We start from the raw sequence: 45,609 nt of genomic DNA, 5'->3' as shown, positions 1-45,609 counted from the left end.
CCGAACGACTGTTGCCGTGTCAGTGAGGTCGCATTATAGAGATTTAGATCACATTGGCAAGCGCTAAAATTAGAAATTATTAAAAAAAACAAATTAGTACGGAAAGCATACTTTAAGTGACTTTATCGGCCAAAACTGCTTAAAAATAACGAATTGCATTATTTTCAGCTAGAAATACGCATAAATAGGTATAAATAGGTATACATAATATTGAAAGTCTAATCGGAGAGGTAATAAGTATTGCAGCTAAGAACTTCGAAATCTAAAAAAGAAAGGTACGAGTCGAATAGGATGATTTGTAATTGAAGAAGAAAGAAAAGCGGGGTTTTAGAAATAGAAAAGCCAGAGCGTGAGCTCTGGCTTTTAATACTATTTAAAACTATTCTTCGTCAGCAGCTTCAACAGCTGGACGATCTACTAGTTCGATGTAAGCCATAGGAGCTTTATCGCCAGTACGTAGACCACATTTTAAGATTCGAGTATAACCGCCTAAACGGTTTTCGAAACGTGGGCCTAATTCTTTAAATAGTTTACCTACAACTTCATCGCTGCGGGTACGTGCAAATGCTAGACGACGGTTAGCTACGCTATCCGTTTTAGCAAGTGTAATTAGAGGCTCAACTACACGACGTAGTTCTTTAGCTTTAGGCAGAGTCGTTTTAATGATCTCGTGGCTAACTAAAGAACATGCCATATTACGGAACATAGCCTGACGATGGCTACTGTTACGATTTAGTTGACGACCACTCTTACGATGGCGCATGAACTTATCCTTCTTACAAAAATCTTTTGACTAGTGTTTACTATTCGTCCGAGATACTTGCTGGCGGCCAATTTTCTAGGCGCATGCCTAGAGAAAGACCACGTGAAGCTAGAACATCTTTAATTTCAGTTAAAGATTTCTTACCAAGGTTAGGCGTTTTAAGTAACTCAACCTCAGTGCGCTGTACAAGATCACCAATATAATGAATAGCTTCTGCTTTAAGGCAGTTAGCTGAACGAACAGTAAGTTCTAAATCATCAACAGGACGTAGCAGTATCGGATCGAATTCTGGCTTCTCTTCTTTCTGCTCTGGTTCCGTTACATCACGAAGATCAACGAAAGCATCAAGCTGTTCAGCCAAAATTGTAGCAGAACGACGAATAGCTTCTTCAGGATCTAATGTTCCATCAGTTTCCATATCGATTACTAACTTATCAAGGTTAGTACGTTGCTCAACTCGAGCAGCTTCAACATTGTAAGCTATACGGCTTACAGGGCTGAATGCAGCATCAACAAGCAAACGACCGATAGGACGCTCTTCATCATCAGCATGAACACGTGTAGAAGCTGGTACGTAACCACGGCCTCGTGCAACACGAATACGCATACTGATATCTGCTTGACCGGTTAAATTACAAATCACATGTTCTGGATTTACAATTTCAACATCACCATCGTGGGTGATGTCACCTGCCAATACAGGACCTGTACCTGACTTAGTTAAAGTTAGTAACGCTTCGTCTTTGCCTTCAAGTTTGATTGCAAGACCTTTCAAGTTAAGAAGAATTTCAAGAACATCTTCTTGAACGCCTTCTTTACTGCTGTACTCATGGAGTACGCCGTCGATCTCAACTTCTGTTACAGCACAACCTGGCATAGAAGAAAGTAGAATACGACGTAAAGCATTACCTAGAGTGTGGCCAAAGCCACGCTCTAACGGTTCAAGTGTTACCTTGGCACGTGTTGAGCTAATTTGCTCAATATCAACAAGTCTTGGTCTTAGAAATTCTGTTACAGAACCCTGCATGTATGTCCTCTCTTATGAAGTTAACTTTACTTAGAGTAAAGTTCAACAATAAGCTGTTCGTTGATGTCTGCAGACAGATCAGAACGCTCAGGAGCACGTTTGAAAACGCCTTCAAGTGTCTTACTGTCAACTTCAACCCAAGATGCTTTCTCACGCTGCTCTGAAATTTCTAGAGCTGAAGCGATACGAGCTTGCTTCTTAGCCTTCTCGCGAATGCTAACTGTATCGTTAACTTTCACTTTGTAAGAAGGGATATTTACAACTTTACCGTTTACAACGATTGCTTTGTGGCTTACTAACTGGCGCGATTCCGCACGAGTAGAACCAAAGCCCATACGATAAACAACGTTATCTAGACGGCCTTCTAATAAAGCAAGTAGGTTTTCACCAGTGTTACCTTTTAGACGAGCAGCTTCTTTATATAGGTTACGGAATTGCTTTTCAAGTACACCGTACATACGACGAACTTTTTGCTTTTCACGTAGTTGTAAACCGTAGTCAGATAGACGAGGTTTACGAGCACCATGTACACCAGGTGCGTTATCAATTTTACACTTAGATTCGATCGCGCGTACGCCACTTTTCAAGAAAAGATCTGTACCTTCACGACGACTAAGCTTGAGCTTTGGGCCCAAATATCTAGCCATGTTCTTTCTCCAATATTCCTAAAAACGTTATACGCGACGCTTTTTAGGTGGACGACAACCATTGTGAGGGATTGGTGTAACATCAGTGATGTTAGTAATTTTATAACCAATCGCATTCAATGCACGAATAGAAGATTCACGACCAGGACCAGGGCCCTTAACCATAACTTCTAAGTTTTTCAGACCATACTCTTTAGCCATTTCACCAGCACGCTCAGCAGCAACCTGCGCAGCGAATGGAGTTGACTTACGAGAACCACGGAAGCCTGAGCCGCCTGCAGTTGCCCAAGATAAAGCATTACCTTGGCGATCTGTGATTGTCACAATAGTGTTGTTGAAAGAAGCATGAACGTGTGCAATACCGTCAGCAACTTGCTTTTTAACGCGCTTACGAGCGCGAGTTGGGGTTTTAGCCATTACTCGTCAGCTCCTATTTCTTGATAGCTTTACGCGGACCTTTACGGGTGCGCGCATTTGTTTTAGTGCGTTGACCACGTAGAGGTAAGCTGCGACGGTGACGAATACCACGGTAACAACCGAGGTCCATCAGACGCTTGATATTCATACTTACTTCACGACGTAGGTCACCTTCTACAGTGTATTTACCTACTTCTTCGCGAAGAAGTTCTAGTTGAGCTTCTTCTAGCTCTCTGATCTTAGCTGTTTCAGCGATACCAGTTGCAACACAGATTGCTTTCGCACGTGTTGCGCCGATACCGAAAACACCAGTCAGGGCAATGACTGTATGCTTTTGATCAGGAATGTTAATGCCGGCTATACGGGCCACTATACCACTCCACTTAAGGTGTTAAAAAAAAAAGATTGCTCTCTTCGAAAAGCCCGTAAGGATACTCAGAAGAGAGATATATTGCAATAGAAACTTGAAAAAGATTCAAAATCTAATCCAAGTTTCTAAATTGCTTAACCTTGGCGTTGTTTATGCTTTGGTTCAACACAGATTACGCGTACTACACCGTGACGTTTGATCACTTTGCAATTACGACAAATCTTTTTAACAGATGCACGAACTTTCATTTCTTACTCCGTAACTGTTATAGGACATGCTCAAACTAATTTACCGGCCTTAGCCTTTTAAATTAGCTTTCTTAAGTACATCACCATATTGATGAGACATCAAATGGGTTTGAACTTGAGCCATAAAGTCCATGATTACCACAACCATAATAAGTAATGACGTTCCACCGAAATAGAACTGCACACCCATAGCTTGTGTCATGAACAATGGTACTAGACAAATAAACGTAATATACAAAGAACCCGCTAGAGTTAATCGTGACATTACTTTATCTATATACCTTGAAGTTTGTTCGCCTGGTCTAATACCTGGGATGAACGCCCCGCTCTTTTTCAAGTTGTCTGCTGTTTCGCGTGGGTTAAATACCAACGCAGTATAGAAGAAACAGAAAAAGATAATTGCTGCTGCATAAAGCATTACATACAAAGGTTGTCCTGGCTGTAGAGCCAAGGAAATGTCAGTAAGGAAAGATAAACCTTCATTCTGACCGAACCATTGTGCAAGCGTTCCAGGAAACAAAATTATACTCGAAGCAAAAATAGCTGGAATAACACCAGCCATATTAAGCTTTAACGGTAAATGCGTGCTTTGAGCTGCAAAAACACGTCGTCCTTGTTGGCGTTTAGCGTAGTTTACCACAATTCTACGCTGACCGCGCTCTACAAATACAACAAAATATGTAACAGCAAAAACAACACCAGCTAACACTAACAATAACAGACCGTGAAGGTTACCATCGATAACCTGCTCAATCGTTTGTCCGATAGCTGGCGGCATACCAGCAACAATACCTGCAAAAATTAATATTGAGATACCATTACCAATACCGCGTTCGGTAATTTGTTCACCTAACCACATTAAGAACATAGTACCAGTTACTAAACTCACTACCGCAGTAAAGTAAAAACTTAACCCTGGATTATGGACAAGTCCATCGACCATGTTGGGTAAGCCTTTTGCAATACCAATAGCTTGAAAAGTACCTAAAAACAATGTTCCGTAACGGGTATACTGGCTAATTTTACGTCGTCCTGCATCGCCGTCTTTTTTCAATTCAGCAAGTGTAGGATTAACTACAGTTAATAACTGTATGATAATAGAGGCCGAAATATACGGCATAATACCCAACGCAAAAATAGACGCACGCTCAAGTGCACCACCAGAGAACATGTTAAACATTTCTAAGATGGTACCCTTTTGCGAATCAAACAGCGTAGCAAGTACAGAGGCATCAATACCAGGAATAGGAACAAAAGAGCCGGCGCGGAATACAATAATTGCACCCAACACGAACCATAAACGACTTTTCAATTCTGATAAGCCACCTTGCGATTTATTCGTATCCAATCCTGGTTTCTTAGCCATTTGTACTATCCTTCGATTTGACCGCCTGCAGCAACAATCGCTTCAACAGCACCTTTCGTAGCTTTAATGCCACGAATTGTAACTGGTCGAGTGATTTCACCAGATAAAACAACTTTAACAAACAGGATGTTTTTTGTAACAAGACCTGCTGCTTTAAGTGTGTTTAGATCTACAACGTCGCCTTCAACTTTAGCGATTTCATTCAAACGTACTTCAGCTGTTACCAGTTGCTTACGTGAAGTGAAACCAAATTTTGGTAAACGTTGTTTCAAAGGCATTTGACCGCCTTCAAAGCCAGGACGAATGCCGCCGCCTGAGCGAGACTTCTGACCTTTATGACCACGACCACAAGTTTTGCCGTGACCAGAACCGATACCGCGACCTACACGTTTAGCGTTTGGCTTAGAACCAGCTGCTGGAGATAGAGTATTTAGAAACATTACGCTTCCTCCACTTTAATCATGTAAGCTACTTTGTTAACCATACCACGTACACATGCTGTATCTTCCAATACTACACTGTGGTTGATTTTACGAAGGCCTAAACCAACAAGTGTAGCGCGGTGTTTAGGTAAACGACCGATTGCACTTTTAGTTTGAGTTACTTTAATTTTAGCCATGGTTTATTACCCCAGAATTTCTTTAACAGGTAGACCACGTTTAGCAGCGATTTGTTCTGGTGATGACATACCAGTAAGCGCGCCAATTGTAGCTCGTACAACGTTAATTGGGTTAGTAGAACCGTAACATTTAGAAAGTACGTCATGGATGCCTACAACTTCTAGTACTGCACGCATTGCACCGCCGGCAATGATACCTGTACCAGCTGATGCTGGACGCATGAATACTTTAGAACCAGAATGACGACCCTTAACTGGATGTTGAAGAGTCACACCATTTAGTTCAATGCTTACGATATTGCGTTTCGCTTTTTCCATTGCTTTTTGAATAGCAGCTGGAACTTCACGTGCTTTACCATAACCAAAACCAACGCGACCGTTACCGTCACCCACTACTGTAAGAGCAGTGAAACTGAAGATACGACCACCTTTAACAACTTTTGAAACACGATTAACTGCAATTAATTTCTCTTGCAGATCACCTGTTTGGTTTTCAACTTTAGACATTTCCTACTCCTGACTAGAACTGAAGGCCAGCTTCACGAGCGGCATCAGCTAATGCTGCAACACGACCGTGATATTGGAAACCTGAACGATCGAAAGCAATTTTAGTAACGCCTTTCTCGATAGCTCGCTCAGCAACCAGTTTCCCGATTACTTTAGCTGCTTCAACGTTACCGCCATAGCTGATCATTTCACGAACTGCTTTTTCTGTCGTTGTAGCAGAAACCAATACTTCCGCATTCGGTGTGATAACCTGTGCATAAGTATGGTTTGGAGTGCGGTTAATCACTAAACGTGTAGCACCCAATTCTTGCATTTTCTTACGTGCGCGAGTTGCGCGACGAAGACGTGCAGATTTCTTATCCATAGTATTACCCTACTTTTTCTTGGCTTCTTTACGACGCACAACTTCATCAGAATAACGAACACCTTTACCTTTATAAGGTTCAGGCGGACGGAAGGCTCTGATATCAGCTGCAACTTGACCAACAGATTGTTTGTCAGCGCCAGTAATAACAATTTCAGTTTGGCTTGGGCAAACTGCAGTAATACCTTCTGGAAGGTTATAAACTACAGGGTGTGAGAAACCTAATGTTAGGTTCACATCAGAACCTTTAACATTTGCACGGTAACCAACACCATTTAGTTGAAGAATTTTAGTAAAACCTTCAACTACACCTTTAACCATGTTGTTAACGTTAGCACGAGCTGTACCAGCTTGTGCCCAAGCATCTTTTACGCCTTCAGAAGGACCAAAAGAAACTTTTTCATCAGCGATTGAAACAACAACGCCAACGTTAGCAACAGAAGTTAAAGAACCCTTAGGGCCTTTAACAGTGATTTCCTGACCATTTAGAGAGATCTCTACGCCTGCAGGGATGGCAACTGGTGCTTTAGCAACACGAGACATATTTAACCCCTTAAGAAACGTAGCAAATGATCTCGCCGCCGATACCAGCTTTGCGAGCTGCACGGTCAGACATCATGCCTTTAGAAGTAGAAACGATAGCAACACCTAAGCCACCCATCACTTTAGGAAGATCATTACTTCCTTTGTAGATGCGTAAACCTGGGCGACTAACGCGCTCAATTTTTTCAATTACGTTTTTGCCTTCGAAATACTTCAAAGTCACTTCAAGTTCAGCTTTCACTTCACCTGAAACAGCGTAACCATTAATGTAACCTTCTTCTTTAAGCACAGCTGCTAGTGCAACTTTTTGCTTAGAACAAGGCATTTTAACTGCAACCTTAGAGGCTGACTGACCGTTACGGATGCGTGTTAGCATATCCGCAATAGGATCTTGCATGCTCATTATCGTATACTCCCGAAATTAGTGATTTACCAACTAGCCTTTTTAAGACCTGGAACTTCACCACGCATCATGTGCTCACGTAGTTTAATACGGCTTAAACCGAATTTACGTAGGTAGCCATGAGGGCGGCCAGTGATGTTACAGCGATTACGCTGACGACTCTCACTAGAATCACGAGGTAACGATTGCAATTTAAGAACTGCATTCCAACGATCTTCGTCTGAAGTATTCACGCCAGAGATAATTGCTTTTAATTCAGCACGTTTCTCAGCGAATTTATTTACTAGCTTCGCGCGTTTTACGTCGCGCGCTTTCATTGATTGCTTAGCCATGACCCTACCTTACTTACGGAATGGGAAATTAAAGGCAGTCAGCAGAGCATGACCTTCTTCATCAGAATTTGCAGTCGTAGTAATAGTAATGTCCATACCACGAATTTTATCGATTTTATCGTAATCGATTTCTGGGAAGATGATTTGCTCGCGAACACCCATACTGTAGTTACCACGACCATCGAACGATTTAGGGTTCAGGCCACGGAAATCGCGAATACGTGGAATTGAGATGCCGATTAGGCGCTCAAGGAATTCCCACATACGCTCACCACGTAGAGTAACTTTACAACCAATAGGATATCCTTCACGGATTTTAAAGCCAGCAACGGATTTACGAGCTTTAGTAATCAATGGTTTTTGACCAGAAATTGCAGCCATATCAGCAGCAGCATTTTCTAATACTTTTTTGTCATTGATTGCTTCGCCCACACCCATATTAAGGGTGATCTTTTCAATCCGAGGGACTTGCATGATAGATTTATAGCCGAACTTAGTTTTAAGTTCAGACGCTACCGTTTCTTTGTAGTATTCATGCAGTTTCGCCACAGTTAACTCCAATTAAACAAGTTCATTATTAGACTTGAAGAAACGAACTTTTTTGCCGTCTTCAAATCGGAAACCGACACGATCAGCCTTGCTTGTTGCAGGGTTGAATAGTGCCACGTTTGATGCGTCTAAAGCTGCTTCTTTCTCAACAATACCGCCAGCTACGCCCAATTGTGGGTTTGGCTTTTGGTGTTTCTTGATAAGATTAACGCCTTCAACGAATATTTTACCGTCTGCTCTTACTTCAGTAACTTTGCCTTGTTTACCAGCATCTTTACCTGCAACAACGATAACTTCATCATTTTTTAAAATTTTAGCTGCCATTTTCGTTCCTTATAGTACTTCTGGTGCCAGAGATACAATTTTCATGAACTGATCAGTACGAAGTTCACGTGTAACTGGGCCAAAGATACGAGTACCGATCGGCGCGCCGTTAGCATTAAGCATAACTGCTGCGTTACGGTCGAAACGGATAGCTGCACCGTCTGTACGACGGATTGCTGACCTAGTACGCACAACCACTGCGTTTAGAACATCACCTTTTTTTACTTTACCGCGAGGAATTGCTTCCTTAACAGTAACTTTGATGATGTCACCAACACGCGCATAGCGGCGGTGCGAACCACCTAGGACCTTGATACACTGAACGCGACGTGCGCCTGAGTTATCGGCTACGTCCAACGTAGACTGCATTTGGATCATTATTAGTGCTCCGCAATAATTTCATTTAATCCAACATGAATTAAATGAGTCCGCTCTCTCTCAAGAGGTGGCGCATTATAACACCACGGCTTTGAAAAATGCAACGGAAATAGACTAAAAAACAAACGACCCCTAAAAGGAGCCGTTATAACAAGTAGATAACTATATCAGTATAAACTTAAAATTAAGCTTTTACTAATACTTCTACTAATGCCCAAGTTTTAAGCTTAGACACTGGACGAGTTTCACGAATAGTTACAACATCATTTAGTTGACATTCGTTATTCTCATCATGTGCGTGTAGTTTAGTAGTACGCTTGATGAACTTACCGTATAACGGATGTTTCACTTTACGTTCTACTGCAACAACGATAGTTTTATCACCTTTGTTGCTAACAACACGACCCTGTACAGTACGAATAGTGCTCATATTATACACCCGCCTTTTCGTTCAGGATGGTCTTAACACGCGCGATATCGCGACGTACATTTTTAATTAAATGCGTTTGTGCTAGTTGTCCAGTACTTAACTGCATACGTAAGTTAAATTGCTCACGTAATAGGTTAAGTAACTCTTCATTTAGCTCTTCAACATTTTTTTGTTTCAGTTCGCTAGCGTTCATTACATTACCGTCTTAGTTACGAAAGTTGTAGAAATTGGCAGCTTCGAGTCAGCTAGGCTGAATGCTTCACGTGCCAATTCTTCAGGAACTCCAGCCATTTCATAAAGGATTTTGCCTGGTTGTACTTGGCAAACCCAATACTCAACGCTACCTTTACCTTTACCTTGACGTACTTCAAGCGGCTTTTGTGTAATCGGCTTGTCTGGGAACACACGGATCCAGATTTGACCTTGACGCTTAACGTGACGAGTCATTGCACGACGTGCTGCTTCGATTTGACGAGCAGTAAGTCGACCACGACCAGTAGCTTTAAGACCGAATTCGCCGAAAGTTACGTTTCCGCCTTTTGCAAGACCGCGGTTACGGCCTTTGTGCATTTTGCGGAACTTCATGCGTTTTGGTTGCAACATAACAGAGTCTCCTATTTAGCAGCTTTAGGGCTACGACTGCGACGTTTTGGCTTAGAAGGTGCTTCTTGCTCTTGTACTAGAGGTAATTTACCTAGTACTTCACCTTTAAAGATCCAAACTTTCACACCGATGATGCCATAAGTTGTAAGAGCTTCTGCAGTTGAATAATCGATATCTGCACGAAGAGTATGTAGAGGCACACGGCCTTCACGATACCATTCAGCACGAGCGATTTCAGCTCCGCCTAAACGTCCACTAACTTGAACTTTAATACCCTTAGCACCTAAACGCATTGCATTTTGTACTGCACGCTTCATAGCGCGACGGAACATAACACGACGTTCAAGTTGAGAAGCGATACCTTCAGCTACTAATTTAGCATCTAGTTCAGGCTTACGGATTTCTGCGATATTGATTTGTGCAGAAGTACCAGTCATCTTAGCGATAGCATTACGTAGTTTTTCTACGTCTTCGCCTTTCTTACCGATAACAACACCAGGACGAGCAGTGTGAATAGTCACACGGATGCTTTTCGCTGGACGTTCGATAACGATACGTGAAACAGATGCATTTTTCAGTTTTTTAGTTAAAAACTGACGTACTTCGAAATCACCGTACAAATTGTCGGCGAAGTCTTTAGTGTTCGCAAACCAAGTAGAGTTAAACTGCTTGGTGATACCTAGGCGAATACCATTTGGATGAACTTTCTGACCCATTGTTTTCTCCTAGTCTCTTAGCGCGTTGCTACAACAATTGTGATGTGGCTAGTACGCTTCAAGATGCGATCTGCACGACCTTTAGCACGTGGCATGATACGCTTCATAGTAGGTCCAGCGTCAACAAACGCTGTAGTTACTACTAACTCATCAATATCCGCACCTTCGTTGTGTTCAGCGTTTGCGATAGCTGACTCAAGAACTTTTTTAACTTGTACAGCAGCTTTTTTAGTGCTGAAAGTTAAAACTTCAAGAGCCTTATCCACTGGTAAACCACGAATAAGGTCAATGACCAAACGTGCTTTCTGTGGAGAGCCTGAGGCGAAACGGTGTTTAGCTAATGCTTCCATCTAATTTCTCCTAACGCTTTTTAGCTTTCTTATCTGCAGCATGGCCGCGATAAGTACGAGTCGGTGCGAATTCGCCTAACTTATGACCAATCATTTCGTCTGTAACGAAAACTGGTACATGTTGACGACCATTATGGACAGCGATGGTCAGACCAATCATACTTGGAATGATCATAGAACGACGGGACCAAGTCTTAACTGGTTTTTTTTCCCCGCTTTCCACCGCTTTCTCTACCTTCTTCAGCAAGTGTAGGTCTATGAAAGGACCCTTCTTGAGAGAACGTGGCATGGTGATACCTCTATAAAATTACTTGTTGCGACGACGTACGATAAGTTTATCAGTACGCTTGTTCTTACGAGTTTTGTAACCCTTAGTTGGCATACCCCAAGGTGAAACCGGATGACGGCCACCAGAAGTACGACCTTCACCACCACCGTGCGGGTGATCAACCGGGTTCATTACAACACCACGTACTGTTGGGCGAACACCGCGCCAGCGGCTAGCACCTGCTTTACCAAGTTGGCGAAGCATGTGTTCAGCGTTACCAACTTCACCAATCGTTGCACGACAATCTACTAATACTTTACGCATTTCGCCAGAGCGAAGACGTAGAGTAACGTATGAGTTATCACGAGCAATGATTTGTACGTATGTACCAGCAGAACGTGCAATTTGAGCACCTTTACCTGGCTTCATTTCCACAGCGTGTACAGTTGTACCTACTGGGATGTTACGCATTGGTAATGTGTTACCAGCTTTAATAGCCGCATCAACACCAGAAACGATAATATCACCAGCTTGCATACCTTTAGCAGCTAGAACGTAACGACGTTCACCATCTGCGTAAAGTGCAAGTGCAATGTTAGCAGAACGGTTTGGATCATATTCCAAACGTTCAACTTTTGCAGGGATACCATCTTTATCATTACGTTTTAAGTCAATGATACGGTAATGTTGCTTATGACCGCCGCCGTGATGACGAACAGTGATACGACCGTTATTATTACGGCCACCAGATTTAGATTTTTTCTCTAAAAGTGGAGCATGTGGTTTGCCTTTATGCAAATCCGGGTTCACTACCTTAACAAGGTGGCGACGACCTGGAGAAGTAGGCTTACACTTAACAATAGCCATTATTCAGAATCCCCTTGATTATTCAGCACTGCCGAAATCGATGTCAGCGCCGTCAGCTAGAGTAACGTAAGCTTTTTTGATGTCTGAACGACGGCCAAAACGAGCGCCAGTGCGCTTAGTTTTACCCTTCAGTACCAAAGTGCTTACATTTTTAACTTCAACTTCAAAAAGTTTTGCAACAGCTGCTTTAACTTCAGCTTTAGTCGCATCTAGTGCAACTTTGAAAACGATTGTGTTGTTGTTTTCAGCAGACATAGTGCTCTTTTCAGAGATATGCGGCGCCAGGATAACTTTCAATAAACGTTCTTCACTGATCATTTTAAGTTCTCCTCAATCTGCTTAACTGCTGCTGCAGTCATAACAACTTTGTTGAACGCGATTAGGCTAACTGGATCAATACCAGCAACGTCACGAACATCAACTTTGTAAAGGTTACGAGCAGCTAAGAATAAGTTCTCATCAACTTCAGTACCTACGATTAGAACGTCGTTCAGATCGAAGTCTTTCAGTTTAGCAACTAATTCTTTAGTCTTAGGAGTTTCAACAGCGAACTGTTCAACTACAATAAGACGCTCTTGACGTACCAATTCAGAAAGGATGCTTTTAATCGCACCACGGTACATCTTAGTGTTAACTTTTTGGCTGTGGTCCTGTGGACGCGCAGCAAAAGTAACACCACCTTTACGCCAGATCGGGCTGCTTGCAGTACCTGCACGAGCACGACCAGTACCTTTTTGACGCCATGGTTTTTTACCACCACCTGCAACGTCAGAACGGTTTTTCTGTGCACGAGTACCTTGACGCGCGCCAGCAGCATACGCTGTAACTACCTGGTGAACCAGAGCTTCATTAAACTCACGTCCGAAGGTAGTTTCTGAAACTTCAAGAGCACCTTGTGCGTCTTTCAATATCAATTCCATTACTAATATCCTCGGATTAAGCTTTAACAGCTGGTTTGATAATTACGTTGCCGTTGATCGCACCTGGAATAGCACCTTTAACAAGTACTAGGTTGCGTTCACTATCAACACGTACCACATCAAGAGACATAATCGTTACACGTTCTGCTCCCATGTGACCTGCCATTTTTTTGCCTTTAAACACACGACCTGGAGTTTGGCATTGGCCAATTGAACCCGGTGCACGGTGAGCAAGAGAGTTACCGTGAGTAGCATCTTGCATAGCAAAGTTCCAACGTTTAATAACGCCCGCGAAACCTTTACCTTTAGATGTACCAGTAACGTCTACTTTAGCTGTTTCAGCAAAGATGTTAACGTTTAGCTCAGCGCCAACTTCAACAGCTTCGCCTTCGCCTGTTTCCAGACGGAATTCCCAAAGGCCACGACCAGCTTCAACTTTAGCTTTAGCGAAATGACCCGCTTCTGGCTTGTTTACTCTGCTAGCTTTTTTCGTGCCAGTGGTCACTTGAAGTGCGCGGTAACCGTCAGTTTCAAGTGTTTTAACTTGAGTAACGCGGTTAGGCTCACATTCAATAACGGATACTGGGATAGAAACGCCATCTTCAGTGAAGATACGTGTCATACCAACTTTACGTCCGATTAGACCAATCATTATAATAACCTCAATATAAATCGTTGTTTTAGAACTGACTAGCCAAGGCTGATTTGAACATCAACACCAGCAGCTAGATCTAAACGCATTAGAGCGTCAACGGTTTTTTCTGTTGGCTCAACGATGTCAACCAGGCGCTTGTGAGTACGGATTTCGTACTGGTCACGCGCATCTTTGTTAACGTGCGGAGAAGTAAGCACTGTGAAACGCTCTTTGCGCGTAGGTAGTGGAATAGGTCCACGTACTTGTGCGCCAGTGCGTTTTGCAGTTTCAACGATTTCCGCTGTAGACTGATCGATAAGACGATGATCGAACGCTTTTAAGCGGATACGGATTCTTTGGTTCTGCATTAGACCAGAGCTCCAATAAAGTTAAACACACAAAAAAATTCGACATCCACATCTATATAAAATAGATCGTGAACACGATATCTTTAACTTGTTGACTCCCCTATCGGGAATCTTGATGACTGACCATTAATATTTCAACTCAAGGTTAAAACAATAATATAATGATTCAGCTTCTTGCCTAAGCAAGTGGAACGTATTATACATGACCTCTTGCCATTAGCAAGAAAAAGATCAACATAAAGAATTTAATCATCACATCGATTTCATTGAGTCATAATGTGTCGAATCATCTTAATGATGTTCAGCACAGTTAACCGTTACCGTAATCTGTCGGAACATTATATAGATACTAAAGATTAAGTTCAAGCTACTTTATTGACATTATTTAAAACGAATAAAGCACCCATATTAGGGTGCTTTAAATGATTCAAACCACTATTAAGACACGAGCGTTTCCACTTTTAAACTTACCGCTTGGCTAACCACATTTAACTTAAACTCTAATGCAACCTCATCACACGCATGTTGGCGCGGACACATATCGCAATCTTTCAATACTTTTTCTGGCAGCATTGATTTACTTGTTGAGCTAAAACCAAGTTTCATGAAGAATTCAGGCACGCGTGTTAAGACGAACACTTTTTGGATCGCCATTTGCTCAGCTTTACGTAACATGTATTCAACAACAGCTTTACCCTGACCCCCACCTTGATAACCAGGTTCAATACCCAAAGAACGGATCTCGGCCAGTCCAGTATCATAAACATAGATAGACGCACAGCCAGTTACTTGATGATATTTCTCTGTGACAGCAAAGGTGCCCACTGCTTTGACTAGTTCAGAACGGGTGCGCGGTAAGTTCTCACCAATATTAGCCCAGTAATTTACCATACGTTCGATATCATCTAGATCTGTCAAACGAGCAGCACGAATGCTAATACCCGAAGTATCACGTTCTTCTAAGCGTTTTTCAGCATTAGTTAAAGCGAATTCAACTTGTACTGGTGATACCCCACCCTGCGCTTTACGTTTTGCTAATGTTTCATCAAGTGACAAGTGATGATAAACATCATCTTCAATAAGTGCATCAAACTCTTTAAATTCAGCTAAGGTAAGTGCTTCTAACGGCACACCCTTACCGATTGCAGCAACAACGGCTTCACCAACAATATGGTGTGAATCACGGAATGGGACACCTTTAGCAACAAGATAGTCAGCCAGTTCTGTCGCATTAGAATACCCACCTAAAGCGGCTTCCTTGGTTCTTTCTTCATTGATTTTCATACCGACCAGCGACATCGCCGCCATCTGTAGGCAATCACTCCAAGTATCAAGCGCATCAAACAAGCCTTCTTTATCTTCTTGCATATCTTTATTGTATGCCAGCGGCAGCGCTTTCAAGGTCATTAACATGGCACTTAGTGAACCAAATACCCGACCGGTTTTACCACGGATAAGCTCCAGCGCATCGGGGTTTTTCTTTTGTGGCATTAATGATGAACCAGAGGTCACAGCATCAGCCAACTCAATGAAGTTAGATTCACCCGAATTATAGAAAATTAAATCTTCTGCTAAACGTGATAAATGGATCATCGACATACTTGCCGTGCTCATCAATTCCATTACATAATCACGATCGGATACCGAATCTAGGCTGTTGAGTGTCGCACTAGCAAAACCAAGTGTGTGGGCTAGCTCAGTTCTATCCATTGGATAAGCCGTGCCAGCTAGCGCACCTGAACCTAACGGACAAGTATCAAGACGCTTTAAGCAATCTGTTAAACGGCTAAAGTCACGCTCTAACATTTCAACATAAGCTAAACACCAATGTGAAAATGTCACAGGTTGAGCACGTTGTAGGTGGGTATAACCCGGTAATACAGTGTGTTGATGTTCACGTGCTAAGGTAACTAATTGCTGCTGGGTTTTATCCAGTTGCATTAGCAGTTGTTCGCCTTGCTGTTTACACCATAGCTTCAGATCAGTGGCTACTTGGTCATTACGGCTGCGACCAGTATGTAGCTTTTTACCTAAATCACCGACTTTAGCAATAAGCTGCGTTTCAACCCAGCTGTGAATGTCTTCAGCATCACTTTGTAAAATCTGTTCTGGGTTTTCTAATACCGCAAGTTTAAGATCATTTAATGCTGCTTCAATGGTGACTTGCTCATTTTGCGTTAAGATGCCCACGCTAACTAAGGCTTTTGACCATGCCACTGAACCTGTAATGTCTTGTTCAGCTAAACGATAGTCAAACCGCAGTGAATCATTAAACGTTTTAAATCTTGCATCAGCTGCTTGACTGAATCTACCGCCCCATAGTGCCATGGTTACATCCTTATTCTTTCTATATATGTATATTCGAGGTAGAGGGCGTTTCCACACCCTCAAATAGCGTTACTTAGTTGCTAAAGCTTTAATACGGCTAGACAACGAATATAAGCGGATGAAACCTTCCGCATGGCTTTGGTCATAAACATTGTCATCACCAAACGTAGCAAACTCTTCACTATAAAGGCTGTTTGGTGATTTTTTCTGTATTGCTTGCACTGAGCCCTTATACATCTTCACGATGACTTCACCGTTCATTTCTTCTGCTAACGTGCCAGCAGCAGCCAGTAAAGATGCGCACAATGGCGTGAACCAACGGCCATCATAAACTAGGTGCGAGAATTCAGCGGCAACCGTCTGTTTCCACTTACGCGTGGTTTTATCTAATACTAATTCTTCGATACCACGTAATGCTTCAACCATTACCGTACCACCTGGCGTTTCATAACAACCACGTGATTTCATACCAACCAAACGATTCTCAACAATATCAACACGGCCAACACCATGTGCAGCGGCTTTTTCATTAAGATACATAAGCGTATTATAAGGTGACATAACTTCACCGTTAACCGCAGTAATTTCACCTTTAACAACCGATATAGTCAAAAATTCAGGTTCATTGGGTGCATCAATCGGATCAACCGTCATGGTCCAAACTTGCTTGCTTGGTTGGTTCCATGGGTCTTCGAGTTCACCACCTTCATGAGAAATATGCCATGCATTGGCATCACGGCTATAAATTTTTTCTGCTGATGCAGCAGTTGGAATGTCACGTTCAGCTAAGTATTCAAGTAGTGATTCACGGCTGGTTAAGTCCCAAATACGCCAAGGGGCAATAACCGTTAACTCTGGGGCTAGTGCTGCAAAGCATGATTCAAAACGGATCTGATCATTACCTTTACCTGTACAACCATGGCAAAGTGCATCAGCGCCAACTTTACGGGCAACTTCAACTTGCGCTTTAGCAATAATCGGACGCGCCATTGATGTACCTAAAAGGTATGTACCTTCGTAAACAGCACCGGTTTTAAGCGTTGGATAAATATAGTCTTCTACTAGTTCATCTTTTAGATCAACAACGTAGCACTCAGACGCACCCGAAGCCAAGGCTTTCGCTTCAATGCCTTCAAGTTCTTCTGCGCCTTGACCTACATCGGCAACAAACGCAACAATTTCACAATTGTCATAATTCTCTTGTAACCAAGGTAAGATCACTGAAGTATCTAAACCACCAGAATACGCTACTACTACTTTCTTAACTGTTTGTGTCATTTTCATTTTCCTTAATATGTTACTTCAGCAATGTCAGTAAAACTGCATTTTGGGCGTGCATTCTATTTTCGGCTTGATCAAAGATCAGCGAGTGTTCTCCATCCATCACTTCTGATGTGATCTCTAACTCACGATGAGCCGGCTGACAATGCAATACATGTTTGATTCCTGTGCGTATCAACAACTCTTGGTTAATCTGATACGGCATGTACTTTTCTTTTACTTGTGCCAAGGATGTGTCGTCACCCATTGAAACCCAAGTATCACCATAAATAACATCATAATCAACTATGTCATCCAGGTTATCTGTTACATTTATTTTACCACCACTAATTTCAGCTAACGCCATAGCTTGCTTAACAATTTGTGCGTCAGGACTACTGCCTCGCGGACATACTGCAGTCACTTCAGCACCTAAGATAGCGCCAGTTAGCATTAACGAATGCGTCACGTTATTGCCTTCACCAACATACGCTAATTTTACTTTAGAAACATCTTCATAATGTTCTGAAATTGTTAAGAAATCAGCTAATGCCTGACAAGGGTGGTATAAATCGCAAAGTGAATTGACCACTGGCACACTACCATGCTCCACTAAGCCTTCTAATGTTTTATGGCTCATGACGCGAGCAACGATCGCATCAGCCCAGCGAGAAATATTTGCCGCGAAATCTTTTACCGTCTCACGCTCACCAATGGCACCGTTTTGTGAATCAAGATAAACCGCATGACCGCCTAACTTATGAATACCGATATCAAATGTAACGCGTGTTCGTAGTGATTGTTTCTCATAAATGGTAACTATGCTTTTACCCGCTAATGCTTGTGAGTATTCAGCCGGGTTGGCTTTCATTTTTTTAGCCAGTGCTAATAAGTCAAGGATCTGTTGTTTGCTTAAATCTTTAACTGATAATAAATTTTCCATGATCGAACTCCGTTATCTGATCAATATTAGCTAGAAACTTTCGTTCCCTCTACTTCACCATTTAATAAGGCAACTAATCGCTCCGGCACCTTCCAACTCGCTAATTTAACATCACGATTTAACGATGCAGCCGCTTTTAATGCCGCTTTCACTTTTACTTCCATGCCACCATTAATCACCCCAGCGCTAATCAATTCATCGGCATAACGACTGTTCATCTCAGGAATTAACTGCATGTCGGCATCTAAAATACCTTCCACATCAGATAACATCACCAAATCTGCATCAAGGGTTTCGCAAATAGCAGTTGCCGCTTGGTCTGCATTAACATTTAATAACTGACCCTGTGCATCAATACCAATAGAACTAATAATCGGTAAAAAACCACCACTGAGTAATGCTGTTAACAATGTTGGGTCACCCGCTTCACATTCACCCACGGCACCAAGTCCTGCAGTTGATTGCGTTACGGTAGATATACATCCGTCAGCAAGACTCAAACCAACTACTTTGACACCAAGCTTAATACCCTGCGCCATTAATACTTTATTCGCCGTGCCCGCTAATGCGCCAGTGATATAACCGATATCGCTTTTAGGGGTAACACGTAAACCGTTTTTCTTATCACTAACAATATTCATCTTTGCTAATAACTCATCTACAAAGCAGCCACCGCCATGCACCAAGATGAGCGAGCGTGACGCGGTTGCTTGAAATTCAGTTAATGCGCTAAACAGTTGCTCAAGTGCCGTTTCATTTTCAAGTAATGCGCCGCCAAGCTTTAATACTAAAGGAGTTGTCATTGTTCTCTTCCTTATACTAACGACGTTGTCATGGCAAAACCAAAACGGATATTGATACACTGCATAGCTTGTGCAGCAGCACCTTTTAGTAAGTTATCAATGGCAGAAACCACAATCAGATCTTGTCCTTGTTGCTGCCAAGCTAAATCACAATACGCGGTTTTCTCAACCGCTTTAATACTTGGCCAGCCACTTGGTAATAACCGCACCATAGGTTGTTCTTGATAGGCATCTTGGTAAGCCGCGGTCACTTGCTCCGGTGTTACACCAGCAACAAGTTTGACGTTAATGGTGGCTAATATGCCACGTTTAAAACAGCCTAAGTGCGGAGTGAAAATAACCTCATGACCTAAATGCGTACTGATTTCAGGTTGATGACGGTGATTGAACACACCATAAGGGGCATGGCTCACTTCACAAAATGCCGAACCTAATGCCGCTTTACGCCCTGCTCCACTCACGCCACTGACAGCATTAATAATTGGTTTTTGATCTGCAGCAATAAGACCATGTTTTGCTAACGGTTTTAACGCAGATAACGACGCGGTTGGATAGCACCCTGGTACTGCAATCAAATTTGCTTCAGCAATATCCGCACTTGCCCATTCCGCTAAACCATAAACTGCACTGTTTAATTCTTTATCGAAGTTATGTTTAAAGCCGTAATGTTTTTCATAAAAAGTCGCGTCGTTCACTCTAAATGCACCGGATAAATCAAATACCACCGCCCCCTGAGCTAGAAATTCAGCGGCAATATCATGACTCACTTCATGTGCAGTCGCTAACAGCACGATATCAACGTCAGCACAAATATGGGGAATATTGCTAACCGCCAATGGTTCAATCGTTTGGTCAACAACACCTAATAAATGACCGTATAATGAAGAAAACGATTTATCTGCATCTAAGCTATGTTCGGAAACATACAGACCAGCAAGCTCGAGTTCTGGATGTTTAGTGATGTAATGGGCTAGCTCAGCACCGGTATATCCGGTTGCACCGACTAAAATTGTTTTTAACATGTTTGACTTCCGTGTTTGCTAAATTGTAAAACGATGGGCAACTTAGCCCTTTTCGATTGCACTCGCCTAATCAAATTAAGCGACATCAATGCATTTTAAATACTGTCTCGTCGAAACGATGAAAAACGATTCATTATCTAACCCATACGTTGTAAAGTAAGGATGATTAGAGAATAAAACAGATTACATTTTTATGCAACTTTTATGCATAAAAAAACAATCAATCATTACAGGAACGTAATATGCAACTACCAAAATTCACTGAACTTTATAAATCACTTATCCTAATACCTTCCATTAGCTCATTGGAAAAAGAGTTAGATATCAGTAACAAAGATGTTATTGACTTACTCGCCAGTTGGTTCAGCGAACTTGGTTTTAGCATCAATATCACTAGCGTACCTGAAACAAATGGTAAATTTAATCTAGTCGCAACGTATGGCCAAGGTGATGGTGGTTTATTATTAGCTGGGCACACTGATACCGTCCCGTTTGATAACGGTTTATGGACCAAGGATCCGTTTCAATTAACTGAAAAAGACGATAAATGGTACGGCCTTGGCACGATTGACATGAAGGGCTTTTTCGCCTTTGTAATAGAAGCATGTAAAAACATTGATTTAACAAAGTTAGATAAACCGTTACGAATTCTTGCCACGGCCGATGAAGAAACTACCATGGCTGGCGCCAGAGCAATTGCAGCAGCACAAAGCTTTCGTCCAGATTATGCTGTGATTGGTGAGCCAACGAGCATGGTGCCAGTATTTATGCATAAAGGTCACATGTCCGAAGCCATCCGTATTACCGGGCGCAGCGGCCATTCTTCAGATCCTGCTAATGGTATTAATGCCATTGAGATCATGCACCAAGTAACCGGGCAGCTATTACAGCTACAACGTAAATTGAAAGAGCAATACGCTTGCGATCACTTTGTTATCCCGCAACCAACACTCAACTTTGGCCATGTGCATGGCGGTGATAGTCCTAACCGTATCTGTGGCAGCTGTGAATTACACATCGATATGCGCCCTATCCCGGGCGTAAGTCCAGATGAATTGTTCATGTTACTCAACCAAGCATTACTGCCAATAATGCAGCAGTGGTCAGGTGCTGTTGATGTTTACCACCTGCATGAACCGATCCCTGCTTATGCCTGCGATGCTGATTCCAAGTTAATAAAATTGGCTGAAAAACTCACTGGTGAAACCGTCATACCGGTAAATTATTGTACCGAAGCGCCTTTTATTCAGCAACTTGGCTGCGACACGATCGTTATGGGTCCGGGTAGCATTAATCAAGCCCATCAACCCGATGAATATTTAGATTTAGCTGAAATTAAACCAACCCAAGCTATTATCCAAAAACTGATTGAACAAACATGTAAAAACTAACTAAAGAATTATCGTTTTGTAGTAAAATTACCGTCAATATCACAATTAATCGTATTAATTTCACGATTTTGTTGACGAATGTCTCTAAATATAGTTATTTTACATACATAACGATAATAGTTGTTGCCGTATTACACACTGAATTGAAGGATTATGTATGTCAGATAAATATGCAGCGTTACGAAGTAATGTTGGCTTATTAGGCCAAGTACTCGGGAATACAATCAAGGATCATCTTGGAGAAGAGTTCTTAGATAAGATTGAAACCATTCGTCAACTAGCAAAATCATCACGTGCCGGAAATGATAAAGACCGCGCACAATTACTTACCGTGCTGCGCGGCCTCTCTGATGATGAGTTATTACCAGTTGCACGTGCATTTAGCCAATTCTTAAACTTGGCGAATATTGCAGAGCAGTTCCACACCACATCACGTAACTGTGCAGATAACGCTTGCGTGCCAGACTCTATCGATGAACTGTTTGCGAAACTAAATAACTCTGAAATCAGTGAAGAAGACGTACTCTCTGCGGTTAAAAAACTGAATATCGATTTAGTACTGACAGCCCATCCAACTGAGATCACGCGTCGTACCCTGATCCACAAGCATGGCGCAATCAATAAATGCCTTAGCCAGTTAGAACTGACTGAGTTAAGCAGCAAAGAGCGCGATGTATTCATGACGCGTATCGAACAATTAGTATCACAAGCCTGGCACACCAATGAAATCAGAACTGTTCGCCCAACGCCTGTCGATGAAGCTAAATGGGGCTTTGCCGTTGTAGAAAACTCATTATGGGATGCGGTACCAAATTTCTTACGCAGCCTTGATAAACGCTTACAAGACCGTTTAGATTATCAATTACCCATTGATGCTTCGCCGGTTAAGTTTACCTCTTGGATGGGTGGAGATCGCGACGGTAACCCATTTGTCACATCAACGGTTACCGAAGAAGTATTACTCACTAGTCGTTGGATGGCGATCCACTTATTCCTTAAAGATGTCACACATCTCACCAGTGAATTATCCATGAATGACTGCGATGACACATTGCGTACATTAGTTGGTGAGAGTCATGAACCGTATCGATTGTTACTAAAAACATTACGCAGTGAATTAACTGAAACACTGGCAAACTTAACCGCGCAATTAAAAGGTGAGCAAACTGAAAGCCGTGATCTCATCACCACAACTGCGCAATTACGTAAACCATTATTAGCGTGTTACAACTCGCTAAATTCGTGTGGCATGGCTGTTATTGCCAAAGGTGCGTTACTCGATACCATTCGCCGGGTTGAATGTTTCGGTGTCAGCTTAGTTAAACTTGATATTCGCCAAGACAGTGATCGTCATACTGACGTGATTTCAGAAGTAACCCGTTATCTTGGCTTAGGTGATTATGGCCAATGGAGCGAGCAAGACAAACAAGCATTCTTACTGCAAGAATTGAATAACAAACGTCCGTTGATCCCACGATGCTGGCAACCATCTGCGGAAGTGAAAGAAGTATTGGATACTTGCTACACTGTCGCTAAACAAGATCCAGAAGCGCTTGGTATTTACATTATCTCAATGGCACGTAAAGCCTCTGATGTATTAGCAGTACAACTACTATTAAAAGAAACTGGCTGTCCATTCCGTTTACCTGTAGCGCCATTATTCGAAACCTTAGACGATTTGAACAACGCAGGTACAGTAACAGCGAGTCTGTTAGCAATTGATTGGTATAAAAACTACATCAATGGCCATCAGCACATTATGATCGGTTATTCAGATTCCGCTAAAGATGCTGGTGTAATTGCTGCGTCTTGGGCACAGTATCGTTCACAAGAAGCCTTAGTCGCAATCTGTGAGCAAGAAGAAATTAATCTGACTTTATTCCATGGTCGTGGTGGTAGTATCGGTCGTGGTGGTGCACCTGCACATGCAGCCTTATTATCTCAACCTCCAGGTTCACTCAAAGGTGGTTTACGGGTAACAGAGCAAGGTGAAATGATCCGCTTTAAGTTTGGTCTTGCAGACGTAGCAGAACAAAGCTTAAATCTTTACACCAGTGCAATATTGGAAGCAAACCTACTGCCACCGCCAGCACCAAAACAAGCTTGGCGTGATGCCATGGATCAGATGTCGGCGGATTCATGTGCAGAATATCGCTCATACATCCAAGGTCATGAAAAGTTCGTGCCTTACTTCCGCTCTGCGACACCTGAGTTAGAATTAGGTAAACTGCCATTAGGCAGCCGCCCAGCAAAACGTAAACCCAACGGTGGCGTAGAAAGCTTACGGGCAATCCCTTGGATCTTTGCTTGGACGCAGAACCGCCTAATGCTGCCAGCTTGGTTAGGCTGTACTGCCGCATTTAAAAACATGCTTGATTCAGGTCAACGTGAAACACTGCAAGAAATGCAACAGCAATGGCCGTTTTTCAATACCCGTTTAGAAATGTTCGAAATGGTATTTTTGAAAGCTGATGCATGGTTAGCAGAATATTATGACCAGTGTTTGGTAACAGAAGATTTATGGCATCTAGGTAAAGAACTGCGTGCAAGTTTAGCCCTAGCAACAGAGCTAATTGTCGGTTTAACCCCGGAGGCTAATTTACTTGATGGCCAGCCTTGGAGCAAAACGTCGATTGAATTACGTAATCCGTACACAGATCCACTGAACATTCTCCAAGCAGAGCTATTAAGCCGTGCGCGTAGCAACGAAGAAGTGAACCCTGATATCGAGCAAGCCTTAATGGTGAGTATCGCAGGTGTGGCGGCTGGTATGCGTAATACCGGTTAAGTCCGAACACAAGTAGCAGCTAATAAAATGCCGACATCCTGTCGGCATTTTTGTTCCTGATATAGACTCATGATCATAAGTAATTAAGTAAGCAACTCAGTCACTATTAGCACTCTTACTATTTTGGACGGACACCCAAAGTATGGCAAATAGCATAGGTTAAATCTGCACGGTTTAAGGTATAAAAATGAAAGTCCTTCACTCCTTCTCGTGATAATACTTTTACTTGATCAATGGCAATACTTGCGCCGACCAGATTACGTGTCGCTTGGTCATTGTCTAAACCTGCAAATTGACTGTGCATCCAATTTGGCACTTTTACATTGGTCAATTTCGAGAACTTACATAAGGTTTTATAATTAGAGACGGGTAAGATGCCCGGCACGATCTCTTTATCTATGCCCACCGCGGCACAACGGTCACGGAACCGTAAAAAACTCTCGGTATCAAAGAAGAACTGCGAAATAGCGCGATCAGCGCCAGCATCAATTTTATCTTTTAGCGCCAGCAAATCAGCTTGGGCATTCTTAGCTTCCGGATGTACTTCTGGATAGGCTGCTACAGAAATATCAAAGTCATTCACTTCTTTCAGTAATGCCACTAAGTCAGCCGCATACATGTCAGGTTGATTCAAGCCCGGCGGTAAATCACCACGTAAGGCGACGATATTACGAATACCGTTGTCCCAGTAGTCTGTGGCGATCTGCTTTAGCTCTTGGCGATTAGCATCGATGCAGGTTAGGTGTGGCGCGGCAATCAAACCGGTTTCATGTTTAATTTGTTTGATAATATCATGCGTGCGATCACGGGTACCGGAATTGGCCCCATAGGTTACCGACACAAATTTAGGCTCTAAGGTTTTTAGACGGTTAATTGATTCCCATAAGGTAGACGTCATCGCAGGTGAGTTTGGCGGGAAAAATTCAAATGAAACGTTAATATCACGCCCCAATTCAGAAACGCTTTGATTTAATACTTCAATATTTTGTGCATTGTGAAAACTCATACTTATATCCCTTAAGATGTTTAGACGTCCATACCTCTTTACGTCTCAATCATCACAAGTTTGACGGATAAAGTCAACGCACATAATTCATCTTAAACATGAATTATGTGCGTCTTAGTTCTTGGTAGAAATAAACATGCAGATTAGCGAGCAAACAGCTGACATAATTGGAACAGATCGGCTTGAATAGCGCCAGCAGTCACTTCTTTACCAGCACCGGGTCCTTGGATCACTAACGGGTTATGACGATACCGATGACTATTAATCGAAAAAATATTGTCACACGGCAGTAAATTGGCAAACGGGTGAGTCGGTTCTAAGAACTCTAAACCAACCTGCGCACCTTCTTTATTGCTAAAGCTCGCCACGTAACGTAATACTAGTCCCTGCTTTTTGGCTTTGTTAAACATCCGCAGTATTTTTTCATTTAGCTCTTCGCAATGTTCTAAAAATTCATCAGCTTTAAAACCCATCAGCGCTTCTGAAACCAAAGATTCCAATTTTATATCAGCTAACTCCATTTCATAACCGGCTTCACGGCTGAGGATAAGCAATTTACGCTGCACATCTTTACCAGATAAATCTTCACGCGGGTCTGGCTCTGTTAAACCTTGCTGCCACGCTTGTTCGACTAATTCTGAAAAGGCAACCTGACCATCATATTGTTGAAATAACCAAGATAAAGTGCCAGAGAAAATACCGCTCACAGCAGTGACTTGATCGCCGCTGTGTTGCAACATATCCATCGATGACTGGATAGGTAACCCTGCACCAACTGTGGCGTTATATAGCCAGTAGCTTTCATTATCGCTAAAACTTTGCTTCACCCGATTATAAAATTCACTGCTGGCAGCACCGGCAAATTTATTGGCAGAAATAAGGTGGAAACCATGTTGGGCAAATTCAGGATAATAATAACTAATCGCTTCACTGGCGGTAATATCAATGATCACTAACTCGTCAAACGGGTGCAAGGCCAAATTAGATAATAACTGTTCCCACACAAATGTTTCCGGCTGGAAGTCATCAAGCACTGTCGCTGCATCCAGACCGTTGAAATCTAATACCCCGCCCCGTGAGCCATAGACGCCACATAAGCACAGCTCGACATTTTGCTGCGCTGGTATTTTATGCTGTTGCTGAGCAAACAAAGATAACCAGCCCGCACCAATATTACCTTTACCAAACAACACCACACCAACACGTTTCGGTTGTTTGAATAATACCGTGTGTAATTCTTTCAATAACGGTTCAAGCACTACCTTTTGTAATACTGCACAGATACTTAAATGATTATCACCGGTTTGCACAAAAGTCAGGTTATGCTCTGAGATCAGTTGATAAAACTGATGTGACTGTAGCGCATTTTCAGTCACACCTGAGCCCACTAAGGCTACCATGCAAAAACCACTGAGCGGATTAATGGCCATGACTTGCGGTTGTTGCTGCTGATATACTTGTAATGCTGCCAGTGCAAACGCCACGATTTCAGCGGTATAACCTAATCTAACTACATGTTCGGTAGGACGGCGTTTAATACAAATCGGCGACAGTTGCTGTTTTGCTAGCAAGGTAATTAACTGCTCATATTGTTGTTGGTAGTCAGCCTGATGCCCGAATTCAATATCGAGCAAGTGCAGATCATCAACCGAAGTGACGATTTTAGCGCCCTTACCTTTGGGTAAACGACGATGGATCTGGGTTGACCCTTCACTGGGGGTATAACTACAACGCAGTTGTACATGCTGTTTACTGCCAACAACGGGTTGTAATGTGCGTGCATGTAATACCGGTGAACCTAAACGCGCGAGTTCTGCCGCCTCATCGAGTGACAATTTAGTTTGTAATTCGGCATCTTTGACACGACGTGGGTCAGCGCTAAATACCCCAGCCACATCACTCCAGATAGTCGTTTGGTCTGCATCAACTAATGCGCCTAATAAGGTCGCTGAATAATCTGAACCATTACGCCCCAATGTTACGGTGCGCTGCTGGGCATCTCCAGCAATAAAACCAGTAACCACGACGCGATTGTTTAAGGTCGTTAAACATGCGGCTAATTTTTGGCGAGACACGGTTTCATCGACCACAGGCTGCGCAGCTAATGCCGTGGTTAAAAACAACCGTGAATCTAAATTATCTGCGGGCAATTGGTTTTGACTCAACAATGCCGCGAGCAGTCGTGCAGACCACACTTCGCCATGGGCAAGAATTTGGTTTTTAGCGTAAACATCAAGGTTGGTTTCTAATAAATGGCCAATGGTATGAATATCATCTTGCAGTGCAGCGGTGAGTTGCGTACATAATTCATCTGCGAGTAATTCAGCAATGAGTTTGGCTTGATATTCACAGGTGGCAATAAGACGCTCAGGCGCAGCTTGATCACCATCTTCCGCTAATTGTAATAACTCTAACAATTGGTTGGTGGTTTTACCTGCCGCAGAAACAACAATCAGATCTCGAGCTTGAGTGTGCTTACTAATAATCGCTGATACACGACGATAACAAGTAGCATCTGCTAAGCTACTACCACCAAATTTATGAATACTGCGCTTCACTGCGTCCATGCGTTCTCCCGAACTTAATATTGAATTAATGTATTGTCAGTACCTCAAAACATACACCATTAAGTCACAATAGGTCAATAGACGTCTAGAGCTCTTTACATACTGATTGCCAATAATCAAATTCAAAGGTAGACTTATTACTTATTCATTAAATAATAATTTACCCAAAGGTCGAAAATGACGAAGTGGAACGGCGAGTATATTAGTCCCTATGCAGAACATGGGAAAAAGAGTGAACAGGTAAAGAAGATTACTGTTTCAATTCCTTTGAAAGTATTGAAAGTACTGACAGATGAAAGAACTCGCCGTCAGATTAACAATCAACGTCATGCGACTAACAGCGAGTTATTATGTGAAGCATTTTTACATGCTTACACTGGCCAACCATTACCGGCAGATGAAGATTTAACCAAAGACAAGCCAGATAACATACCTGCAGAAGCGAAAGCACAAATGTTAGCACTGGGTATTAATATTGATGATTATTTAGAACAAGATGATTAGTCGATAATAATAGCTAAGCAGTTATAAAAAAGGCACCCCTTTATGAAAGGAGTGCCTTTTTTGATCTCAACAGTCTGCATTCGTCATCTCAATGCAGTCCGTTAGCTAGAATCTAATAATTAAGCCCTGAAAGTTAAGTCCTAAAAACTAAAAGGTGCCGCGCGGCCTCTTTTCTTCTCAACTTTTTTAGGCTCTGCAGCTTTTGCTGTTTTAGTTTGTTTTACTTCAGGTTTTTTCTTTTTCTTCTTTTCTGGCTGTTCCCAAGTATCAGCAGCAATGCTTTCAACTACTGACTTAGTAACGACAGGTTTAGCAATTGCAGGTTTGGCGATTTCAGGTTTAATAGTCGCTGCTGGCGCGATAAAGGCAGCTTCAACAGCAACGTCTTCTACAATATTTTCTGCAACCTGTTGCTCTGCAATATCGGCTTCAACATCAGCGCTTGTAACGGCATCATTAGCAATGAAATCGTCTTCAGTAAGATCATGTTCAGCCATGTATGCTGCGACAGAATCTGACTCGAGTGCAGCCGGGTCAACAAATTCATCTTCAGGAAAATCTTCGCCATCATCAGTCTCCGCATAATCAGCGTCATCGTATGACGCTAGCTCTTCGGCTGACATAACTTGATACGCTTCACCATCAAAACCAATAATGTCACCAAACATAATTTTTTTACGTTTACGTGTTTCAACTTCACCATTCACATATACAAAACCGTTAGCAATATGGTTCTTTGCTTCACTGCCCGATGTCACTAGGTTCTCAATTTTTAAAATTTTATATAATTCGATTGGTTCTGCAGAAACAACAACAGGGATGACTTCAATTTCGTATTCTTCAGACATGGGAACCTTAAATGTGGGCAATATAGCGGCTCTTTATACAAGTATAAGCGCAGAAATGCAAACGCCAAGGAAAGACCTTGGCGTTTGTTAGAGCTATCAAATAGAATTATCGAATAAATTTACAACATGTAATTTTCAGGTAATTCAATACGTGATACGCCCGTTGCAACAGCAGCCAGTGCAACAGCACGTGCTACTCGTGGTAATAAACGTGGGTCCATTGGTTTCGGAATAATGTATTCTTTACCAAATTCTAGCGATGTAACGCCAGATGCCGCTAATACTGATTGTGGTACTGCTTCTTTCGCGATCTCACGAATAGCATGTACCGCTGCCACTTTCATTGCTTCATTGATCACGCTAGCACGCGCGTCTAATGCACCACGGAAAATGAATGGGAAGCACAATACGTTATTCACTTGGTTTGGATAATCAGAACGGCCCGTCGCCATGATCAGATCTTGGCGTACAGCATGTGCGAGTTCTGGTTTGATTTCTGGGTCTGGATTTGAACAGGCAAAGATAATTGGATTATCCGCCATTAACTTCACATCGTCAGCAGATAATACATTCGGACCGGATACGCCAACGAATACGTCAGCACCATTAATCGCATCTTGTAATGTCCGCTTATCGGTATTGTTAGCAAAACGCTGCTTGTATTCGTTAATATCATCACGGCGTGTGTGGATCACACCTTTGCGGTCTAACATATAGATTTTTTCACGCTGAGCACCACATGAAATTAATAATTCCATGCAAGCGATTGCCGCCGCGCCAGCACCCATGCAAACAATCACAGTTTCAGTAATATCTTTACCTTGAATGTCTAACGCATTAATCATACCCGCTGCCGTGACGATCGCAGTACCGTGCTGGTCATCATGGAATACTGGGATTTTACAACGGGCAATTAAGGCTTTTTCAATCTCAAAACATTCTGGTGCTTTAATATCTTCTAAGTTAATGCCACCAAATGTATCGGCGATATTAGCAACTGTATCAATAAATTCTTCAGTTGTACGGTGTTTCACTTCAATATCGATCGAGTCAATATCAGCAAAACGTTTAAATAACAGCGCCTTACCTTCCATTACCGGTTTTGATGCCAGTGGACCTAAATTACCGAGGCCTAAAATAGCGGTACCGTTAGTAATAACCGCCACTAAATTACCTTTAGCAGTATATTTATAAGCATCGTCAGGATTAGCAGCGATTGCACGCACTGGCTCTGCAACACCAGGACTATATGCTAGAGAAAGGTCATCGGCAGTTTCTGCTGATGTCGTAAGTTGAATAGCAATTTTGCCTGGTTTTGGGTTCGCATGGTAATCCAATGCTTGCTGTCTAAGGTCTGACATACGCAATATCCTGAATGAAATGAATGCACATAACTCACAGACTGAGTTCAAGAATAACAAAGTGTGAGATACAACGTTGGGGAATTAACTAATAATTGAATGTAACGCCAAATATTTAACTTTAATTTAACACAGCTCACTTTTATTTTATACTGAGCTAAACCGGCTAATAATATTGTTGGCATGATTCTACATTAATTTAAGTGGTTTATTCTACCTTTGCACTGGTACGAAGTGTTTATTTTTACAGGCGTTGCTAATTTTAGAAGAAGATTTTTATAGAAATGAAATTACTGAGGTTAATTTTAAGTTTTATAAATGTTTCAAACTATTTTTTAGGTATAAAAAAAGGCACCCGTAGGTACCCTTTTGACTCACTGCAAACAATTGTATAAATACAATTATTATTTTGCTGCAAGAGCACCAAAACGTTTGTTGAACTTATCAACACGACCGCCAGTATCAACAGTACGTTGCTTACCAGTGTAGAACGGGTGACAGTTTGAACATACATCTAGAGTGATGTTTTTTCCACGAGTAGAACCCATAGCAAAAACGTTACCACATGAACATTTTGCTTCGATTGCTGCGTACTCTGGGTGTATACCTTGTTTCATAGAAACCTCAATTTTGGTTATGTCGCCATCTGAAACTCTGCCAGACACCACATAAAGTTATAGAATTTTTAGGCTGCGAATAATATAGGATCTTACCCCCTAATATCAATAGCAGATGCATAAATAAACTGCATTTCGAACATTAAATAGAAAATATCAAGACATTACCCAGTTAACCGCCGTAAACTGCTTGTCGAAATACAGATTTAGTCCGTAAAAGAGAGTTGAGTACATGCCAGTTGTCGCCGTTGCAGTTCCCATCCATTTAAGCAGAAGTTTTGATTATACCTACTCTGATGATATCTACATCGAGCCAGGTATGCGCATCTGTGTGCCTTTTATGAATAAGCAATTAATTGGCATTGCCCTAGCAACTAAAAACGACAGTGAATTTCCACTCGCAAAACTCAAACCCATTATCAATGTACTCGATGATAGCGCGATTTTATCAGCAGATATGTTGGCGTTTTTCAATTGGTGTGCCGATTATTACCATTATCCAATCGGTGAAGTGATCGCCCAAGCATTGCCAGTATTACTGCGTAAATTAGAATCAGCGAAATTAAACAGTTATACATTTTGGCAATTAACCGATAGCGCCCATGAATTAACGGCAAAGGAATTGAACCGTTTAACCCCTGCGCAATTACAGACCATCAAGTTACTGGCAGAAACAGGGTTAACCCAATCCCATTTAAAATTAGCCAATATTAAATCAACCACCATCAAAGCGCTGCAAGACAAAGGCCTTATCAGCCAAGAATATATCAAGATCCAAGATAACGATGCGCAACATTGGCGCCAGAATCTGGTCATCAGTGACAATCGCCCTTCGCTTAACACTGAACAAGCGATCACCATAGCAGCAATTGACATCAACCATTTTGCTACCTACCTACTCGATGGTGTCACTGGCAGTGGTAAAACTGAAGTTTATTTGAATGTCATCGAAAAAGTATTAAAGACTGGCAAGCAAGCTTTAGTCATCGTTCCCGAGATTGGTCTTACGCCACAAACCATTTCACGCTTCAAACGCCGCTTCAATGTGCCAATTGTCGCCTTGCACTCCGGTTTAAATGACGCTGAGCGTCGCGAGGCTTGGCTAGAAGCACAAGCGGGTGTCGCGGGTATCGTTATTGGTACAAGATCGGCGATATTCACTCCTATACACGATTTAGGCGTGATCATTATTGATGAAGAGCATGATGGTTCACTAAAGCAACAAGAAACCTTCCGCTATCACGCCCGCGATCTGGCGATTGTCAGAGCGCATCGTAATAATATCGCCGTAGTATTAGGCTCAGCAACCCCAGCATTAGAAACGCTGCATAACGCCATGACTGGTAAATATCGTCACTTAAAGCTAACCCAACGCGCGGGTAACGCCCAGATGCCAACCCATCACCTGATTGATATTAAAAATCAATCCTTAGACTCAGGACTATCTACTGAGTTTATGGCGTTAATGGCGACCCACTTAGCGGCAGGTAATCAAGTCCTGCTATTTCTAAATCGCCGTGGTTATGCACCTGCGGTCATGTGTCATACCTGCGGGTCAATGGCCGAATGTCAGCGCTGTAATACCTATTACACCTACCATCAGTCACGCAATATATTGCATTGCCACCATTGTGATGAACAATTTCCGAAGCCACGTCGCTGTCCAAGCTGTGACTCCAATGAGATCATCACAGCTGGTTTTGGTACCGAGCAACTCGAAACAATGCTCGCTGAACATTTTCCGCAATATCCGATTATTCGTATTGACCGAGATAGTACCAGTCGTAAAGGCAGTTTAGAAAAATCATTAGAAGCCGTGCGCAAGCGCGAATTCCGTATTTTGATTGGTACCCAGATGTTAGCCAAAGGCCATCATTTTCCCGACGTAACTCTAGTTGGCTTAATTGATGTCGATAGCGCCCTGTTTAGCAGCGATTTTCGTGCGCCCGAAAAACTCGCACAACTGTTTGTACAAGTATCTGGGCGCGCAGGGCGCGCCGCCAAACAAGGTGAAGTTGCGATCCAAACTCACCACCCGGAACACGAGTTAATTCAAGACCTGATTAACAATGGTTATTCTCACTTTGCCCAAACCGCATTACACGCGCGTTCGATGGCGAGTTTGCCGCCTTATAGCTTTCAGGCTTTATTCCGTGCTGAAGCCCATCAATTCAGCGAAGCCAACGCTTTTTTAGTGGAAATAAAGCAACTGGTGCAAGCTCATAATCACAATCCACAACTGCTCTGCTTAGGGCCAATGCCAGCACCAATGGAGAAGCGCGCAGGCAAGTATCGCTTACAGCTATTATTGCAAGGCCCCCAGCGTCAGCACATCACTCAGCTACTACGCCAGATAATGCCTAAAATAGAAGCGTTAAAGTCCGCACGTAAAGCCCGCTGGTCGTTAGACGTGGATCCAACTGAAATGTTGTAAGGATATCGCTATTTCTCCTTGATTAACTAGTCAAATAGCCCTAATCGCGCTAAAATGATCAGCCTATTTCATTCATCATTGCTAGTTAAGAGAAACCATGAAAGAGCATATTATACAGCTACTCGAGCAAACCGTTACGATCTTAAAAGAACAACAAATCATTCCTGCAGATGCACAACCACGCATCTCAGTAGATCGAACCCGCGACAAAGCTCATGGTGATTTAGCGACAAATTTAGCAATGATGATGGCCAAACCAGCGAAAAAGAATCCGCGCGAGTTAGCCCAACTAATCATTGATAACCTACCTGAATCAGACTTAGTCAGCCGTACAGAGATCGCAGGCCCAGGTTTTATCAACATTTTTCTAAACCAAAACTGGTTAGCGCAACAGATTGATATTGCACTTGCAGATGAAAACCTGTCTGTACAGAAGGCAACAACACCAGATAATGTAGTGGTTGATTTATCATCGCCAAATCTAGCCAAAGAAATGCACGTAGGTCACTTACGCTCATCGATCATTGGTGACTCTGTAGCGCGTACATTAGAATTGCTTGGCCATAACGTTATTCGTCAAAACCACGTTGGCGATTGGGGCACTCAGTTCGGTATGCTACTGGCGTACATGGAAGAGAAACGTGCTGAAAATACAGAAATTAGCATGCAACTTTCTGATCTAGAAGTATTCTACCGTGCAGCAAAAGGACGTTTTGACGAATCAGAAGACTTTGCAATACGCGCCCGTGAAATGGTGGTAATGCTGCAATCTGGCGATGAAGAATGTAATAAGTTATGGCAAGAGTTCAATGACGTGTCACTTGCACACTGTCATGAAATCTACAAACGTCTAAACGTAAAACTAACGCGCGAAGACGTACGTGGCGAGAGCTTCTATAACAACGACCTACATAACGTTGTTATAGAACTTGAAGCAAAAGGCTTACTGACAGAGTCAAACGGCGCTAAATGTGTATTCTTAGATGAATTCAAAAATAAAGATGGCGACCCATTACCGGTAATCATTCAGAAAAACGGTGGTGGTTTCCTTTACGCAACAACAGATCTTGCTGCTATGCGCTTCCGTCAACAACAACTAAATGCTAACCGCATCATGTACTTTGTTGATCAACGCCAAGCACTGCATTTCCAACAAGTATTTTCTGTGGTTCAAAAAGCTGGTTTTGTTAAACCAGAAACATCATTGGAACACCTTGGTTTTGGTACTATGAATGGTGAAGATGGTCGTCCATTCAAAACCCGTTCAGGCGGCACAGTAAAACTTGTTGATCTACTTGTCGAAGCAGAAGAACGTGCTTACACATTAGTAAAAGCGAAGAACCCAACACTTTCTGAAGATGAGCTAAAACACATTGCCCGCGTTGTCGGTATCTCATCGGTTAAATACGCTGATTTATCTAAGAACCGTAGCAGTGATTACATCTTCAACTTTGATTCAATGCTAAGCTTCGAAGGTAATACAGCCCCTTACCTACTTTACGCTTGTACACGTGTTGGCAGTATCTTCAACAAAGTAGATGCTGAAACACTAGCGAAACTAGCAACAGCGAAAGTGCAGCTAAACGAAGACAAAGAACAAGAGTTAGCAGGTAAACTGATCCAGTTTAACGAGATCGTGCATCAAGTAGCAAAACGTGCAACACCAAATACATTATGTACATACCTGTTTGAACTAGCTGGCGTATTCTCAAGCTTCTATGAAGCTTGCCCAATCTTAAGCACTGAAGATGAAGACGTTAGATTAAGCCGTCTAAAACTGGCTCAATTAACAGCGAAGACGCTTAAACAAGGTCTAGATTTGCTAGGCATTGAAACTTTGGAACGTATGTAAATTATGGCTCGTAAGGATTACGCGGGGCACGCCCCGAAGCCAAGAAAAAAGCGGGGTGCTAAAAAGGCACCTCCGGCTAAAAAGCAACGCCCTGTGTTGGCGATCTTGCTGTTTTTACTGCTGGCAATCGGCTTGGGCTATTTTTTAGCACAAATCAGTGGCACCGCAGAAGAAGCACAGCCAGAACCAGTTAAAAAAGTACAACCGAAAAAGTTAACGGTAAAACCATTACCAGAGAAACCTAAGGAAAAATGGCAATATCCACAAGACTTGCAAGACAAAGAAGTCATTGTTGATATACCAGTACAACAAGACACAGGTATTCGTTATCAAATGCAATGTGGTTCGTTCCGTCAGCAATCACAAGCGGAAGCGATGAAAGCAACAATAGCCTTCCAAGGTTATACGGCCAACGTCCGCCACACAGGCAATTGGTATCGCGTCGTTTTAGGCCCTTACGAACGTAAACGTACAGCAGAAAAAGAACGCCACCAAATTAAACGCGCAGGTGTCACAACTTGTGAAATTTGGCAGTGGAAGCCTTGAAAAACTAAATAAATATACCCACCTTAGTTGGTATATTGTAATGAAAACGCTTCATATCATATGAGGCGTTTTTTTTACCTAGCATAATGCAGTGTGGCTAATTTCAACCCAGTTACGCTCGAATTTATTAGAATGGAGTTTATCGTGACTACTATTGTATCTGTACGCCGTGAAGGCAAAGTCGTAATGGCCGGAGACGGACAAGTTTCTCTTGGCAACACGGTAATGAAAGGCAACGCAAGAAAAGTACGCCGTTTATACAATGGCCAAGTTATCGCTGGTTTTGCCGGTGGCACTGCTGACGCATTTACCCTCATCGAACGTTTTGAAGCCAAATTACAAGCTCACCAAGGTAACCTAGAGCGTGCCGCTGTAGAGCTTGCTAAAGACTGGCGCTCCGACAAAGTGTTACGTAATTTAGAAGCCTTACTGGCTGTCGCGGATAAAAATAGCTCGTTCATCATCACCGGTAATGGCGACGTAGTACAACCTGAAAATGACCTTATCGCAATCGGTTCTGGTGGTAATTTTGCCCAAGCATCAGCAATGGCACTACTGGAAAACACCGAATTAGACGCTGAAGAAATCGCTAAAAAATCCCTGACTATTGCAGGTAATATCTGTGTATTCACCAACGGTTTCCAAACAGTTGAAACTATCGATTACTAAATTTTACCGAATTAAAGGACGCTTATTATGTCTTCAATGACGCCAAGAGAAATCGTTTCTGAATTAGACCGTCACATTATCGGTCAACAAAATGCCAAGCGTGCTGTGGCAATTGCCCTACGTAACCGCTGGCGCCGCATGCAGTTAGACCAAGAATTACGCCAAGAAGTATCACCAAAAAATATTTTGATGATCGGTCCGACCGGTGTTGGTAAAACTGAAATTGCCCGTCGTTTAGCTAAACTAGCAAACGCACCATTTATCAAAGTTGAAGCGACTAAATTTACTGAAATTGGTTATGTCGGTAAAGAAGTTGAGCAAATCATCAAAGACTTAACTGATGTTGCAGTAAAGCTGACCCGTGAACAAGAAATGAAGAAATACCATGTTCGCGCCGAAGAAAATGCCGAAGATCGCGTTCTTGATGCCCTACTACCAAACCCACGTAACAACTGGGGCGAAGAAGAAAAAGCCAGCAATGATAATACCCGTCAAATCTTCCGTAAGAAATTACGCGAAGGCAAATTAGACGACAAAGAAATTGATATTGAGCTTGCCGCACCACAAGTCGGTGTTGAGATCATGGCACCTCCAGGCATGGAAGAAATGACCAATCAATTACAAGGCATGTTCCAAAACCTCTCTGGCGGTTCAACAACTAAAGCACGCAAGATGAAAGTCAAAGAAGCCTTGAAACAACTTGTTGAAGACGAAGCGGCAAAACTGGTTAACCCAGAAGAATTGAAAGAAAAAGCCATCTTTGCGGTAGAGAATAACGGCATCGTATTCCTTGATGAAATTGATAAGATCTGTAAACGCAGCGATTCAAATGACGGCGGGGTATCACGCGAAGGTGTACAACGTGATTTATTACCACTTATCGAAGGTTCAACAGTCACAACCAAACACGGTATGGTGAAAACAGATCACATTCTATTCATCGCATCTGGTGCTTTCCAAGTAGCAAAACCGTCAGATCTGATCCCTGAGTTACAAGGACGTCTGCCAATCCGAGTTGAATTAGATGCCCTAAAAGCAGAAGATTTTGTGCGTATTCTAACAGAACCAAACGCGTCATTAACAGAACAATACGTGGCGATGCTGAAAACCGAAGGCGTGAACGTAGACTTCACCCAAGCAGGGATCGATGCGATTGCCAATGCAGCTTGGAACGTTAACGAGAAAACTGAAAACATCGGTGCGCGTCGTTTACACACCGTCATGGAACGTTTAATGGAAGAAATTTCATTTGATGCATCAGAAAAGAATGGCGAAAGCCTACTGGTTGACGGTGATTACGTCGGTAAGTATCTCGATGAATTAGTCGAAGATGAAGATCTAAGTCGTTACATCCTTTAATTTACCCATCGCAATATGCGGTAGTTAAAAGCAAGAAAAGAACAAGGCGCTTATGATAAGCGCCTTGCTATTATCTATAAATAGTAACGTCCTAACGGCGGTGCAACAGCGCACTGTAACTCGTCTCTATCGGTTTAATCTTTTCGGTAATTTGACACCAATGACAACGAGTCCGTCGTAGCGAGTTAAGTTTTTTCTTCAGTCGAGTACGTTTCATTAGCAGCCCCTTTGATTGTCGAGATATGATGTCAAAAATTTCCGATTATCAATGAAACAAGATTAGTTTAGCTTTCAATAATGACCAACCCAAATTAACGCTAATTATCATTATTTACCGCTAAATAGCCTTAGCTCACAATAAACTAATAGGCAAGCGCTGCAATATCGGGATTTTTTTTTGACGCTAAACATATTTACAGTTATTTAAGTCACCATTTTATTAATTAAATTATGGTAGTCTAGTAACAGATGTTCACCACTAAAATTAACAAGAAGCTCCTGCAACCATGTCCAGCAAATACCCATGTGTCGAATTTGATAATCCGTATAACTTAACCACTGAATCACAACTTGCAGATAGATATCATGATGAAATTGCACAATTTTGGGATGCAACTATCGTCGAAGACACATTGCAAGGTGTTGATAATGTAACGCTGCGCTACGCATCAGCAGTGATCAATGCAACCAGCCCTGCAATTGTACTGTTAGGGGGACGTTCAGAATCTTATCAAAAGTTTCGGGAGTTAATTTATGACCTTTGCCAACAAGGTTACTCGGTATATTGCTTAGATCATCGTGGCCAAGGCATGTCAGACCGATTACTAAAAAACTTACATAAAGGTCATGTTGAACATTTCCGTGATTATGTCACCGATTTAAAATTATTTATCGATAAAGTCATAGCTCCAAGCCAGCACAGTAAACAATATTTATTGTGCCATTCGATGGGCGGCGCGATTGGTAGCTTATACTTACAGAGCTATCACCATGACTTTGCTGCCGCAGTGCTCGCATCCCCCATGTTTGGGATTAATTTCGGTCAAATACCACGCCCTATTGCCAACATTTATAGCCGAGCGATGCATATCGTCAACAAGATCATCCATACCGAATCATTTTACGCTCCCGGTAAAGGCGATTTTACGCACTCACCATTTGAAACTAACCAGCTAACGCACAGCCCACTGCGTTTTGATATTTTCCGCCGTAGTTATGGCTTTTACCCGCAGACACAATTAGGTGGTCCAACAATTAACTGGCTACAGCAAAGTATTAAAGCTTGTCGTCGCGCGATCCTATACGCCGGGAATATCAAAACACCGACCTTAGTCTTGCAAGCAGGTGGTGATGAAGTTGTCATTGCCGAAGCACAACAACAATTTTGCCGCGCATTAAGCCATGAGCATAATCAGCATCAACCCGCTGAGCCTGTCTTGATCCCCGGCGCAGCACATGAATTATTCTTAGAAACGGATATTTTTAGGATCCCAGCACTCACTGTGGCATTGAATTTCTTTGCCAAAAATTGAGTGCGTTACTACGGACAGTCTCACGACTTTAGATTAATGAAGTAAATATTGAGGTTAAGATGTATAAAGTTATCGTTTCTGATTTAGATGGTACGTTACTGACACCTGCACATATTGTCTCAGAACAAACCAAAGTAACCATTCACAAGTTGCTTAAACAAGGTAAAAAATTCATCATTGCAACGGGTCGTCATAATGTCGATGTCGAAGCCATTAGAAAAACGATTGATGCTGAAGTTTATCTCATCACCTCTAACGGGGCGCGGGTTCACAATAATAAGGGTGAACTTATCTACAGTAAAAATGTGCAGGTAGAGATAGCACAAATGATCGCTGAAATTACGTTGCCAGAGACGATTCAAACCAATGTTTACCGTGATAACGAGTGGTTCGTCGACAAGCCAAACCCCGAGATCCTTAGCTTTAGTCAAGACTCCACATTTAGCTATCAAGTTGCCGATCTCGCCACACTAGAAAAAGCTGGCATTGCCAAATTCTTCTTCTGTGGTCCACATGACGATCTCGTCACGTTAGCAGCACAGATTAACGCACAGCACGGCGCACAACTAAATGTGTCATTCTCATTACCTGAATGCTTAGAAGTTATGGACATTAACGTCAATAAAGCCCTCGCGTTGACCGAAGTACTCAAGATCAAAGGCTTCACTCTGGCTGAAACAGTGGCTTTTGGTGATGGTATGAATGATATCGAAATGCTACAGGCCGTTGATAAAGGCTTAGTGATGGGCAATGCTTCTGTCATGCTTAAATCAGCACTACCGGATTTTGAAATGATCGGCAGTTCTGCAGAAGATGGCGTAGCCCACTACATTGAAAAATATATATTGTAGTTAGTAACAGCCAACTGCATAATTATATATCAATCCGTTACACAGAAAGGATCTCAGTGTAACGAGTTAATGATTAACAATACTATCGATATCAAGGATGAATTATGCTTCGAGCTATACTCGCTATTAGCCTAGTTATAATAACTGGCTGTGCCCGACAACAGCAGCCTATTATCAGTAACAGCCCTTACTCTCTCGGTAATACCAGCCAACCACTCATTCCGCCAGCCAAAAATTCAACGACATCGAGCAATATAAATAAAACCTTGGATATTTCGGTCATTCCGAAAAAATATGCCAACTTCAGGGGTATTGTCACGATAACACCGCAGCAGCGCACCATACGCTTATGCCGCAATACCCATATTTTTAACCTACAAGCTGATAACCATTTACTCGAGCAAGTAAAACGCTTACAACAAACCAATGCCTATATCGAATTTGAAGGTCAGATAACCCAGTCGCTCAACCCAAAGCTCCAACGTCCAATCATCACTGTCGAGCAACTGCATTTTCTAGCGAAACAAAATAATAATGCTTGTCAGCAAGTAGTTTCAACCACTGACTTTGACATTATCGGCTCAGAACCGAATTGGCGAGGATATGGAAAAGATAATCAATTCACCTTCATCATTAAAGATTTAAAGAGTAACTGGACAATTAAGAAAAGTGTGATGACTAAAGGCCTACGGGCATTTATCGAAACTGAAAACAACCAAGACGAGCAACTCAACATCTCATTTTCTGGCAATGGCTGTATCGATAACAACGACAATTATTGGCAATATAACAGCACACTATATGTAAAGGATAAACAAATAACAGCTTGCGGGAAATACCCTAGCCAACAAGGCAACGCGCAAGATTGGTTGGGACAATATAATTATAAAAACAGTAATGTGACGATCGAATTAGCACTATTAGCCAACAACCAAGCTAAGGTAAAATACCGTTATAGCAATGGCAAGGAACTGCATGAAAGCGGTTATTGGCATGTGTATGGAACATCTGGATTAAAATTATTGTTAACCGAACATCAGGGTAACAAAGCCAATATCGAGTTTCACTTTCGCCGAGATGGAGTAAGGTTACAAGCAAATCAACAATGGCGTGATAACCAAAAGTATAGTTTTAATGGCGCCATATTAACCTTAGATAGAATGACGGATGAGATTGTAACAACGGCCTTTACAACTACGCTCTCACCAAGCCCAATTCGAGAGTTTCAAGCGCAAAGCATTCCTTCGCCGACAATCAGTACGCCAACAATAAACACTGCACTAAAACGTTATTTTACCATGCATAAAACCAGCACCGAGCATAGCAAATATTGGTTTAGCGAATATGACTTAAATGGTAATGGCCGCAAAGATTTGTTAGTCATGCTCGACTGGTGTGAAGGGGAAGGCTGTGTGCTATTAGTATTTGAGAACGGCTTAAATCGTTATAAGTTTATTAGTCGTATAACTCAGGTTCAAACGCCATTACAGATAAGTAAAACACAACAACACCGATGGCAAAGTTTGTTAATAAAAGACAAGCAGCAATGGCTACAGCTCGATTTTGATGGTATTAGCTATCCCTCATCGGCAAAAGCCAAGCAATTAGCAGCGGAGACCAACTTTACCTTGGTTAAATTATTCACCACAGCGTTAACCCAAAGTAATGCCATCTCCATAGAGTAAATACGCGGCACAACATGCTCGGTTAAACTGACGATATAAAAAAACGGTTATATGCGGCGGCAAATTTGTATCTGCACTAGCATTAACCGTTCGACAATGTGCTTATTTTAATTATCTAGCTTACGTAGCGGCTATACGAACTGGCCACAACTCCAGCCTGAAGACCAAGCCCATTGGAAGTTATATCCGCCTAACCAACCACTTACATCCATCACTTCACCAACAAAGTATAAACCTGGGGCTTTTTTAGCTTCCATGGTTTTCGATGATAACTCGTTAGTATCAACGCCACCGAGCGTGACCTCTGCGGTACGATAACCCTCCGTGCCGTTCGGTTTTACTTGCCAGTTATGTAACAGCATTGAAATATCATTAAGATCTTTATGCTGTAATTGCTTCAGCGTGCATTCAGGTAATAACTCATCAGCGTAGAATATTTCTACCAAACGTTTTGGTAACAAGCGCGCTAACGCCGTTTTAAGTGCTTGATTAGGACTCGACTGCGTCATTGCCGCTAAGGTTTCAGTAATTTCAGCATCAGGTAATAGGTTGATACTGACTGCTTCACCCGCATTCCAATAAGAGGATACCTGCAATACGGCAGGACCAGAGAGTCCACGATGGGTAAACAACAAGGCTTCTTTAAAACTGGTACCTGATTCAGTGGTGATACGCGCAGGTAAACTAACACCAGACAGGTCGGCATATTTATCTTTATCATGTTGCTGCAGAGTAAAAGGGACGAGGCCCGCTTTCGTGCCATTTACCTGTAAACCAAACTGTTCTGCGACCTTATAACCATACGGGGTGGCACCCAGTTTAGGCATAGATAAACCACCCGTGGCAACCACTAGAGATTCACAATTCAACGCGCCTTGGCTGGTTTGCAAATGGTAACGACCATCATCAGCTTTTTCAATAGATAGGATTTCAGTACGCAGTTGGATCTTAACACCAGCCCAATCACATTCAGTATGCAACATATCAACAATGTCTTTTGCTGAATCATCACAGAATAACTGTCCATGCTCACGCTCATGATAAGCAATACCATGACGCTCTACCATTTCAATGAAGTGCCAAGCGGTATAACGGCTTAACGCAGATTTAACGAAGTGGGGATTAGCACAAATGAAGGCACTTGTAGCAAGGTCATTATTAGTAAAGTTACAACGTCCACCGCCACTAATCAGGATTTTACGACCGGCTTTCTTGGCATTATCGAGAACCAATACTGAGCGACCTCGGTAACCAGCACTTGCCGCACACATCAATCCTGCAGCACCGGCACCAATTACTATCACATCACAACTTTGGCTCATCGAAGACCTCTAATTTAACTACAATACAAAAATGGAGCCGCAGAATAGCATTAATTATGCAGATACCCAAACGACTTCATCGCGTATGCCAAGAGATTTATTATTGCTTGTTAATACGTTCTTCAACTTCCGGCTCTAAGTATGCCATTTCATTCAAATCTTCAGCCCAATCATGCTTTTCAGCTAGCACTCGTAACATACGTATCGCCGTCACTTGTACGATAGCGACTTCAGACCACATTGACTTATTCAGGCAACGCCAATGATCAGCATCAATACGTTTAGGATTGTTAAGCTGTTCACTACAAGTATCACAAATTAAAATACAATCATCAAAATCAGGGGTTATTTGTACCGGTGCCACTTCGAAGATATTCAATTTTACCCCTGATGCATCACATGTCTCGCAATGCGAACGAGCACGTCGCGCTAGATTCTTACCGAATGCACTTAATTCATCTTTTCGCTGTTGATGTTTGTCTAAGCCTTTAGCCATTATATTCAATTCCTATATATTTAAACTGTGTTGAAAATACGTTTATTTGTCAGGAATAGCAAACCTTAGCAGCAATAAAAATACGATAAAATATCACTAGTTTAAATACTTCATAGATGGCAAGTCCATTGCTATAATCCCTGTACATGGATAGCACTTTAGTAAAGGAATAACGAATGATCCCAACCAGTAAACCTCATAATCCTAACTTTTCTTCAGGGCCTTGCAGCAAGCGTCCAGGCTATCAACTCGAGATGCTTGATATCATCACAATGGGACGATCACACCGCTCAGATATTGGTAAAGCAGCGCTACAGCAAGCAATAACACAAACCAAAGAGTTACTCCAAATCCCAGAGGATTATAAAATAGCGATAGTGCCAGCCTCAGATACTGGCGCGATGGAGATGATGCTATGGTCTTTACTCGGTAGCAAACCCGTTGATGTTTGTTACTGGGAGTCGTTTGGTAAAGGCTGGTTCAGCGATATCAAGAATGAACTACAACTCAGTAATGTTAATGCAATTACCGCTGATTATGGCCAGCTTCCTGATTTAAATGCCACCAACTCAGACCATGATATTGTCTTTACTTGGAATGGCACCACATCAGGTGTGAAAGTAGAAAATGCCGACTGGATCAGCGGCCAGCGTACTGGTTTAACTATCTGCGATGCGACCTCGGCTGTGTTTGCGATGCCAATGGATTGGGATAAGCTAGACGTAACAACCTTTAGCTGGCAAAAAGTATTAGGCGGAGAAGGTGCGCATGGCATGATTATCCTCAGCCCAGCTGCGGTTACACGCTTAGAATCGTATACACCACCTTGGCCACTGCCAAAAATTTTCCGGTTAACACAAAACGGCAAGCTAATTGAAGGCATCTTTAGCGGTGCGACGATCAATACCCCATCGATGTTATGCGTTGCTGATTATTTAGATGCGTTAAATTGGATAACAGCAATAGGTGGCCTTGATAGCGCTATTGCGCGATCTGAGAATAACTTAGCCATCTTAACTAATTTTGTTAATCAACATGACTGGGTTGACTTCCTTGCTAAGCAAGTTGAATACCGCTCTAATACCAGCGTATGTTTGCGCTTGTCGCTGACTGATAGCCAGCTTAAAAAATTCAACAACTTATTAGCCGGTCAACAAGTCGCATACGATATTAACTCATATAAAGATGCACCATCAGGACTGCGTATTTGGTGTGGTGCAACGGTTGAATCGCATGATATTGAGCTGCTATTACCTTGGCTGGTTTGGGCTTATGAAAGTGTAAAAGATAACGACTAACTATTTAAGCTATAATGTAAAAACTAAAAAACCAGCCGTAGGCTGGTTTTTTATTGGCTATCCTCACTGCTCACCATAAAAATAAACGTACTTGGCACTTTAATTAAGCACAGC

The 45,609-nt window shown here is 42.2% G+C and carries 52 protein-coding genes; 12 read left to right on the top strand and 40 right to left on the bottom strand.

The genetic code is table 11. The features are described 5' to 3' along the window. Positions 1-379 precede the first annotated feature (379 nt). The 33 genes from rplQ to argC form a co-directional block, all read right to left on the bottom strand. Entirely contained in the window at positions 380-763 is a 384-nt protein-coding gene (rplQ, locus tag CXF93_RS02500) for a 50S ribosomal protein L17 (protein ID WP_101060780.1), read from the bottom strand. Between the two features lie 40 nt (positions 764-803). Next, a complete protein-coding gene (rpoA, locus tag CXF93_RS02495) occupies positions 804-1,790 on the bottom strand; it encodes a DNA-directed RNA polymerase subunit alpha (protein ID WP_101060778.1) in 987 nt (328 codons plus the stop codon). 26 nt (positions 1,791-1,816) lie between these two features. Further along, positions 1,817-2,437 (bottom strand): 30S ribosomal protein S4, encoded by a 621-nt coding sequence (gene rpsD, locus CXF93_RS02490; protein ID WP_017223605.1) that lies wholly within the window; start codon positions 2,435-2,437, stop codon positions 1,817-1,819. A 27-nt stretch (positions 2,438-2,464) separates the two neighbouring features. Then, entirely contained in the window at positions 2,465-2,854 is a 390-nt protein-coding gene (gene rpsK / locus CXF93_RS02485) for a 30S ribosomal protein S11 (protein ID WP_017223604.1), read from the bottom strand. Positions 2,855-2,867: 13 nt separating this feature from the next. Next, positions 2,868-3,224 carry a 30S ribosomal protein S13 gene (gene rpsM / locus CXF93_RS02480; protein ID WP_017223603.1) on the bottom strand — a complete coding sequence of 119 codons (357 nt, stop codon included), beginning with the start codon at positions 3,222-3,224 and terminating at the stop codon, positions 2,868-2,870. Positions 3,225-3,358: 134 nt separating this feature from the next. Continuing rightward, positions 3,359-3,472: a 50S ribosomal protein L36 gene (gene rpmJ / locus CXF93_RS02475; RefSeq protein ID WP_011770886.1), complete on the bottom strand. Its 114-nt coding sequence runs from the start codon at positions 3,470-3,472 to the stop codon at positions 3,359-3,361. Between the two features lie 49 nt (positions 3,473-3,521). Further along, the gene (gene secY, locus CXF93_RS02470) at positions 3,522-4,838 is read right to left on the bottom strand and encodes a preprotein translocase subunit SecY (RefSeq protein WP_017223602.1); all 1,317 of its coding nucleotides are present in this window, start codon (positions 4,836-4,838) and stop codon (positions 3,522-3,524) included. Positions 4,839-4,843: 5 nt separating this feature from the next. Further along, positions 4,844-5,278, bottom strand: coding sequence for a 50S ribosomal protein L15 (gene rplO / locus CXF93_RS02465; protein WP_017223601.1), 435 nt, complete (start codon positions 5,276-5,278; stop codon positions 4,844-4,846). Then, positions 5,278-5,457 carry a 50S ribosomal protein L30 gene (gene rpmD, locus CXF93_RS02460; RefSeq protein WP_019442276.1) on the bottom strand — a complete coding sequence of 60 codons (180 nt, stop codon included), beginning with the start codon at positions 5,455-5,457 and terminating at the stop codon, positions 5,278-5,280. The genes rplO and rpmD overlap by 1 nt, the downstream gene beginning before the upstream one ends. 6 nt (positions 5,458-5,463) lie before the next feature. After that, positions 5,464-5,964 (bottom strand): 30S ribosomal protein S5, encoded by a 501-nt coding sequence (gene rpsE, locus CXF93_RS02455; protein ID WP_017223599.1) that lies wholly within the window; start codon positions 5,962-5,964, stop codon positions 5,464-5,466. A gap of 13 nt (positions 5,965-5,977) precedes the next feature. After that, positions 5,978-6,328 (bottom strand): 50S ribosomal protein L18, encoded by a 351-nt coding sequence (rplR, locus tag CXF93_RS02450; RefSeq protein ID WP_006034611.1) that lies wholly within the window; start codon positions 6,326-6,328, stop codon positions 5,978-5,980. Between the two features lie 9 nt (positions 6,329-6,337). Then, positions 6,338-6,871, bottom strand: a complete 534-nt coding sequence (gene rplF, locus CXF93_RS02445; RefSeq protein WP_101060776.1) for a 50S ribosomal protein L6 — start codon at positions 6,869-6,871, stop codon at positions 6,338-6,340. A gap of 10 nt (positions 6,872-6,881) precedes the next feature. Continuing rightward, positions 6,882-7,274, bottom strand: a complete 393-nt coding sequence (gene rpsH / locus CXF93_RS02440; protein WP_101060774.1) for a 30S ribosomal protein S8 — start codon at positions 7,272-7,274, stop codon at positions 6,882-6,884. 26 nt (positions 7,275-7,300) lie between these two features. Further along, complete coding sequence (gene rpsN, locus CXF93_RS02435; RefSeq protein WP_017223597.1) at positions 7,301-7,606, bottom strand: 30S ribosomal protein S14; 306 nt, start codon at positions 7,604-7,606, stop codon at positions 7,301-7,303. Between the two features lie 9 nt (positions 7,607-7,615). Then, the gene (gene rplE, locus CXF93_RS02430; RefSeq protein WP_101060772.1) at positions 7,616-8,155 is read right to left on the bottom strand and encodes a 50S ribosomal protein L5; all 540 of its coding nucleotides are present in this window, start codon (positions 8,153-8,155) and stop codon (positions 7,616-7,618) included. Positions 8,156-8,167: 12 nt separating this feature from the next. Then, positions 8,168-8,479 (bottom strand): 50S ribosomal protein L24, encoded by a 312-nt coding sequence (rplX, locus tag CXF93_RS02425; RefSeq protein WP_101060770.1) that lies wholly within the window; start codon positions 8,477-8,479, stop codon positions 8,168-8,170. Between the two features lie 9 nt (positions 8,480-8,488). After that, positions 8,489-8,857, bottom strand: coding sequence for a 50S ribosomal protein L14 (rplN, locus tag CXF93_RS02420; protein ID WP_019442269.1), 369 nt, complete (start codon positions 8,855-8,857; stop codon positions 8,489-8,491). A gap of 184 nt (positions 8,858-9,041) precedes the next feature. Further along, positions 9,042-9,287 (bottom strand): 30S ribosomal protein S17, encoded by a 246-nt coding sequence (rpsQ, locus tag CXF93_RS02415; RefSeq protein ID WP_017223593.1) that lies wholly within the window; start codon positions 9,285-9,287, stop codon positions 9,042-9,044. 1 nt (position 9,288) lies between these two features. Next, the gene (gene rpmC / locus CXF93_RS02410) at positions 9,289-9,480 is read right to left on the bottom strand and encodes a 50S ribosomal protein L29 (RefSeq protein WP_017223592.1); all 192 of its coding nucleotides are present in this window, start codon (positions 9,478-9,480) and stop codon (positions 9,289-9,291) included. After that, positions 9,480-9,890 (bottom strand): 50S ribosomal protein L16, encoded by a 411-nt coding sequence (gene rplP, locus CXF93_RS02405; protein ID WP_017223591.1) that lies wholly within the window; start codon positions 9,888-9,890, stop codon positions 9,480-9,482. Before rplP ends, rpmC begins: the two co-directional genes overlap by 1 nt. Before the next feature lie 11 nt (positions 9,891-9,901). Next, positions 9,902-10,606, bottom strand: coding sequence for a 30S ribosomal protein S3 (gene rpsC / locus CXF93_RS02400; protein WP_101060768.1), 705 nt, complete (start codon positions 10,604-10,606; stop codon positions 9,902-9,904). 17 nt (positions 10,607-10,623) lie between these two features. Beyond that, positions 10,624-10,956 (bottom strand): 50S ribosomal protein L22, encoded by a 333-nt coding sequence (rplV, locus tag CXF93_RS02395; RefSeq protein WP_017223589.1) that lies wholly within the window; start codon positions 10,954-10,956, stop codon positions 10,624-10,626. A gap of 10 nt (positions 10,957-10,966) precedes the next feature. Then, entirely contained in the window at positions 10,967-11,245 is a 279-nt protein-coding gene (rpsS, locus tag CXF93_RS02390; RefSeq protein WP_017223588.1) for a 30S ribosomal protein S19, read from the bottom strand. Between the two features lie 18 nt (positions 11,246-11,263). Beyond that, positions 11,264-12,091: a 50S ribosomal protein L2 gene (gene rplB, locus CXF93_RS02385; RefSeq protein WP_101060766.1), complete on the bottom strand. Its 828-nt coding sequence runs from the start codon at positions 12,089-12,091 to the stop codon at positions 11,264-11,266. A gap of 18 nt (positions 12,092-12,109) precedes the next feature. Next, on the bottom strand, positions 12,110-12,409 hold the full coding sequence (gene rplW, locus CXF93_RS02380; RefSeq protein ID WP_017223586.1) for a 50S ribosomal protein L23: 300 nt from the start codon (positions 12,407-12,409) through the stop codon (positions 12,110-12,112). After that, positions 12,406-13,011, bottom strand: coding sequence for a 50S ribosomal protein L4 (gene rplD, locus CXF93_RS02375; RefSeq protein WP_101060765.1), 606 nt, complete (start codon positions 13,009-13,011; stop codon positions 12,406-12,408). Before rplD ends, rplW begins: the two co-directional genes overlap by 4 nt. Positions 13,012-13,027: 16 nt before the next feature. Beyond that, on the bottom strand, positions 13,028-13,666 hold the full coding sequence (gene rplC, locus CXF93_RS02370; protein WP_196805533.1) for a 50S ribosomal protein L3: 639 nt from the start codon (positions 13,664-13,666) through the stop codon (positions 13,028-13,030). Between the two features lie 35 nt (positions 13,667-13,701). Beyond that, entirely contained in the window at positions 13,702-14,013 is a 312-nt protein-coding gene (gene rpsJ / locus CXF93_RS02365) for a 30S ribosomal protein S10 (protein ID WP_017223583.1), read from the bottom strand. A gap of 438 nt (positions 14,014-14,451) precedes the next feature. Then, positions 14,452-16,341 carry an argininosuccinate lyase gene (argH, locus tag CXF93_RS02360; RefSeq protein WP_101060762.1) on the bottom strand — a complete coding sequence of 630 codons (1,890 nt, stop codon included), beginning with the start codon at positions 16,339-16,341 and terminating at the stop codon, positions 14,452-14,454. A gap of 69 nt (positions 16,342-16,410) precedes the next feature. Then, entirely contained in the window at positions 16,411-17,619 is a 1,209-nt protein-coding gene (locus CXF93_RS02355) for an argininosuccinate synthase (protein WP_101060760.1), read from the bottom strand. Positions 17,620-17,638: 19 nt separating this feature from the next. Then, on the bottom strand, positions 17,639-18,544 hold the full coding sequence (locus tag CXF93_RS02350) for an ornithine carbamoyltransferase (protein ID WP_101060759.1): 906 nt from the start codon (positions 18,542-18,544) through the stop codon (positions 17,639-17,641). 26 nt (positions 18,545-18,570) lie between these two features. Then, on the bottom strand, positions 18,571-19,347 hold the full coding sequence (gene argB / locus CXF93_RS02345; protein WP_101060757.1) for an acetylglutamate kinase: 777 nt from the start codon (positions 19,345-19,347) through the stop codon (positions 18,571-18,573). 11 nt (positions 19,348-19,358) lie between these two features. After that, complete coding sequence (gene argC / locus CXF93_RS02340) at positions 19,359-20,369, bottom strand: N-acetyl-gamma-glutamyl-phosphate reductase (protein WP_101060755.1); 1,011 nt, start codon at positions 20,367-20,369, stop codon at positions 19,359-19,361. A gap of 242 nt (positions 20,370-20,611) precedes the next feature. Here argC and argE point away from each other — a divergent pair, with 242 nt between their 5' ends. Both argE and ppc read left to right on the top strand, forming a co-directional pair. Next, the gene (gene argE, locus CXF93_RS02335) at positions 20,612-21,760 is read left to right on the top strand and encodes an acetylornithine deacetylase (RefSeq protein ID WP_101060753.1); all 1,149 of its coding nucleotides are present in this window, start codon (positions 20,612-20,614) and stop codon (positions 21,758-21,760) included. Positions 21,761-21,917: 157 nt separating this feature from the next. Further along, entirely contained in the window at positions 21,918-24,548 is a 2,631-nt protein-coding gene (ppc, locus tag CXF93_RS02330; protein ID WP_101060751.1) for a phosphoenolpyruvate carboxylase, read from the top strand. Between the two features lie 118 nt (positions 24,549-24,666). Here the strand turns inward: ppc and metF are convergent, their stop codons facing one another. Together metF and metL are read right to left on the bottom strand one after the other, a co-directional pair. After that, positions 24,667-25,554, bottom strand: coding sequence for a methylenetetrahydrofolate reductase (metF, locus tag CXF93_RS02325; RefSeq protein ID WP_101060750.1), 888 nt, complete (start codon positions 25,552-25,554; stop codon positions 24,667-24,669). 143 nt (positions 25,555-25,697) lie between these two features. Continuing rightward, positions 25,698-28,121 carry a bifunctional aspartate kinase/homoserine dehydrogenase II gene (gene metL, locus CXF93_RS02320; protein ID WP_101060748.1) on the bottom strand — a complete coding sequence of 808 codons (2,424 nt, stop codon included), beginning with the start codon at positions 28,119-28,121 and terminating at the stop codon, positions 25,698-25,700. Between the two features lie 177 nt (positions 28,122-28,298). Here metL and metJ point away from each other — a divergent pair, with 177 nt between their 5' ends. Next, positions 28,299-28,625, top strand: a complete 327-nt coding sequence (metJ, locus tag CXF93_RS02315) for a met regulon transcriptional regulator MetJ (protein ID WP_101060747.1) — start codon at positions 28,299-28,301, stop codon at positions 28,623-28,625. A gap of 140 nt (positions 28,626-28,765) precedes the next feature. Here metJ and CXF93_RS02310 read toward each other — a convergent pair whose 3' ends face one another. The 3 genes from CXF93_RS02310 to rpmE form a co-directional block, all read right to left on the bottom strand. Then, entirely contained in the window at positions 28,766-29,473 is a 708-nt protein-coding gene (locus CXF93_RS02310; protein WP_101060745.1) for an RNA-binding S4 domain-containing protein, read from the bottom strand. A 119-nt stretch (positions 29,474-29,592) separates the two neighbouring features. Continuing rightward, entirely contained in the window at positions 29,593-30,834 is a 1,242-nt protein-coding gene (locus CXF93_RS02305) for a malic enzyme-like NAD(P)-binding protein (RefSeq protein ID WP_101060743.1), read from the bottom strand. 404 nt (positions 30,835-31,238) lie between these two features. After that, positions 31,239-31,451, bottom strand: coding sequence for a 50S ribosomal protein L31 (gene rpmE, locus CXF93_RS02300; protein WP_101060742.1), 213 nt, complete (start codon positions 31,449-31,451; stop codon positions 31,239-31,241). Between the two features lie 232 nt (positions 31,452-31,683). Between rpmE and priA the strand changes: the two genes are divergently transcribed. From priA to CXF93_RS02260, 8 genes are all read left to right on the top strand, one after another. Beyond that, positions 31,684-33,885, top strand: coding sequence for a primosomal protein N' (gene priA / locus CXF93_RS02295; RefSeq protein ID WP_101060740.1), 2,202 nt, complete (start codon positions 31,684-31,686; stop codon positions 33,883-33,885). 97 nt (positions 33,886-33,982) lie between these two features. Beyond that, the gene (gene argS / locus CXF93_RS02290; protein WP_101060738.1) at positions 33,983-35,737 is read left to right on the top strand and encodes an arginine--tRNA ligase; all 1,755 of its coding nucleotides are present in this window, start codon (positions 33,983-33,985) and stop codon (positions 35,735-35,737) included. A gap of 3 nt (positions 35,738-35,740) precedes the next feature. After that, a complete protein-coding gene (locus CXF93_RS02285) occupies positions 35,741-36,283 on the top strand; it encodes an SPOR domain-containing protein (protein ID WP_101060736.1) in 543 nt (180 codons plus the stop codon). A 144-nt stretch (positions 36,284-36,427) separates the two neighbouring features. After that, positions 36,428-36,952 carry an ATP-dependent protease subunit HslV gene (gene hslV / locus CXF93_RS02280; RefSeq protein WP_017223566.1) on the top strand — a complete coding sequence of 175 codons (525 nt, stop codon included), beginning with the start codon at positions 36,428-36,430 and terminating at the stop codon, positions 36,950-36,952. Positions 36,953-36,979: 27 nt separating this feature from the next. Further along, complete coding sequence (gene hslU, locus CXF93_RS02275) at positions 36,980-38,311, top strand: ATP-dependent protease ATPase subunit HslU (RefSeq protein ID WP_101060734.1); 1,332 nt, start codon at positions 36,980-36,982, stop codon at positions 38,309-38,311. A 506-nt stretch (positions 38,312-38,817) separates the two neighbouring features. Beyond that, a complete protein-coding gene (locus tag CXF93_RS02270) occupies positions 38,818-39,843 on the top strand; it encodes an alpha/beta fold hydrolase (protein ID WP_101060732.1) in 1,026 nt (341 codons plus the stop codon). Between the two features lie 59 nt (positions 39,844-39,902). Continuing rightward, positions 39,903-40,694: a Cof-type HAD-IIB family hydrolase gene (locus CXF93_RS02265; protein ID WP_101060730.1), complete on the top strand. Its 792-nt coding sequence runs from the start codon at positions 39,903-39,905 to the stop codon at positions 40,692-40,694. A 104-nt stretch (positions 40,695-40,798) separates the two neighbouring features. Next, entirely contained in the window at positions 40,799-42,379 is a 1,581-nt protein-coding gene (locus CXF93_RS02260) for a hypothetical protein (RefSeq protein ID WP_101060728.1), read from the top strand. Between the two features lie 131 nt (positions 42,380-42,510). Here CXF93_RS02260 and CXF93_RS02255 read toward each other — a convergent pair whose 3' ends face one another. Then, positions 42,511-43,701 (bottom strand): NAD(P)/FAD-dependent oxidoreductase, encoded by a 1,191-nt coding sequence (locus tag CXF93_RS02255; RefSeq protein ID WP_101060726.1) that lies wholly within the window; start codon positions 43,699-43,701, stop codon positions 42,511-42,513. A gap of 100 nt (positions 43,702-43,801) precedes the next feature. Continuing rightward, positions 43,802-44,197 (bottom strand): phnA protein, encoded by a 396-nt coding sequence (locus tag CXF93_RS02250; protein ID WP_101060724.1) that lies wholly within the window; start codon positions 44,195-44,197, stop codon positions 43,802-43,804. 176 nt (positions 44,198-44,373) lie between these two features. Here CXF93_RS02250 and CXF93_RS02245 point away from each other — a divergent pair, with 176 nt between their 5' ends. Next, positions 44,374-45,495, top strand: coding sequence for a phosphoserine transaminase (locus tag CXF93_RS02245; protein ID WP_101060722.1), 1,122 nt, complete (start codon positions 44,374-44,376; stop codon positions 45,493-45,495). Positions 45,496-45,609: the final 114 nt, after the last annotated feature.

It is taken from the genome of Moritella sp. Urea-trap-13, from assembly GCF_002836355.1.
Classification (GTDB): Bacteria; Pseudomonadota; Gammaproteobacteria; order Enterobacterales; family Moritellaceae; genus Moritella.
The sequence above is the reverse complement of the archived record's forward strand: the minus strand, read 5'-3'. Positions and strand labels throughout refer to the sequence as shown.

Coding starts and splice junctions, on each gene's coding strand:
- rpsC (WP_101060768.1), bottom strand. CDS start 10,606: ATGGGTCAGAAAGTTCATCCAAATGGTATTCGCCTAGGTATCACCAAG.
- CXF93_RS02285 (WP_101060736.1), top strand. CDS start 35,741: ATGGCTCGTAAGGATTACGCGGGGCACGCCCCGAAGCCAAGAAAAAAG.
- rplO (WP_017223601.1), bottom strand. CDS start 5,278: ATGTTTCTAAATACTCTATCTCCAGCAGCTGGTTCTAAGCCAAACGCT.
- rplB (WP_101060766.1), bottom strand. CDS start 12,091: ATGGCTATTGTTAAGTGTAAGCCTACTTCTCCAGGTCGTCGCCACCTT.
- argB (WP_101060757.1), bottom strand. CDS start 19,347: ATGACAACTCCTTTAGTATTAAAGCTTGGCGGCGCATTACTTGAAAAT.
- argC (WP_101060755.1), bottom strand. CDS start 20,369: ATGTTAAAAACAATTTTAGTCGGTGCAACCGGATATACCGGTGCTGAG.
- rpsE (WP_017223599.1), bottom strand. CDS start 5,964: ATGTCTAAAGTTGAAAACCAAACAGGTGATCTGCAAGAGAAATTAATT.
- rplX (WP_101060770.1), bottom strand. CDS start 8,479: ATGGCAGCTAAAATTTTAAAAAATGATGAAGTTATCGTTGTTGCAGGT.
- priA (WP_101060740.1), top strand. CDS start 31,684: ATGCCAGTTGTCGCCGTTGCAGTTCCCATCCATTTAAGCAGAAGTTTT.
- CXF93_RS02260 (WP_101060728.1), top strand. CDS start 40,799: ATGCTTCGAGCTATACTCGCTATTAGCCTAGTTATAATAACTGGCTGT.
- rplQ (WP_101060780.1), bottom strand. CDS start 763: ATGCGCCATCGTAAGAGTGGTCGTCAACTAAATCGTAACAGTAGCCAT.
- rpmJ (WP_011770886.1), bottom strand. CDS start 3,472: ATGAAAGTTCGTGCATCTGTTAAAAAGATTTGTCGTAATTGCAAAGTG.
- secY (WP_017223602.1), bottom strand. CDS start 4,838: ATGGCTAAGAAACCAGGATTGGATACGAATAAATCGCAAGGTGGCTTA.
- CXF93_RS02350 (WP_101060759.1), bottom strand. CDS start 18,544: ATGGAAAATTTATTATCAGTTAAAGATTTAAGCAAACAACAGATCCTT.
- rpoA (WP_101060778.1), bottom strand. CDS start 1,790: ATGCAGGGTTCTGTAACAGAATTTCTAAGACCAAGACTTGTTGATATT.
- rpsJ (WP_017223583.1), bottom strand. CDS start 14,013: ATGCAGAACCAAAGAATCCGTATCCGCTTAAAAGCGTTCGATCATCGT.
- hslU (WP_101060734.1), top strand. CDS start 36,980: ATGTCTTCAATGACGCCAAGAGAAATCGTTTCTGAATTAGACCGTCAC.
- rplR (WP_006034611.1), bottom strand. CDS start 6,328: ATGGATAAGAAATCTGCACGTCTTCGTCGCGCAACTCGCGCACGTAAG.
- metJ (WP_101060747.1), top strand. CDS start 28,299: ATGACGAAGTGGAACGGCGAGTATATTAGTCCCTATGCAGAACATGGG.
- rpsQ (WP_017223593.1), bottom strand. CDS start 9,287: ATGAGCACTATTCGTACTGTACAGGGTCGTGTTGTTAGCAACAAAGGT.
- CXF93_RS02270 (WP_101060732.1), top strand. CDS start 38,818: ATGTCCAGCAAATACCCATGTGTCGAATTTGATAATCCGTATAACTTA.
- rpsK (WP_017223604.1), bottom strand. CDS start 2,854: ATGGCTAAAACCCCAACTCGCGCTCGTAAGCGCGTTAAAAAGCAAGTT.
- rpmE (WP_101060742.1), bottom strand. CDS start 31,451: ATGAAACAAGGTATACACCCAGAGTACGCAGCAATCGAAGCAAAATGT.
- rpsS (WP_017223588.1), bottom strand. CDS start 11,245: ATGCCACGTTCTCTCAAGAAGGGTCCTTTCATAGACCTACACTTGCTG.
- rpsH (WP_101060774.1), bottom strand. CDS start 7,274: ATGAGCATGCAAGATCCTATTGCGGATATGCTAACACGCATCCGTAAC.
- CXF93_RS02250 (WP_101060724.1), bottom strand. CDS start 44,197: ATGGCTAAAGGCTTAGACAAACATCAACAGCGAAAAGATGAATTAAGT.
- rpmD (WP_019442276.1), bottom strand. CDS start 5,457: ATGGCTAAAATTAAAGTAACTCAAACTAAAAGTGCAATCGGTCGTTTA.
- CXF93_RS02305 (WP_101060743.1), bottom strand. CDS start 30,834: ATGTCAGACCTTAGACAGCAAGCATTGGATTACCATGCGAACCCAAAA.
- argH (WP_101060762.1), bottom strand. CDS start 16,341: ATGGCACTATGGGGCGGTAGATTCAGTCAAGCAGCTGATGCAAGATTT.
- rplF (WP_101060776.1), bottom strand. CDS start 6,871: ATGTCTCGTGTTGCTAAAGCACCAGTTGCCATCCCTGCAGGCGTAGAG.
- metF (WP_101060750.1), bottom strand. CDS start 25,554: ATGAGTTTTCACAATGCACAAAATATTGAAGTATTAAATCAAAGCGTT.
- rpsD (WP_017223605.1), bottom strand. CDS start 2,437: ATGGCTAGATATTTGGGCCCAAAGCTCAAGCTTAGTCGTCGTGAAGGT.
- metL (WP_101060748.1), bottom strand. CDS start 28,121: ATGGACGCAGTGAAGCGCAGTATTCATAAATTTGGTGGTAGTAGCTTA.
- CXF93_RS02255 (WP_101060726.1), bottom strand. CDS start 43,701: ATGAGCCAAAGTTGTGATGTGATAGTAATTGGTGCCGGTGCTGCAGGA.
- rplP (WP_017223591.1), bottom strand. CDS start 9,890: ATGTTGCAACCAAAACGCATGAAGTTCCGCAAAATGCACAAAGGCCGT.
- argE (WP_101060753.1), top strand. CDS start 20,612: ATGCAACTACCAAAATTCACTGAACTTTATAAATCACTTATCCTAATA.
- CXF93_RS02245 (WP_101060722.1), top strand. CDS start 44,374: ATGATCCCAACCAGTAAACCTCATAATCCTAACTTTTCTTCAGGGCCT.
- rplV (WP_017223589.1), bottom strand. CDS start 10,956: ATGGAAGCATTAGCTAAACACCGTTTCGCCTCAGGCTCTCCACAGAAA.
- rpmC (WP_017223592.1), bottom strand. CDS start 9,480: ATGAACGCTAGCGAACTGAAACAAAAAAATGTTGAAGAGCTAAATGAA.
- rplD (WP_101060765.1), bottom strand. CDS start 13,011: ATGGAATTGATATTGAAAGACGCACAAGGTGCTCTTGAAGTTTCAGAA.
- CXF93_RS02265 (WP_101060730.1), top strand. CDS start 39,903: ATGTATAAAGTTATCGTTTCTGATTTAGATGGTACGTTACTGACACCT.
- rpsN (WP_017223597.1), bottom strand. CDS start 7,606: ATGGCTAAGCAATCAATGAAAGCGCGCGACGTAAAACGCGCGAAGCTA.
- argS (WP_101060738.1), top strand. CDS start 33,983: ATGAAAGAGCATATTATACAGCTACTCGAGCAAACCGTTACGATCTTA.
- CXF93_RS02310 (WP_101060745.1), bottom strand. CDS start 29,473: ATGTCTGAAGAATACGAAATTGAAGTCATCCCTGTTGTTGTTTCTGCA.
- rplW (WP_017223586.1), bottom strand. CDS start 12,409: ATGATCAGTGAAGAACGTTTATTGAAAGTTATCCTGGCGCCGCATATC.
- rplN (WP_019442269.1), bottom strand. CDS start 8,857: ATGATCCAAATGCAGTCTACGTTGGACGTAGCCGATAACTCAGGCGCA.
- ppc (WP_101060751.1), top strand. CDS start 21,918: ATGTCAGATAAATATGCAGCGTTACGAAGTAATGTTGGCTTATTAGGC.
- CXF93_RS02355 (WP_101060760.1), bottom strand. CDS start 17,619: ATGACACAAACAGTTAAGAAAGTAGTAGTAGCGTATTCTGGTGGTTTA.